Source organism: Modicisalibacter muralis, from assembly GCF_900102945.1.
GTDB lineage: Bacteria > Pseudomonadota > Gammaproteobacteria > Pseudomonadales > Halomonadaceae > Modicisalibacter > Modicisalibacter muralis.
The window spans coordinates 804,593-860,804 of the sequence record NZ_FNGI01000001.1 but is presented as its reverse complement, the minus strand read 5'-3'; the positions used below and the strand labels follow the sequence as shown (position 1 = coordinate 860,804).

Below are 56,212 nucleotides of genomic sequence, written 5' to 3'. Positions count from 1 at the left end.
CCTGGAGCGGCTCGGAGAGGTCTGCGATCTGTCGGCGCCGGCATTGCTCACCGCTCTCGGGATCCTCGAAAAACGACGGATTTTCAAGGTATCCGACAATGGCCGCTACGATTTCAACCATGACCTGATTCGGGAGGCGGCGTATCAGCAGGTGTCACAACCCTGCCGGCGCGTCATTCATGCCCGGATTGCGCAGACACTGGCGACGCGGCAAATCGATGCCGAGGCCAACGAACTAGTGCGACACGCCATTCTGGCCGACGATCCGGCGATGGCCGCGCGCGCTGCGGTGGCCGCCGGTCGATACGGCCTGAGCATATTCGGCTATGAGGAAGTGTCGGCGCAGATCACCCGGGGCATATCGCTTCTGGATCGCCTTCTCGAAACCCAGCGCCTCGAACGCGAAGCCGAACTGCTGGAACTGTGGGTCCACCCGGGCATGGCGCCGTACCGGCCGGACGACCTGCAGGCCCGCTTGTTGCACCTGGTCAAACAGGCACGGCTGCAACGGCGGCCCACGCTGCTGGCGCATTGTTTCTATCTGCTCGCTAACATCCATTATCAGACCGGCGACACCCACCACGCCATACAACGGGCGTTCAACGCCGAGACGGCCGGGCGCGATGCCGACCCGGTGACCGTGGTGCGCGCCATAGCCGACTGCGCCAAGTGTCTGGGCATGCTGCAACGGGACATGCCGCGCGTGCGGGCGCTGGCACTCGAGGCCCAGGCGCTGGCTGCGGAACTGGACAACCAATTCTACGAAATCCCGCTCGCGCTCGGTCTGGCTCATCAGCACGCCGGCCAGTGGCGGCGGGCGCACCAGTGCTACGAACAGGCGCTCGCGCTGGCCCGCAACAGCTCCGATCACTGGTGGGAAGTCTATTGCCTGTCCCGCCTGCCGCTGCTGGAACTCGAGCGCGGCCGTCCACAAGCGGTGACGCCCTGGTGTGAGGAACTGGTACCGCTGGCCGAAAAGATGGGGCTGGACAGCGAAACCGCGCTTGCCCACGCACTCGGCGCCCTGGCGGGCATGGCCCTGCTGGCCGCGGATGCTGAACCCCGGCTCAATGCGGCGCTGGCGCAGCTGCGCTCGGCGGACAGCCAATGGCTGCTGGCCCAGGTGCAGATTTTCGGCGCCGGCTGCGATCTCGCCGCCGGCCGATACGACGCGGCCGAGCAGCGTGCCGGCGAGGCGCTCACCGCCGCCCGCATCGTGGACCAGCGCAGCGAGATGGCGCTGGCGCAAACGCTGCTGGCCGAGCTTGCCTGGCGCGCGGGCGACGGGGAAACGGCCCGCGCGCAACTCGACGCCGTCGCTCCGGATTTCGCCGATCGGCCCTTGTTGTCACACCGGGCACGTCGTGCCTACACGGATGCCCGCCGCCGTTTGTCCGAAACGGCCCTCATACAACGCTGATGCAAACGCTCGCACCAATGCCGCGCCGCCAGCATGTGTCCTGACCGGTTGTATTCATCCGGTGACATGCAAACCAAGGAGGACATGACATGGCAACTGCAGAGCAAGACATTGCAATCGACGAAGAGGCGCTCCATGGGCTGCTGGTCAAGGCGGTGACCGACTTCGGCGCCACCTGGCATGCGCCGCTGGTGGTCATCGGCGACCGGCTCGGGCTATACAAGGCACTGGCCGAGCATGGCCCGCTCGATTCCGCCGACCTGGCCGAACGCACGGAGACCAGCGAGCGCTATGTGCGTGAATGGCTGCGCTCGCAGGCCGCGGGCGGCTACATTCGCTATCACGCCGACAGCGAGCGCTACGACATGAGCCCAGAGCAGGCGCTGATGCTCGCCGACGAAAACAGCCCCTGCTATGTGCCCGGCGCCTTCCAGTCCGCCGTCGCCACGCTGCGCGCGGCACCCAAGATCGAACAGGCGTTTCGCACCGGCGAGGGCCTGGGCTGGCACGAGCACGACCCGGAGCTGTTCACTGGCACCGAGCGCTTCTTCCGCCCCGGCTACGCCGCCAACCTGGTGCAGAACTGGCTGCCGGCGCTGGATGGCACGCTGGACAAGCTCAAGGCCGGCGCGCGAGTCGCGGATGTCGGCTGTGGCCACGGCGCGTCGACGCTGATCATGGCCGAGGCCTTTCCCGACTCCGAGTTTATCGGCTTCGATTATCACGATGCTTCGGTCGATGCGGCGCGCGAACGCGCCTCTCAGGCCGGTCTTTCGGACCGGGTGGCATTCGAGAAAGCCTCGGCCAAGGACTACGACGGCGGCGCCTACGATCTGGTCACGGTATTCGACTGCCTGCACGACATGGGCGACCCGGTGGGCGCATCGTCGCATATCCGCCAATCGCTTAAGCCCGACGGCGCCTGGATGATCGTGGAGCCGTTCGCCAACGACCGCGTGGAGGACAATCTCAACCCCGTCGGGCGAGCGTTCTATTCGGTCTCCACGCTGGTATGCACACCCTGTTCGCTGTCGCAGGAAGTCGGCCTCGCGCTCGGTGCCCAGGCCGGCGAAAAGCGCCTGCGGGACGTCGCCACCCAAGGTGGCTTCTCGCAATTCCGTCGCGCCACGCAGACGCCGTTCAATCTGATCTTCGAAGCGCGACCCTGACAAGGAGAACGACCATGCCGCCGGTCAGTCTGGCCGGCGGCCCCGATTCCGGCCTGGCCGGAAGGAGGCTCGACATGACCAAGCTGATCGTAGAACGCTACTTCGACACCCCGTTGACCGATTCCGACTTTGAACAGATGGGAAGCCGGCTGTTGCCTTGTATCGCGCAGTACGGCGGCAAGTGGCTCCAGTCGTATGTCTCGGCCGACCGGAAGCACACCGTCTGCGCCTTTGACGCCCCGGATGCCGAATCGATACGCATGGCGCATCGGACGGCGGAGGTGCGCCTCGACAAAGTGTGGTCGGCCGACATCATCACACCGGAAGATATCGGACCGAGCCCGCATGCTGCATGAACAGGACACGCACCGGCTCGTCGATTATCCGGTTAGCGGTGACGCCGTACCAGCAGGCGCCTCGAACGGCAGTTGACTGCGCATTGCTTTTGGCAACGACCTAGCCCGAATATTGCCTCACAACGACCGGAAAACAATCGGCCAGGCGTTTATACGCCGATTGGGCCGCCATCGGTTTTCTGTATCACCACCGTCGAGGCGCGCGGGCGCACTTGGGTTCCCTGGGGAACGGCCTCGCTGGCATCGTCGCTATAAGGCCAGTTTCCCGGGTGCTGAATGTTGATGAAGATCGATGTGTTGTCGGGCGTCGCTGCGAACCCCGTGACTTCGCTGTCATTGGGCCCGACGAGAAAGCGCTTTAGCTGGCTCTGGCTCTCGGCATCGATGACTCCCGGCCGGCCGTTTTGCGCGCCAAGGTTGGCCGGCACTACCGCCAGCATCTGATTATTGGTGTCCTTGGCGACGGCGTTGCCGCCGTTGTCGGTCTGAATCCACAGAATGCCGCGATTGTCGAAAGCCAGGCCGTCGGGACTGGCGAACTGATTGGCGGGTGTCAGGCCCGAGCGATTGATCTCGGCCATGGCCTTGGCATCGGCGCCGAACACGAAAATGTTCCAACGGAAGCCATCCTGACCGTCGTTCTCGCGCCAGCGAATGATCTGGCCGTTGACGTTGGTCGGGCGTGGATTGGCGGCGTTGAGTTCCTCCGGGCCACGCTCGTCGTTGTTGGTCAGGGTCATGTAGACATCGCCGTTGATCGGGTCGACCGTGCCCCATTCGGGGCGATCCATCGGTGTCGCACCGACCAGATCGGCGGCGTGGGCGGTGTTGAGAATGATCTCCGGCAATTCACCCAATTCCTCACCTAGCGTGCTGCCACCGCGCGTCGGCGCGCTTGGCGTCAGTGCCAGCCATTCGCCGCTGCCATCGTCATTGAAACGGGCGACATACAGCGTGCCGTCGTCCATGTATTTGGCGCCGATCGCCAGCCGGTCGGCGGGCTCGGCATCGGCGGGCTCCCAGTTGGCGTTCGAGACGAATTTGTAGATGTACTCGAAGCGAGCGTCGTGGCCGGTATAGAACACCACCGGCTTGCCGGCTTCGACCTTGCCCGGCCAGCAACCCTCGTGGCGAAAGCGACCCAGCGCGGTGCGCTTGACGGCGCGTTGGCTGGCGTCGAAGGGATCGATTTCGACGATATAGCCGAAGGTATTGGCTTCGTTACGGTAGTCGTCGCTGGCACTAGCGCCTCTTGGCGTCAGGTCGAAGCGGGCGAATTCGCCATTTTCCTCGCTGGAATCGCCTGCGGCGGTCTCCCAGCCGAACCGGGTCTCGTCGGTGGGGATGTCGATGCGCTGCTGGTCGGCGGGGAGCGTAGCGGCGCGATTGACGAACACATCCGGCCAGTTTTCCTCGCAGGTCAGATAGGTGCCCCAGGGGGTGTAGCCATTGCCGCAGTTGTTGTTGGTGCCGCGCGCCAGGGTGCCGTCCTTCGAGAAGGCGGTCTTGACGTGGTCGGTCTCTGCCATGGGGCCGGAAAGCGCCATCACGGTGGCTGTGGTGAAGCGGCGATTGAGCGGATCGCGCTCGGAAACTCGCCACTGGCCATCGACCCGGGTGATACGCACCGCGCTCACGCCGTGGGCATTGATCTCCTTGCGGACCTCGTCGGCGGGGCGTTTGCCGGAGGCGTCGCTGGTGGCGCCGCTGGGGTGCAGGGCATCCTGGTCGATATATTCGTTGTTGATGACCAGGATGCCATCGTCGGAGCGCCCAGCGATGGCGAAGAAATGCATGCCATCGTGGTGCATGCCCACCGAATTGAGCTGATCGCTGGCGGTATTGCTGCCATCGGGCTTCCAGGCGCTGGCGTTATCGTTGAGTGGCGTGCCCCAGGGGGCTAATACGCTGGCGGTATAACCGGCGGGAACTACCACGGCATCGGTCTTCGAGCCGGGCAGGGAGTCGAAATCCAAGGCAATCCCGGTGTTGATGGCCCTCGCGCCTTGTTCCGAGGATCGCGTGGCGGCATTGGCCAGCCCGAATCCGCCCAACAGCGTGACGGCAGCGAGGCCGAGGCCGCCTTTCATGACGTGGCGGCGTGACCAGCTACGTTCGAGTATGGCGGAAAACGGCTCGTTATCACTCGGGTTGTAGTTGGGTTCGTTATTGAACTCGCTCATGTCACGGCCCCCTGATCATATAATCGAAGACCTCGATCCTAAAGGCTCTTTGTGACAGTTTTCGTACAAAGCTTAACCGTCGCTGAGCAGCTCCAGGCGTACTTCGGCCTCGCGGCGGCGCTCGTGAATCCGCTCGCTGATGGCGACCGGGTAGGCGGGCGCCGAATCGAGCCCGCGTAATGCAGCGGGCAGGCTTGCCACGGCATCGCGGCTGGCGTCTCGCGCCTGGTCGGGTGAGCCCAGCGCCTCGGGCAGGAATACGCCGTCGTTGACGATGGCCGCCAATAGCGGGGTGCCGGGGGCGCTTTCATCGCGCAGGGTCAGATGATCGCCCATGAATTCACCAGTGCTGCGCCGCTCACGGTAAATCTGCTTGCGACCGGGTAGCGAGTGTTTGCCGGGTGAATGCTTCAGGCGTGGCTTGCCGGCATATTCGGTCAGCTTGTAGGCCAGTTCCAGGCAGGGGGCATCGCTGGCAGCGCCCAGCGCGGTGCCGACCCCGAAGCCGTCGATGGGTGCGCCACCGGCAAGCAGTTGCTGAATACGGTATTCGTCCAGGCCGCCACTGGCGGTGATCCTGATGTGTTCATGGCCGGCGTCATCGAGCAACTGTCGGCACTGCCTGGCCAGCTTGCCCATATCGCCGGAGTCGAGACGAATGGCGCCGATATCGAGCGTCGGTTCGCGCTCGATTGCGGCAATCAGGCGCTTCACTGCTTCGACGGTATCGTAGGTGTCGACCAGCAGGGTGGTTCCCGGATACTGGCGAGCGAAGCCGAGCAGGGCATCGTCTTCGTTGTCGTGGGCCTGAATGAAGCTGTGTGCCATGGTTCCATTCGCTGGCAGATCGTGGGTCAACGCACCCAGCACGTTGCTGGTGCCGGCCAGACCGGCGACGCGATAGGCACGCACGCCACGAACCGCGGCATCGATGCCATGCATGCGGCGCATGCCGAAATCCACCACCGGGCGACCCTCGGCGGCGAGCACCAATCGCGACGCCTTGGAGGCCAGCACCGTTTCGAGATGGACGTAATTCATCAGCAGGCTTTCCAGCAATTGCGCCTCGGCAATCGGCGCCTCGACTTCGAGCAGCGGCTCATGGGGAAATATTGGCGTCCCCTCGGGCAGCGCATGAATACTCCCCGTGAAGCGAAAATGAGCGAGCCAATCCAGAAAGTCGTTATCGAACATGTCGAGGCGACGCAGCTTGTCGATTTGCCGCTCGCCAAAATGTAGTTTTGTCACCAGGTGCGCGGCGTACTGCTGGCCGCAAGCCAGCATAAAGTTGCGATGGGCGGGCAATTTACGAAAGAACAGGCTAAAGGTAGCCGTGTCGTGCATGCCCTTGGCCCAATAGGCTTGGATCATGGTCAGCTCGTAGAGATCGGTCAACAGTCCAAGGTCTTCTTCGTCAGGCAGTTCCTTGCCTCGCATCGCGTGTGACATGTCGCTGCACTCCGCTCGTCGTTTGTCGGTGGCCACTTGTTAGTGGTGAACCCATTGGCGCCTAATTTCAAGAAACGACGACAACACGGGTACGATTTGGATGTCTTGTAGCCCGTTCGAACCGGGTGTGCCACAGTGAGTCGTCAAATCAACTTCAAGGAGAGGCATCATGCTGGATCGTGTTTTTGCAGCCGTTGGCATCGGTGCGGCGCGCGTCGATACGCTGCTTGAAACGGATAGCCTTCGCGCCGGCGAGCGCCTCATCGGCAAGGTAGTGATCCAGGGCGGTAAGGTCGATCAGGAGATCGATGCGCTGGTTCTCGAACTGTCATCGGAAGTGATTCGGGAGGTTAGCGATAACAAGGTTCGCGTCCCCCATGCCTGGGCACGCTTGGGTATCAGCGAGGCGATGACCGTAAAAGCGGGGGAAACCCGCGAAATGCCATTCGAGTTCGAAGTGCCGCTGGCGGCGCCGCTGGCGGTGGGACATCAGCAACCCAAGACCTGGGTGGCGACCCGCGCGGATATATCCATGGCGCTGGACCCGCGCGACCAGGATCCGCTGCGTATTCTGCCCAGTGCATTGCACGACGCGGTCTTCAATGCCATGCAGGCGTTGGGTTTCCAACTGCGCAATGCGCCGCTCGAGGCGTCACGGCGCAATCCGCAGATGGGCTGCGTGCAGGAGTTCGAATTCAAGCCTCAGCCCGGCGGGCGTTTCTCGCATCTCGATGAGGCCGAAATCGCCTTCTTGCCGTCGTCTCAGGGCGTGCTGGATATGCTGATTCAGCGTGACACCAAGGCGCGCGGCATGGGGTCGCTGCTCTCCGAGATGGCCGGTACCGACGAACAACTGTATCGCCTGACCCTCGAAGGGCGCGAGACGAGCAGCGAACTGGAGCAGCACCTGGCGAAGATTCTCGCCTAAACCAGCCCACGCTCGCGCATCACCGCGGCAATGATCGGCACCGGCGTCATCAGGTGCTCACGCATCATCGTCGCGGGGGCCTCGGTGTCGAAACACTCGGGCAAGCAAACGACGGTTGTTTCATAGCCCTTCGGTGATGACGATATCCACGTCGGCAGCGTCCTGGCGTGCAGATTTAGCGCGCTGGTACGCCGGTGAGTGATAGCAGTCGAGCGCCTGCTGATAGCTGGAAAATTCCATGACCACGCTGCGCTCCGGGGTCTCGCGCCCCTCCAGGGCGGTCCGTTCGCCGCCTCGTGCGAGGAACCTGGCACCGAAGTGTGCGAGCGCCTCGGAGGCCAGTGCCTGATAATCGGCGTAACGTTGTGGATCCGTTACGGTGACATTGGCGATCCAGTAACCCTTGGGCATATCTTCTCCGCTGGCCTAGTGGTTGTTTGTATTATGGTATGCCAAAATGCGGGCGTCTGACACCTGACTTCCTTTCACTTCCGCAGGCCCGGATTGTTATGGCATTCGACCGTATCGAGGACATCATCGAGGACATTCGCCAGGGGCAAATGGTCATCCTGCTCGACGACGAGGATCGCGAGAACGAGGGCGACCTGGTCATGGCCGCCGAGTACGTCACCCCCGAGACGATCAACTTCATGGCCACCCACGCCCGTGGCCTGATCTGCCTGACGCTGACCGGCGCCCACTGCGAGCAGTTGGCTCTGACGCCAATGGTCGAGAACAACGGCGCCAGCTTCGCCACGGCGTTCACCGTGTCCATAGAGGCGCGCGAAGGCGTGACCACGGGTATCTCCGCGGCGGACCGGGCGGCCACGGTGCGCGCGGCGGTGGCCCCCGAGGCGCACCCGCGCGACCTGGTGCAGCCCGGGCATATCTTCCCGCTGCGTGCCCGCGATGGCGGCATATTGAGTCGTGCCGGCCACACCGAGGCGGGTTGCGATCTGGCACGCCTGGCCGGCCACGAGCCAGCCGCGGTGATCGTCGAGATCATGAACGACGATGGCAGCATGGCGCGGCGCCCCGACCTGGAGGCCTTCGCCCGCCAGCACGGGCTGCGCATCGGCACCATCGCCGATCTGATCCAGTATCGCCTGGCGACCGAGAAGACCGTCGCACACGCGGGGCAAGAGCCGCTGCAGACGGTGCATGGCGAGTTCACTCTGCACACCTATGAGGACACCATCAGCGGCGATGCGCACCTAGCCTTGACCATGGGCGAGCTGAGTGCCGAGCGGCCCACCTTGGTGCGGGTGCATGCCATGGACCCGCTGCGCGATCTGGTGGGTGCCGAATATCAGGGCCCCCGGGCCTGGTCGCTGTGGTCGGCGCTGGAAGCGGTGGCCGAGGCGCGCCATGGCGTGGTGGTGATCCTGGCCAGCCACGAGTCGTCGCAGAGTCTGCTGTCGCGCGCCACGCGCCTCAACCAGTCCGCCGTCGACGCGCCGCCGCGGCGCTATACCGACACCGGAACCGGCTCACAGATACTCGCCGATCTCGGTGTCGGCAAGCTGCGACTCATGGGGGCACCCTTGAACTACAAGGGACTGGCCGGATTCGAGCTGGAGGTAGTGGAGATTGTCTCGCCGCCCTAGTGGGGTGATGCTGTCTGTAACACATTCAGCACTTCCCCAGCGCCGGGCGTGGGCGCCGCGCGCTCCACGAGCTCAAGGATTTCGGGCTGGGTTATTTGCATGGCGCGGCGCGAGAAATCGGCATTGACGAGCATGGGTGAGCCCCCAGAAATTCATGGGAGGGGTGGCCGGCTGGTCGAATCATCGGCAGCCGGCCCTCCCGGTACGACTTACTTTCAGTTGCGGCCAGCCATCACGCCGCCGTCCACGTCCCAGATCGCGCCGGTGACCCAGCCGGCCTTGTCCGACAGCAGGAAGGTGACCACTTCGGCGACATCCTGCGGAGTGCCGATGCGACCGATGGGGTGGAAGCTGTTGAAGCCCTGCAGCGCGCTGTGCACTTCGGCCTTCGGGATGAAGCCCTCGTAGATCGGGGTCTGCACCACCGCTGGCGACACCGCGTTGACGCGGATGTGCTTCGGAGCCAGCTCCATGGCCAGGTTTTGGGTCAGGGAATGCAGGCCGGCCTTGGCCATGGAGTACGCTGACGATGGGGTCGCGGCGATGGCCTGCTTGGCCCACATCGACCCGATGTTGACGATCGCACCCGGGCGATTCTGGGCGACCAGGGTGGCGGCGACCTTCTGGGTGATGAAGAAGAACGCCTTGTTCAGCTTCATGTACTGGTCGTAGTCCGCGTCCTGATGCTCCAGGAACGGCTTGGGGAAGAACACCCCGGCCGCGTTGACCAGCAGGTCGATGTCAGCATGCTGTTCGTCGATGGTCCTGAGCAGCTCGGCCAGCCCTTCCTCGCTGGACAAGTCCGCCGTCAGCGCCGCGACCTGGCCCAGAGCGGCCAGTTCCTTGCGCGCCTCTTCGGTCTTTTCCGGGCGATGGCCCACGATTACCGCACTGCCGCCTTCGGCGAGGACCATCCGGGCCGTCTGCAAGCCCATTCCGCTGGTGCCACCGACGACCAGTAACTTCTTGCCATTGAATTGATTGCTCATTGTGAAACCTCTCTGAATTGGAAGAAAAACTATTCATGATTGACCGCATGACGAGTTCCGATGCCAGCCGTGGGGATCGCGTAGCGCTTATCATCGGCATGAGAGGGGATTCTTCGCTGATTTCCTCCCGTCGGCAAATGAGATAAAGTGTCTGGAGTTAAAAGAAAAACTTTGTCGATATGAAGTCACCGGTTCATCTCAACGCCTTGCGCGCCTTTGAGGCCAGCGCCCGTCATAAGAGCTTTTCCGCGGCGGCGGCCGAACTGAATGTCACCCCCGCTGCGGTCGGCCAGCTCGTGCGCACACTGGAGGAATGGCTGGGCATGCCTCTGTTCCACCGTGCTAGCAGTGGGCGGGTTCGGCTCGTTCCCACCGAGGCAGCCGAACGCGCGCTGCCAGACATCCGGGCGGGTTTCGACAGGCTCACGCTGGGTCTGGAACGGCTCAAAGAGGGATCGGCCAGCAACGTGCTTACCGTGACGGTCAGCCCGGCCTTTGCCGCCAAGTGGTTGCTGCCCCGCATTGACAGGTTTCAGGCCGCCTGGCCTGACACGGACGTGCGTCTGGATACGAATCACAAACCGGTGGACTTTGCGGTACAACGAGTGGATGTCGGTGTGCGTTATGGTCCGGACAACTGGCCGGGGCTGGAGGCGGAGAAGTTGATGGAGGAAGAGGTTTATCCGGTCTGCTCGCCGGGCCTGCTGCGTGAACATGGGCGCCTGCGCAAGCCCACCGATCTAGCGCGCGAGATCCTGATCCACGACCTGTCGATGGATGGCTATACCGGGTTTCCATCGTGGACGGCATGGCTCAAGAAAGCCGGTGTGGCTGGCGCGGCAACCCCGCGCGGCATGCAAATCAACAATTCCGCAGCCGTATTACAGGCGGTGATCGATGGACACGGCGTAGCGCTCGCACGCAGTGTCATGGTGCGCGATGATCTGGCCGCTGGTCGGCTGGTGCGGCTGTTTCCTGAGGTCGAGTGCGCTTCGGCGCTGGCCTATTACGTGGTCTATCGACCCGAGTGCGGCAATCTGCCGAGAGTGAAGGCTTTCCGCGATTGGCTGTTCACGGAGGTGGCGGCGGGCTAGATTCCGTGCCGGCCGCTCCAGAGGGGATGGACACCATCTTCCAGGGGGCTGGGCGAGTGGGGAAGCGCTTCCCTAACGCATGAAGTGTATGGTGCCGTTATCCATGCTGCCGCTATAGATGCCGTAGGCGCCACCGGCATGTTCGTTGATATAGCGCTCGAGAATCTGGTGAATGGCCGGGTAGAAGATCGCATCCCAGGGGATCTCCTCGGCCTGGAACCAGCCGACGGCCTGGGTTTCGTGACCGGGGGCGTCGTTCCACGCCCGCAGACGGGCGCGGTAGATGATGTAGAGCTCGTTGGTCGGCGGCACGCTGAAGATCGAGTAGGGGGTGAGGATATCGGCATCGATGCCGGTCTCTTCCCACACTTCGCGGTGGGCGGCTTCTTCGACGCTTTCGCCACGCTCCATGAAACCCGCCGGCAGGGTCCAGGTGCCGACCCGGGGCGGAATGCCGCGCTGGCAGAGCAGCAAGCGACCCTCGCGCTCGAGGATGGCGCCGGCGATTACGCGGGGATTGTCGTAGACGACATGACCACAGTGGCCGCAGTAATCGCGCTCATGAGCGTCGCCCGGGAGCACGCCTCGCGTCAGGGGATGATGGCCACAGCGGCGACAGTAGTTTTCCATGACGGCCTCGCTACAGGCGGGTCTCGACGCGCAGCGGCGGGGTGATCGTCTCTGCGGGCTGGTCGCTCTTGGCGGCCAGCGCTGCCAGGGCAACCTTGGCGGCGGCCTGGATATGCGCCACACAGGCCTCGTGTGCGGCGGCCGGGTCGCGGGCCTTGATCGCCTCGACGATGCGTGCCATCTCGCGGAAGCTGTCGGTGTAACGCTCGTGCTGGGACACCGAGGTCGCGCGCAAGTAGCTGACCCTTGCCTGCAACTGGCTGAGGAACTGACCGGCGACGCGGTTGCCGGCGCCGTCGTAGAGCACGCCGTAGAAATCGCTGACCGCCTCGACGATGTCGAGGGTCTGGCCGCTGCGCAGGGCATCCTTGAGGATTTCCCAGACCCGGTCGAGTTCCGCCATCTGGCGGCGGTTGGCCTTCTGGGTGAACAGTTGCACGACCATGCTCTCGAGCACGCAGCGCAGTTCGTAGATGTCGCGGGCGTCTTCCAGGGTGATGACGGCGACCCGCGGGCCGCGACTGCCGGTGTGTTCCACCAGTCCCTCGGCCTCGAGATGGCGCAACGCTTCGCGCACCGAGGTGCGGCTGACGCCGAGGCGGTCGCACAGGTCGCGCTCGACCAGGCGATCCCCGGGGAGCAACTGAAAGCTCATGATCGCGCCGCGCAACTTGTCGAGCACCATCTCCCGCAGGGTAGGCTGGTTGCGTGTTACCTTCAGGCTGTCGTCCAGCGGCATTCGTTGCATCTATTATTCTCTCCCTGGTCCGTGGTGGCGCCGTGCAGCTAGATCTCGCCCATCTCGGTCAGCACCTCGCGGGCCTGGCGGAAGGCGTCGATGGCGGCTGGCACGCCGCAGTAGACCGCGGTCTGCAACAGGATCTCGCGAATCTCGTCGACGCCGAGGCCGTTGTTGATCGCTCCGCGCACGTGCAGGCGCAGTTCGTGAGGGCGATTCAAGGCGGTGATCATGGCCAAGTTTATCATGCTGCGGTCGCGATCACTGAGCCCCTCGCGCTGCCAGACCTCGCCCCAGCAGTACTCGGTGACCAGCTGCTGGAGCGGCCGGGTGAAGGCGTCGGCGTTGCGCATCGACTGGTCGACGTAGTCGGCGCCAAGCACGCGGCGGCGTTTGTCCAGGCCGCGTTCGAAACGATCTTGTGACATGTGGTTCTCCTCAGGCGGTGGCGGCCATCAGGCTCAAAGTCGGTGGCAGCTTGCCCATCTTGCCACGGCAGTAGAGCAGCGGGTCGGCCTTCTCGGCGGTGGCGACCCGAAGCGCCTGCACTTCACCGACCACGATGGCGTGATCGCCGCCCGGGTAGTCCTCCCATAGGCGACACTCCAGGTAGGCCGCGGCGCCGTCGAGCAGCGCATTGCCATGGGTGGAGCGGTGCCAGGCGATGCCCTCGGCCTTGTCGCTGCCCTTGCTGGCGAAGCGGTAGGCGATGCTCTCCTGCTCGTGGCCGAGGATATGGATGGCGAAGCGGCCGCTGCGGCGGATGACCGGGTAGGAGTCCGAGCCGAGGCTGGGACAGACCAGCACCAGCGGCGGGTCCATCGACACCGCCGAGAAGGCGCTGGCGGTGAAGCCGACCAGACGGTCGTCGGCATCGAGCGCGGTCACAACGGTGACGCCGGTGGGAAAGGCGCCGAGAACTTGCTTGTAGGCTTGGCTATCGATCATGGGTCTGTTCGCTCTCAACGCATGATGAAGGGATCGGGCATGGGCTGGGTGGACAGGTTGATCCACATCGCCTTGAGCTCGGTGTAGTCGTGCACGGCGTCGATGCCGCACTCGCGGCCGTAGCCGCTGGCGCCGAAGCCGCCGATGGGTGCCATGGCCGAGACCGCACGGTAGGTATTGACCCACAGGATGCCGGCGCAGATGTCGCGCACCAGGCGATGGGCACGGCCGATATCCCGGGTCCAGATGCCGGCGGCCAGGCCGTAGTCGGTGTCGTTGGCCAGGCGCAGTGCCTCGGCTTCGTCGTCGAAGGGGATCACCGCCACCACCGGTCCGAAGACCTCCTCCTGCATGATCGGCATGGCGTGGGACTCGCAGGCCAGGATGGTCGGTGTGTAGTACCAGCCGCGGGCGATGTCCGGGCGCTTGCCGCCGTGGATCAGGCGTGCGCCGTCGGCCTGGGCCTGGGCGACCATGCGCTCGACCACGTCGCGCTGCGCCTGGGTCGCCATCGGGCCCATCTCGGTCTCGGCATCCGCCGGGTCGCCGATGCGAATGGTGCTGGCGCGCTCGCGCAGGCGTTCGACGACCTCGGTGTAGATGCTGCGCTGGACCAGCAGCCGCGAGCCGGCCACGCAGCTCTGCCCGGCCGCGGCGAACACGCCGGCCACCACGCCGTTGACGGCGCTGTCCAGGTCGACGTCCTCGAACAGGATGTTGGGCGACTTGCCGCCGAGCTCCAGCGACAGCTTGGCGAAGTTCTCGGCGCTGTTGCGCACCACGTGGCGCGCGGCACCGGCACCGCCGGTGAAGGCGATCTTGCGCACTAGCGGGTGGCCGGTCAGCGCCGCCCCGGTGGTCGGGCCGAAGCCGGTCACCAGGTTGACCACGCCGGGCGGGAAGCCGGCCTGCTCGACCAGGCGCATCAGCGCGATGAGGCTGGCCGAGGCGTGCTCCGAGGGCTTGATGACCACCGTGTTGCCGGCGGCCAGGGCCGGTGCCAGCTTGATCGCGGTCAGGTACAGCGGGCTGTTCCAGGGGATGATCGCCGCGACCACGCCGAGCGGCACGCGCACGGTGGCACCGAACATGTCCGGCTTGTCGAGCGGTAGCGTCTCGCCGACCACCTTGTCGGCCAGTCCGGCAAAATAGTAGAAGAACTCGGGAAGGTAGCCGACTTGGCCGCGGGTCTCGCGAATCAGCTTGCCGTTGTCGCGGCTTTCCAGCTGGGCGAGCTCCTCGCCGTTCTCGGCGATCAGCACGCCGAGCCGATGCAGCAGCTTGCCGCGCGCGGTGGCGCTGAGCCCGGCCCAGGCCGGCACCTCGAAGGCGCGCTGGGCGGCCTGTACGGCGTCGTCGACGTCCTGGGCGTCGGCGTCGGGCAGGCGGCACCAGGCCTCGCCGGTGGCCGGGTCGTAACTGTCGAAGGTGGCGCCGGCGCGGGCCGAAACCCACTCGCCGCCGATCCACATCTGGCGTGTCTCCAGGCTCATCGGGAAACCTCCTTGGGTGCATCCTGGGAATCGACACCGGCCAGGAAGCGTCGCAGCAGTGCATTGACCGCCTCGGGCGCCTCCACCGGTACCATGTGCCGCTGGCCGGGCAGGATCTCGGCCTCGGCGTGGGGCAGGCAGTCGGCCAGTGCGCGTGTCATCTGGGGCGTGGAACCCGGGTCCAGCTCGCCGGTGGCGACCAGCACCGGGACGCGGATCGTGGCGAGCCGGTCGACCGCGAAGTCGTCCTGGGTGCCGAACAGCGCATAGCTGCGATAGTACCCCTCGGGATGGTTGTTGGTGACGGTGGCGTGAATCGCCGCGACCCGCTCCGGATGGTCGCGACGAAAGGCCGGGCTGAACCAGCGCTCCAGGGCCTCGTCGACATTCGCCGCCGGGCCCTGGTCGCGGGCCTGGACCAGGCGCTGGCGCACCCCGGCACGCTGGTCGGCATCGCGCCGGAAGACGCTGGAGAGCACGACCATCGCCGTCAGACGCTGCGGATGACGCAGCGCGAAGGCACGGGCCACCAGGCCGCCCATCGAGAAGCCGACCACGGCGACACGTTCGAGCGCCAGATGATCGAGCAGCGTCGCCAACTGATCGGCGTAGTCGTCCAGCCCGGCTGCCGCTGCCGGCAGGGGGCTTTCGCCGTGGCCGAGCATGTCATAGGCGATGACCTCATGCTCGCGCGCCAGGGCATCGACTTGGGCCCGCCACATGCGCGCGTCGAGGCCCACGCCGTGAACGAGCACCAGCGGCGCGCCCTGGCCCTGGCGCCAGTAGCGCGTGCCGTCGGGGCTGTGCTGGGCGTGGGTGAGATCCATGGCGACGTTTCCCTCGCTCATACGCCGGACTGCTCGGCCTCGGCGGCCAGTTCCTGCAGATCCTGATAGCGGTTGCCGATGCGCGGATGCAGGCGGCCGCCGTCGGCGGCGCCCAGGGCCACTACGATCTCGTCATGGCGCGGGGCGTCCTCGATGCGCATCTCCAGGGTGATGTAGTGCGAGCGATAGCCCTCGTCGTGCTTGTGCATCATGGGAATCTGGATCGAGGTGCCCGGCGCGCCACGTTTGTTGGTGAAGCTCAGGTAGCTCTTGGCACCCACCGCGTCACGGAAGTGATTGCCGAAACGCAGGGTATGGATGATTGCCGAGGCATGCTCGATCTCGCCGTCGGCACCCACCACCGCCGCCTTGCCATACGCCTCGATGGTCTCGCCATCGATTTCCTTCAATACTCGATCGACGATGCGCTCGCCCAGTGCCGAGCAGCCGCTGCGGATCTCCGGGCCCAGATCCTCGATGAAACCTCGGCCGTGCCACGGATTGGCGATCACGGCGGCGACGCCAAGCTGGGTGACGGGGCGCTCCCCCGGCTTGCCGCCTTCAATGTAGGTCGTCTCGCGGTAGGTCACTATCTTGCGGATCTCGAAGCTCATCGCTCTCTCCCGGGTGGCGACCTGGCGCGTGCCGAGGTCTTCGTATTCTTGGTATACCATAATACCAAGTTCCAGAGCCAGCAAGGAATGACACGCGAAGAAGCGCTTGAGGTTTTCTATGGCAACCTGTCGAAAATTTTTAATCATTTGAATTTAAATAATAAATAGGAAGATTTCGATCTACGGTAGGGCTGGGCGAGGGAAAAATATTTTGCATGCCGTAATATGGTATACCAATATAAGCGGCGAGCCGACGCGTTCTGTGCAGTGGGTTGCGCAGGCGGCTCATAACGCTTTGGATTCGTGCGGCGTCCAGGCGCCAGCGATAACTACAAAAGTCCCATTTAGGGAGAGTGCCCTCATGCAAGACTCTAGACAGGTCACGTCAAGCCGCGGAGTGTTCGCCGGCGTGGACAGGACCCTGGCGATCGCCTCGATAGCGATGGTGGTCGCCTTCGTGCTATTCACCGTGCTCCAGCCGACCTTGGCCAATAGCCTCTACCAGGGCGTGAAGCAGTTCATCGAGCAGGAGCTCGGCTGGTATTACATCCTCACGGTCAACGTGGTGTTGATCGTCGCTATCGCCATCATCGTCAGCCCGTATGGCAAGCTGCGCCTGGGACGCGACGATGAACGCCCCGAGTTCTCCAATTTCACCTGGTTCGCCATGCTGTTCAGCGCCGCGGTGGGTACCGGGCTGCTGTTCTGGAGCATCGCCGAGCCGCTCACCCATCTGCAGGGCAACCCCTTCATCGCCATGGCCGGGGTCGAGCCCAACACCCTGGCGGCGGCGCAGACCGCGCTGCGCATCACCATCTTCCACTGGGGCCTGCATGGCTGGGCGATCTATATCCTGGTCGGCACCATCCTGGGTTACTTTGCCTATCGGCGCGGCTTACCGATGACCATCCGCTCAGCGTTCTACCCCTTGCTCGGTGAGCGCATTTACGGACCGATCGGCCATGCCATCGATCTGCTGGCGATCTTTGCCACGCTGTTCGGCACCGCCACGACCTTGGGGCTTGGCGTGTCGCAGATGAATGCCGGTCTCAACAGCCTGTTCGGCCTGGAAATTTCCAGTGCCAACCAGGTGCTGCTGGTACTCGGCATCAGCGTGGCGGCCACGCTGTCGGCGGTGTCGGGGCTGAAGAAGGGCATCCGCCTGCTCAGCGAGTGGAACATTCATCTGAGCATGGTGCTGTTCGCCTTCTTCGTGCTCGCCGGCCCGACCGTCTTCCTGCTGACGATCTTCACCACCAGCCTGGGCGATTACCTGACCAATGCCGTCAGCATGGGCTTCTGGACCAACCCCGATCCCGAGAGCCAGTGGCAGGGCTGGTGGACGCTGTTCTACTGGGGCTGGTGGTTGTCATGGGGTCCGTATGTCGGCATGTTCATCGCGCGCATCTCGCGCGGACGCACCATTCGCGAAGTGTTGTTCGGCGGCATGTTGGCGGCGACCCTGGGCGCGATCGCCTGGGTGGTGATCTTCGGCGGCACCGCGTTGCACCTGCAGCTGTTCGGCGGCGTCGACCTGGCCTCGGTGGCCACCAGCGACGTGACCAAGGTGCTGTTCCAGACCATCGCCGCACTCGACGTGCCGTGGGCCACCGGCTTCATGACCGCCATGGCGACGCTGATGATCGTTACCTGGTTCGTGACGTCCGCCGACTCAGGGACCCTGGTCATCTGCACCATCCTGGCCAAGGGCGATCCGCACCCGCCACAGCTCTATCGCGTGATCTGGGGCATGGGGCTCGGCGCCACCTCGGCGGTTCTGTTGCTGGCCGGTGGCCTGGAGGCCCTGCAGACGGCGGCGATCGCCGCGGCACTGCCTTTCTCGGTGGCGCTACTGATCATGTGCTACTGCATGATCAAGGCGCTACGCGAAGAAGATAGCGATGCCACGATAGCCGCCCGGTTGACCGAGACACCCTAACGAACGACGTCAGGAGATTTCAGAGATGCAATTTTCGCTTTTCGTGCACATGGAGCGCTACCACGCGCAACAGGATCATCGGCAGTTGTTCGAGGAACTCTGTGAACTGGTGAAGATCGCCGAGGCAGGGGGCTTCCGCACCGCCTGGATCGGTGAGCACCACGGCATGCAGTTCACCTCGTCGCCGAGTCCACTGGCCCAGCTGGCCTACCTGGCGGGCAAGACCGAGCGCATCCGCCTGGGGGCCGGTACCTTCGTCGCGCCGTTCTGGGATCCGGTGCGTCTCGCCGGCGAGGCGGCGATGCTCGACGTGATCAGCGAGGGTCGCCTGGAGTTCGGCATCGCGCGGGGCGCCTATCAATTCGAATTCGATCGCCTCGCCGATGGCATGTCGGCGGCAGACGGCGGACAGGCGCTGCGCGAGATGGTGCCGGCGATCCGTCGTCTGTGGCAGGGCGACTATGCCCACCAGGGCGAGGTCTACCGTTTCCCCACCACGACCAGCGTGCCCAAGCCCGTGCAGGCCGCGCTGCCGCCGATGTGGATCGCCGCCCGCGACCCCAACTCCCACGACTTCGCGGTCGCCAATGGCTGCAACGTGATGGTCACGGCCCTGATGAAGGGCGACGAGGAGGTGGCCGACCTGGCGCGCAAGTTCGACACCGCCTGTGCCAACCACCCCGATGTCTCGCGGCCCGACCTGATGCTGCTGCGGCACACCTACGTCCACGAAGAGAGCGAGCCGGAAGGCTGGCGTCGGGGCGCCGAGGCTCTCAATCGCTTCTATCGCTACTTCCTGGCCTGGTTCAAGAACGACCAGGCGGCAGTCGACGGCTTCATCGATCCCGTCTCGCCGGCGTCCGTCGCCGACAATCCCGAGTTCGACCTCGACAGCCTGCGTTGCAACATGATGATCGGCACGCCGGCGGAACTCGTCGAGCGGCTCAAGGGCTACGAGGAAATGGGCATCACCGAATACAGCTTCTGGACCGACAACACGCTGCCCTTCGAAGAGAAGAAGCGCTCGCTGGAGCTGTTCATCCGTGAGGTCATGCCGTACTTTCGTTGAAAGCCCAAGCCATTGATAACCGGGCGGGATGTTACGCCAGATTTCGCTCGCGCATTACCGCGGCGATGATCGGCACCGGTGTCATCAGGTGTTCGCGCATCATCGTCGTGGCGCGCTGGGCATCGCGTGCCAGCACCGCCTCGACCAGCGCGGCGTGCTCGCGGCGTTTGGCATTCAGCGCCTGCTCCGAGAATACCGTTTCGCGCAACCACAAGTGACGATAGCGCTCGACCTGATCGAACAGCCCGGCACGCGCCTGAAGCAGATGCGGCGAGCCGCAGCCGGCGCAGATGGCTGCGTGAAACGCCTTGTGGCGCGCATCCCAGACATCGAGTACGTCGTCCGGCCCCTTGACCTCGACGACCTTGGCCAGGGTATGCGCCTTGGCCAGAATCTCGGCTTCCCACATATCGTCGCCGCGTTCGATGGCCAGTTCGAGAATCAAGGCTTCGAGGTGGGCGCGTGCATCATAGATGTCTTCCAGCTCGGCCAGCGACATCGGCGCGACACGGTAGCCGCGTTGGCTGATCGCCACCACCATGCGCTCCGACACCAACTGCGACAACGCCTCGCGCAGTGGGCCGACACCCAGTTCGTAGCGTTCTTTCAGATGGCTCATCAGCAATTTCTCGCCCGGCGGATAGACACCGCGGATGATGTCGCGCTTGAGCCAGGCATAGGCGCTGATACCGAGGTTCTGACGAGGTGTGCTATCCATGGAACGATGGCCGCTGAGAAAGTTACCGACATTTTACTCAATATCGCTCGCTTTCAGGAAATGCAGACGAAACTTCAATACAATCGATGGGCGGTAAAAATACCGACGTTGTGACGGTTCGAGGCAGACAGATGTACGACTTCATCATTATCGGCGGCGGCATTCTCGGCATGTCCACCGCCATGCAGTTGATTCGCGCCTATCCTGGTCGACGAATGTTGCTGGTCGAGAAGGAAGACGGGCCGGCGCGCCACCAGACCGGCCATAACAGCGGGGTGATCCACGCCGGTGTCTATTACACGCCGGGCAGCCTCAAGGCGCGCTTTTGTCTCGAAGGCAATCGTGCCACCAAGGCGTTCTGCGAGTCACATGACATCGCTTTCGATGAGTGCGGCAAGTTGCTGGTGGCGACCAACGAGCTGGAAATGCAGCGCATGCAGGCGCTGTGGGAGCGCACCGAGGCCAACGGGCTGGAGCGTAGCTGGCTGAACGCCGACGAGCTGCGTGAGCGCGAGCCCAATATCACCGGGCGGGGCGGCATCTTCGTGCCCTCCAGCGGGATCGTCGACTATGCCCGGATCGCCGCCGCCATGGGCGGTGAGTTCGAGGCCGCCGGCGGCGAAATCCGCTATTCCACAGCGGTTTCCGGTATCGATGAGCGGCGTGGCGAGGTCGTGGTGAAAACCTCCCAGGGCGAGTTCAGCACGCGCTATCTGATTTCTTGCTCCGGTCTGATGGCCGATCGCATGGTGCGTATGCTGGGGCTCGATCCCGGCTTCACCATCTGCCCGTTTCGCGGGGAGTACTATCGGCTACCCGCCGAGCACAATCGCATCGTCAATCATTTGATTTACCCGATTCCCGATCCGGCGATGCCGTTTCTTGGCGTGCACCTGACCCGCATGATCGATGGCTCGGTGACGGTGGGGCCCAACGCCGTGCTGGCGTTCAAGCGCGAGGGCTATCGCAAGACCGACGTCTCGGTGATCGACGCCGCGACGATGTTGACCAATCCGGGCATTCTCAAGGTGCTCAAGGCCAATTTGCGCCCTGGGCTGGTCGAGCTGAAGAACTCGCTGTTCAAGCAGGGCTACCTGGAAGAAGTCCGCAAATACTGCCCTAGCCTGACGGCGCAGGACCTACAACCTCATCCCGCCGGCGTGCGGGCGCAGGCCGTATCGAAAGATGGCAAGCTGATCGACGACTTTCTGTTCGTCAACACCAAGCGCACCGTGAATGTCTGCAACGCGCCGTCACCGGCCGCCACCTCGGCGATTCCCATCGGCGCGCATATCGTCGCCAAGGTCAGGACGCAGGTGGAGGCGTAACCCGGCTAGAACGAGACGGTGCCGTTGCGCATGGGTATCAGCTTGCCGTGATCGATCACCGCGCCGCTCGGCGCGGCATGCGGCGCGCTCTTCTCGGGCTCGATGGTCACCGCCAGGTCGGCTGTGCGTAACGAGGCGCGCAGCGCTTCCGGCACCTGCATGCGCGCATGGCCGCGGGCAGGCAACATGCCCAGCGATACCGGGTCGCCATCGGCGATGAACCACAGCTCGCCACCCATCCCTGCCGGCATGGCGCTGGGTTGCACGGCCTGGACCATCATTTCGCCGTCCTGAGTGGCGCTGATGATCCAGCCAGGAACCTGCTGTTCGTCGAGTACCACGAACACCGAATCGCCGGGCACCACGGCCCCTTGCGGCACCACGGCCCCTTGCGGCACCTGATACCACAATACGCCGAAACTTAGCGCCACGACGGCGAACCCGGCCGTCAGCACCTGCCACAGGCCGAGACGTTGCAACCAGGGGCGTGGGCCAAGACCGACAGCGCGTGCGATACGTGGCCACAACCCCGGCGGTGGGGTGACCGGGGTAAGCTGGTCGTTGAACGGCTGTAGATGCTCACGCCAGTCGTCGACCTGGCGCTGCAGCTCGGGGCTGACCGCGAGCAGGGCTTCGAAGGCGGCGCGCTGCGTAATATCGAGAGTGCCCAGCACATACTCGCCGGCGGCCTGCTCGCGCTCGCCGGGGTCACTCAGATCCCATGGCTCATGCATGCCTTTAACCTCTCGAGTCCGCGCCGTATCCAGCTTTTGATGGTGCCTAGCGGCTGGGTCAATGTGGTGGCCAGTTCCGCATGGGTCAGGCCTTCGAAATACGCTTTTTCCAGAGCTTGGCGTTGACTCGCCGACAATATAGCCAGGCATTCGTGCAGCGCCTGGCTTTGCTGTTCCAAGTCGCTGGCCGCGGCCAGATCGACATCATTTGCCAAGGTTGCAAAGGCATCGTCGCCGTCTTCGGGATGGCGCTTTTGGCGTCGCAACCAGTCGATGCCGATATTTCGCGTGATAGTGCTCAGCCAGGTCATCGGTTTTGCTCGGCTGGCATCATAACGATCCGCCGTCTGCCAGACACGCAAATAGACTTGCTGCAAACAATCCTGAGCGGCCGATTCTTCTCTGACAATACGCAGCAATTGCGCATACAGATGCGCGCTGGTGGCATGATACAGGCGTTCGAAGGCTACGCCTTCTCCGCTGGCGCAAGCCGTGAGGTGGCCCATGAGTTGTTCTTGAGATGAGTCCTGCATGCCATTTCCTTGTGGCCAAGATCGCCCAACAAGTGAGTTTTCCGTCTTCCAGTCTTGGCAAACCCGGCTCCACTGTAAAGCGTAAACTCTCAACGCACCACGTGCTAAACGCCGGCGAATGAATCCACAGCCGAAACCTTGGCGTATTACCTTTCGAGATCTTATTTCGAGATCGTCGAAATAGAGGTAATGAACCATGAAACGCAACCTGTTTACTGGTGTCGTGCTTTCCACGGCAATGATCTTCGCGGCTTCGGCCTGGGCTTCGCACGGTCCTACCGATGTCGGTGGCGCGACCATGTATCCCGACAAGAATATCGTCGCGAATGCGGTCAATTCCGGCGAGCATGAGACATTGGTCGCAGCGGTCAAGGCCGCGGGGCTGGTCGAAACACTACAGGGCGAAGGGCCTTTCACGGTGTTCGCGCCGGTCGATAGCGCGTTCAACAGATTGCCGGCCGGCACCGTGCCGATGCTGCTAAAGCCGGAAAACAAGGCCATGTTGCAGGGCGTGCTGACGTATCACGTGGTACCCGGCAACCTGAATCATGAAGCCCTGAAAGAGGCCGTCATGGCCGGTGGTGGCAGCACCATGCTCGAGACCGCCAATGGCGCTAGCCTGACGGTAATGAAGAACGGCAATAACCTGGTGGTTCAGGACATGGCCGGTAACGTTGCCAGCATCAGTACCTATGATGTCGCGCAGTCCAATGGCGTGATTCATGTGATCGATCGTGTCTTGATGCCGCACGAATAAGCTGTCGATACATCCTCCGTGCCGCCGGTTTTCTGCCGGCGGCTTTTTCTTGCAATGTCGTCCGCCATGCCGACCTTGGTCGCGTCGATCGTTTTGAGCCTTGAAGGCGGCAATCACCTGACGCATCATCGTACGCACCACTCGACAATAACAACGAAGAACAGGCGATTCGTTCCCGCGATAGCGGCGAACCTCCATTATGACAATGACACCCTCGACCCTGATCATCGTCGATGATGACGCCGAAATTCGTGAATTACTCGCCGATTACCTCGGCCGTCACGGCTATCGCGCCCTGGTCGCCGAAGATGCCGAGGCACTGCACCGACTCCTGGTCCATGAATCTCCACAACTGCTGATCGTCGATATCATGCTACCGGGCGACGATGGCTTCACCATCTGCCGCGATTTGCGCCGCACCAGCGATGTACCGATCATCATGCTCACCGCCAGCGGCGACGACACCGACCGCATCCTGGGGCTGGAGCTGGGCGCCGATGACTATCTCGGCAAGCCTTTCAACCCTCGCGAGCTACTCGCCCGCATCAAGGCCGTGCTGCGCCGGGCCAGGGCACCGGCCACGCCGGAGCAGGCAAGGTGGGTGCGCTTTGGCGATTGGCGTCTGGATCGCGTGACCCGTGAGCTGGTCGATCGCTTGGGGCAACGCAGTACGTTGTCCGGCGCCGACTATCAGTTGTTGCAGGTGTTTCTCGAGCATCCCGAGCAGGTATTGTCGCGCAACGAACTGTTCGATTTGAGCCGTGGCCGTCCCGCGCCGCCGCTCGACCGCTCTATCGACGTGCATGTATGTCGCCTTCGCCAGCGCTTGCAGGACGATGCTCAGCCATCATTGATTCGTACCGTGCGTGGTGCGGGTTACGTGCTGGCCTCCCAGGTGGAAGTCGTGCAGTGAGCGATGTGGGGCTCTGGCGTCGTCGCTGGCGTCCCCGGCTGAGTTCCTCGGCACACTCGATCATGCGCTTTCTGGCGCGGCCGATGCCGCGCACCCTGCGCGGGCGTTTCGTGCTGATCATGATCGTCGGCGTACTCAGCGCTCAGCTTGCCAGCTACGCGCTATGGAGCGCGCAAACCCGATCCAGTCAACACGAGCAGCTCGATGAGCTGTCGAACAACCTGGCCTATAGCATTGCGTCGACGGTGCGCTTCTTCCGTTCATTGCCCTATGAATACCGTCACATCGTGCTCAATCAATTGCGCGATATGGGTGGAACGCGCTTCTTCGTCAGCGTCAACGAGCAGCGTATCGACATCGAGGATATCGGCGATGGCGCCGGCAAGACGCTGGTGGTTGGCAACGTGCGACGAGTGTTGGCCAGCGAGTTGGGCGTTCGCGACGCATGGATCGAGTTCTCGCGACCCGAGACGCTGCGCGTTTTCAATAACGAGGTGCTGCTGAGCGAGCTACCGCCGAGCTGGAGCCATTACAGTCTGCTGTTGGAGCCGGTGTCGCCGCCGATATTGGTGGTGCAGATGTCGCTCGAAGCGGATACCTGGCTGTATGTCGCCACCTTGTTTCCCATGATCGACCCGCTCGAGGAGCAGCGCTGGCTCTCGAGGGATCGGCTGTTCGTGCTGTTGATGGTCCTCGCCACGGTGATTGCCTTGTCTCTGGGATTGATTCGTGGCGTGACATGGCCCCTCGCTCGTCTGGCGCGGGCCGCCCGGCAACTGGGCGTGGATCTCGATGCACCGCCGCTCTCCGAACGAGGGCCCCGGGAGGTGGTGGCGTCGGCGCGGGCCTTCAACCGCATGCAGGAGCGCATTCGCTCCCAGGTAGACGAGCGTGAACGGCTGTTCTCGGCGATCTCGCATGATCTCAAGACTCCTATCACGCGCTTGAGGTTGCGCGCCGAGATGCTCGACGATGACCGCCAGCGTGAACGCTTCTGCGCCTCGCTGGATGAGTTGGATCTGCTCGTCAAGGGAGCATTGGCGTCGGTGAAGGGTCTCGAGCTGCACGAGAACACCGAGACGCTGGATGTTCGCGCCATGCTGGCGTCACTGACCCAGGAGCTGGAAGTGCAGGGCGGTAGCGTGGCGGTGCGGGGCGATACGGCATGGCTCGCGGTCAAGCCGCTGGCCTTCAAGCGTTGCCTGGCCAACCTGCTCGAGAACGCGATTTTCTACGGCCAGCACGCGGACGTTCGCGTACGCAGCCATTGGGACGAGATCTGCATCGTGGTGCGCGATCATGGCCCGGGAATTCCCGATGACCAACTCGAGCGCGTCTTTGCGCCGTTCGTGCGCCTCGAAGGATCGCGCAGCCGGCATACCGGGGGGAACGGGCTGGGCTTGAGCATCGCCCGGCACATCGTTCACGCGCATGGCGGTACGCTGTCGATGGGCAATCATCCCGAGGGAGGCCTGCGGGTAACGCTGCGCTTTCCTGTCGAGAGCCGAACGGCCATCGGCTTGTCGTAATAGTTTGAAACCTTTCGGCGGGGCAGGATCGAGTAGTCTCGTTGGGCTATTCTGAACTCGCCGAAGGAGACCCGCATGGACATTTACGATCCGCTCCATCTACAAGCGCATATCCGCAAGATAATGGCGTTCTACCATCCGCGCTGTATCGATCCCAACGGCGGGTTCTTTCACTACCTGCGCGATGACGGCCGTATCGATGATCGCCATCACCGGCATCTCGTTTCCAGTACCCGCTACGTATTCACCTATGCCCGCTACGCCGCTTACTTCGATGAACCCGAGTACCTGCACTGGGCGCGCCACGGCCTGGCGTATCTGGAGAAGCAACACTTCCAGACGCGCTATCAGGGCTATGCCTGGGCATTGCAGGATGGCGAGGTCGAGGACGATACCAATCATTGTTACGGCCTGGCCTTCGTCATGCTGGCTTACGCCACGGCGCTTAAGGCCGGAATCGGCGAGGCGCGAGATGGCCTGTATCGCGTGCATGAGTTGCAGACCCGGCGCTTCTGGGAACCGCAATGGCAGCTCTATGCCGACGAGGCGGATAGCCGGTGGCGGGTCAGTGGCTATCGTGGCCAGAATACCAACATGCATAGCTGCGAGGCGCTGATCGCCGCTTTCGAGGCGACCGGCGACGAGCAGTTCATCGAGCGCGCGTTGCTGATCGCCAATGCCATTTGCCGGCGCTTGGCGGGCCAGTGCAACGGCTGGATATGGGAACATTACGACAGCCACTGGCGCGCTGATTTCGAGTATAACCGTCACGACCCCAAGCACCTGTTTCGTCCTTGGGGCTTCCAGCCGGGGCACCAGACCGAATGGGCCAAGCTGCTGGTCATGCTGGAGCGCTATCGCAGCCAGTCATGGCTGGTACCCACCGCCCGCGAGCTGTTCCTGGGTAGCGTCGAGCGGGCCTGGCATCCTCGCTATGGCGGCTTGGTCTACGGACTCGATCGGCAGGGCAATATCAGCGATGGCGACAAGTACTTCTGGGTGCAGGCCGAGAGCCTGGCGGCGGCGGCGATGCTCGGCCAGCGCACCGGCGAGCGGCGTTTCTGGCGCTGGTACGAACGGATCTGGGGGTTCAGCCTACGGCATATGGTCGATCACCGTCACGGTGCCTGGTATCGCATTCTCTCTCCCGACAACCGCCCCTATACCGATCTCAAGAGCCCGGCCGGCAAGGTGGATTATCACACCATGGGCGCCTGCTACGACATCATCGAGGCGTTACGTCGCCGCGGCGGCGGCCTGAGTGTTTCAAGTTCGTAATAAAACCCCAACACTATTCAGCACTATGTAATCACTATCGCCGGGTCGAATGCGCTAGCGTGTTGCCATCCGCGTGGTGTTTTCGCGGATCAACAAGAACAAGCCGGAGACACGACATGAAAGTTTTAAGGCAAGCGCTGCTGGGCCTGGTGGCCGTCGCTTCGATTGGCACCGCGAGTGCCGGCGAAGTGGAGGTATTGCACTGGTGGACCTCCGGCGGCGAGGCGCGCGCGGTGGGCATTCTGAAGGACCTGCTGGAAGAGGAAGGCCACACCTGGAAGGATTTCGCCGTGGCCGGTGGGGCCGGTAGCAGTGCGATGACCGTGCTCAAATCGCGCGCGGTTTCCGGCAATCCACCGACCGCCGCGCAGATCAAGGGCCCGGCGATTCAGCAATGGGCCGAGTTGGGGCTATTGGGCAATCTCGACAAGGTCGCCGAGGAGGGTAACTGGGATACGCTGTTGCCCGAGGTGGTGGCCGACGTCATGCGCTACGACGGTCATTACGTGGCGGTGCCGGTCAATGTACACCGGGTCAATTGGCTGTGGGCCAATCCGGAAGTGCTGGCCGACGCCGGCGTCGAGATGCCGACCACCTGGGAAGAGTTGTTCAGTGCCGCTGAAAAGATCCGCGCGGCCGGTTATATCCCGCTGGGGCATGGCGGTCAGCCATGGCAGGACGCAACGATCTTCGAAACGGTGGTGCTGAGCGTCGGCGGCAGCGATTTCTATCGCCAGGCGCTGGTCGAGCTCGACCCCGAAGCGCTGCAAAGCGACACCATGATCGAATCGCTTAAGCTCTTCAAGCGCTTGCGTGGGCTGATGGATGAAGGCATGCCGGGTCGTGACTGGAACATGGCGACCTCGATGGTCATCAGCGGCGATGCCGCCATGCAGTTGATGGGCGATTGGGTAAAAGGCGAATTCAGCGCTGCGGGACTGACCGCCGGTGAAGGCTATTTGTGCGCCCCGGCTCCCGGTACCGCCGACTCCTTCACCTTCAATACCGACAGTTTCGCGATGTTCCGCGTCAACGACGAAGGCGCTCACGAGGCACAGCGCGATCTCGCCCGGTTGATTCTCGAACCCGAGTTCCAGATCGCCTTCAATAAGATCAAGGGCTCGATCCCGGTGCGCACCGATCTCGACATGGGCGAGTTCGATCAATGCGCCCAGCAGGCCATGCAGGACTTCAAGGCGAGCATCGATCAGGGCACGCTGGTGCCGAGCATGGCCCACGGCATGGCGCTGTCCAGCGCTGCGCAGGGCGCGATCTTCGATATCGTCACCAGTTACTTCAACGCCAGTGACATGACCGCCGAGCAGGCCGCCGAACGTCTGGCCAACGTCGCCAACTCGGCGCTATAAGCGAGCCGCGAACCCACAGGGACGTGGGCCTTCCCGTGATTTCAAAGGTATTCGTCATGTCTTCCACTTCGACTGCCGGTGCGCCACGCCATGGCGCGCTGCGTCGCACGCCCTCGGGGTTACTCCAGGACTGGTTGCCGCGCATCGTGGTGGCGCCTTCGCTGGTCGTGTCGCTGGTGTTCGTTTACGGCTTCATGCTGTGGACCTTCGTGCTCTCGCTGACCAACTCGAGAATGCTGCCGAGTTATGACTTCATCGGTTTTGCGCAATATGCACGCCTGATGGAGAACGAGCGCTGGTGGGTCGCCTCGACGAACCTCGTGGTGTTCGGTGGGCTGTTCGTCGCTCTGTGTCTGTTCCTGGGCGTGGTGTTGGCGATTCTGCTCGACCAGCGTATCCGCCAGGAGGGCGCGCTGCGCACGATCTATCTGTACCCCATGGCGCTGTCGTTCATCGTCACCGGGGTGGTGTGGAAATGGCTGCTCAACCCCAGCCTGGGTATCGAGGCGATGGTGCAGGGCTGGGGCTTCGAGACATTCTCCTTCGATTGGCTGGTCGACCCGAACATGGCTATTTACACGCTGGTGATCGCCGCGGTGTGGCAGGCCTCGGGATTCGTCATGGCGCTATTTCTGGCCGGGCTGCGCGGGGTCGATGACAGCATTCTCAAGGCGGCTCAACTCGATGGCGCGAGCCTGCCGCGCATCTATTGGCGTGTGGTCATGCCTTGCCTGCGTCCGGTGCTGTTCAGCGCGGTGATGATTCTTGCGCATATCGCCATCAAGAGCTTCGATCTGGTGATGGCGCTGACCGGTGGTGGCCCTGGCTACGCGACGGACCTGCCGGCGACCTTCATGTATACCCACACCTTTTCACGCGCCCAGATCGGGCTCGGCTCGGCGAGTGCCATGCTGATGCTGGGCGGGGTGCTGGCGATCCTGATTCCCTACCTGTACTGCGAACTGCGGGGCCGCAAGCATGGATAACGTGATTCGACGCCGTACGCCGGGCGCGCGATTATCGCGCTTCGTCGTCTACGCGGTTCTCGTCGGCATGGCGCTGGTCTATCTGATGCCACTGGTGATCATGCTGTTGACCTCGATCAAGCCACTCGAGGAGATTCGCCCCGGCACGCTGCTGGCGCTGCCACAGGCGCCGACCCTGGCTCCCTGGATCACGGCGTGGGGCGAGGCTTGCACCGGCATGCGCTGCGAGGGCATCGGTGGTTACTTCTGGAACTCGTTCAGCATCGTCATCCCGGCGGTGGCGATCTCCACTGGGATTGGCGCGCTCAACGGCTACGTCCTGACCCAGTGGCGCTTCAAGGGCTCCGAGGTGTTCTTCGCGCTGATGCTGTTCGGCTGCTTCGTTCCTTTTCAGGTGGTGCTGCTGCCGATGGCGCGCACCCTGGGCTGGCTGGGGCTGTCGAGCTCCACGGCGGGGCTGGTGCTGGTGCATGTAGTGTTCGGCATCGCCTTCACCACGCTGTTCTTCCGCAATTTCTACGTAGCGGTCCCGCGCGAGCTGGTGTCGGCGGCCAAGCTCGACGGCGCCGGCTTCCTGCGGATCTTCTGGCGCATCCTGCTGCCGGTGTCGGCGCCGATCATCGTCGTTTCGGTGATCTGGCAGTTCACGCAGATCTGGAACGACTTCCTGTTCGGGGTGGCGTTCTCCGCCTACGAGACCCAGCCGGTGACCGTGGCGCTCAACAACCTGGTCAATACCTCCACCGGGGTCAAGAAGTACAACGTCAACATGGCGGCGGCGATGATCGCGGCGCTACCCACGCTGATCGTCTATGTGCTGGCCGGCAAGTATTTCGTGCGCGGGCTGACGGCCGGTTCGGTGAAAGGGTAGGTCGGCACTAACAACTAAAGGACAAACAGCATGTCTGCTCTGGAAATTCGCCTGGTCCGCAAGGATTTCGGCACCACGCGCGTGCTCGAGGAGGTCAGCCTGGCCATCGATTCGGGAGAGTTCCTGATCCTGGTCGGCCCCTCGGGGTGTGGCAAGTCCACGTTGATGAACGCCATTGCCGGGCTGGAGCCGGTCACCGGCGGCCAGATACTGATCGCCGGAGAAGACGTTACCTGGTCGACGCCCGCCGAGCGCGATATCGCCATGGTCTTTCAGTCCTACGCGCTATACCCCAGCATGACGGTGCGCCAGAACATCGCCTTCGGCCTGGAGATGCGCAAGGTACCCAAGCGCGAACGCGAGCAGGCCGTCGAGCGGGTCGCCGACCTGTTGCAGATATCGCCACTGCTCGAGCGCAAGCCGGCGCAGCTCTCGGGTGGCCAGCGCCAGCGCGTGGCAATGGGGCGCGCGCTGGCCCGCGAGCCCAAGGTCTACCTGTTCGACGAGCCGCTCTCCAACCTCGATGCCAAGCTGCGCGTGGAGATGCGCACCGAGATCAAGAAGCTGCACCAGCGCCTGGGCACGACGATCGTTTACGTGACCCATGATCAGATCGAGGCGATGACCCTGGCCGATCGCATCGCGGTGATGCGTGACGGTCGTATCCTGCAACTGGGCACGCCGGAGGAAGTCTACAACGATCCGGTCGATATGTTCGTCGCCGGGTTCATGGGGTCGCCGTCGATGAACTTCGTGCCTGCCATGCTCGATGCCGGCCCCAATGGCTATCGGTTATCCATTGCAACGCCCGGCGAGGAGCCGCTGGTGTTGGCGTGGTCGACGCAGCGCATCACGCCCGCGCTGGCCGAACATCAGGGCCGTGAAGTGATCCTCGGGGTGCGTCCCGAACACTTCAGCGAAGAGGACGAACGCCTGGGCGAACGCGCCGAGGGCACGTTGTTCTCGGCGCGGGTCAGTGTCGCCGAGCCGACCGGCGCGGATACGCTGTTGCGCGTGGCGCTGGGCAACGGCGAGGTCACCGTGCGCATCGGCCCCAAGGCGCGCCTCGGTGCCGGCGATCGTATCGCCCTGCGCCTCGACACGAGCCGCGCGATACTCTTTGCTCCGGATAGTCAGCAGCGTCTGGCATGAATCATCGCTCGCTGACCGCCTGGCTGGTGCCAGCGCTCGTGGGATTTAACTCGCGCCAGGCGGAGTAAGTGCTGAAGAAAACCCGGCCAGTCAATGCTTCGATGAAATCCGTGTGCTTGAGGCGGTCCATCACCGGCCCCTTGACCTCGGCCAGGTGCAGGGTCACCTCGGCATCCGCGAGGCGTGCGTTGATCGCTTCCAGGCTCTCCAGGGCCGAGGCGTCGATCAGATTGACCGCCGAGCAGATCAACACCACGTGGTCGAGCCCGGGGTGCTCCGCGATCAGACCGTAGACGGTATCTTCCAGATAACGCGCGTTGGCGAAGTAGAGGCTTTCATCGATGCGCAGCAGCGCCACCCGCTGGCTGCTTTCGACGTGGTGGCGCGCCATGTTGCGGAAATGCTCGGTACCCGGCACGCGACCGACCAGTGCGCTATGCGGGCGGCTGGTGCGATACAGAAACAGCCCGATGGACAGCCCCACCCCGGCGAGAATGCCGGCCTCGACGCCCTCGATCAGCGTCAACCCCAGCGTCGCCAGCATGGCGGCGAAATCGCTGCGCGAATAGCGCCAGGTGCGACGCATGGCCTGAACGTCGACCAGTGTGAGTATCGATACCGTGATGACGGCGGCCAACGTGGCGACCGGCAGGTAATGCAGCAGCGGAGTGAAAAACAGCGTGGCCACGGCGATGCCCAGCGCGGCGACGATCCCGGCGGCGGGAGTGCGCGCGCCGGCGTCGAAGTTGATGACCGTGCGCGACAGCCCACCAGTGACCGGCATGCCGCCGGAAAACGCCGCCGCCAGATTCGAGGTGCCCAGGCCAATCAGTTCCTGATCGGGCGAGATGCGTTCGCGGCGCTTGGCCGCCAGCATCTGACCCATCGATACCGACTCGACGAAGCCCACCACGCTGATCAACAACGCCGGTATCAGCAGCTCCTTCCATAACGCCGGCTCGAAACCGGGCAGGGTCAGCGGCGGCAGGCCTCCGGCCACGTCGCCGACCACGGCGACGCCGCTGGTTGCCAGATCGAAGCGCCAGCAGATCAGTGTGGTGATCGCCACCGCGAACACCGGCCCGGTCTTGCCGAGCAAGTCGGCGAGGCGTTCTGGAAAGCCGAGGCGAATCAGCGCGGTCTTGGCGTGACGGCGCATGACCACGAGGAAAGCCAGCGTGGCGGCGCCGACGGCCAGCGTCGGCCAGTGCAGGTCGCCCAAGTGGGCTATCAGGTCCGACAGCAGCGCCACCAGGGTATAACCGGAAGCCGTAATGCCCAGTAGATGCGCCGCCTGGCTGGCGGCGATCAACAGGCCGGATGCCGAGAGAAATCCCGAGATCACCGGGTGGCTGAGAAAGTTGGCGAAGAAGCCCAGGCGCAACAAGCCCATGATGGTGAGCATCAAGCCGGATAGCAGCGTCAACACCAGTGCCGCCTCGATATAGGCGCTCGAACCGGGCGCGGCGACACCGGCCAGCGCGGCGGCGGTCATCAGGGCGATAATCGCTACCGGGCCGACCGCCAGGGTGCGGCTGGAGCCGAATATCGTGTAGGCGAACAGCGGCAATATGCTGGCGTACAGGCCCACCACGGCGGGTAATCCGGCGAGTAGTGCGTAGGCCAGCGATTGTGGAATGACCATCACGGTGACGATCAAGCCAGCCAATAGGTCGTGGCTGAACAGCTCGCGCCGGTAATGGGGCAGCCAGACGAGAATGGGCAGGTAACGTTCGAGCATCCGGGCTAGAGCCATGAGGTTTGTGTCAAACTATTGATAGTAAAGCATTCGGGGCCATGGCGCAGGCGTTGAATACCATCCAGATATTACGTTAATAAATGCCAATGTTAATGTTAAAAATTTTAAATTTCTTAACGTCACTCGAACTGCCATGCTTTATCAATATTCGCTGCATGCCAATCGATTTCAACGACGATTGCCGATCGCTGTCAATGCCAACAACAGGAGGCCATCATGCCGAGTCTGGACATTCACTCCGCAACGTCGGGCGCGTCCCAGGCCGCTACCAGGCAGGATGCCGGGCTGAGCGATGCCTACTGGATGCCGTTTACCGCCAATCGCGACTTTCGCGATAACCCGCGCATGGTGGCGGGCGCCGAAGGCCGTTATCTGATCGATCGCCAAGGCCGTCGGCTGTTCGATTCGCTGTCCGGTTTATGGTGCTGCGGCGCGGGGCACAACCGCGAGGAGATTCAGCAGGCGGTGGCCCGCCAGCTTGGTAGCCTGGATTACGCGCCGGGTTTCCAGGTCGGCCATCCGCTGGCGTTCGAGCTTGCCGAACGCATCGCGGCGCTGACGCCGGCAACACTCGATCATGTGTTCTTCACCAACTCCGGCTCGGAGAGCGCCGACACATCATTGAAAATGGCGCGCGCCTACTGGCGGCTCAAGGGCAAGCCGGAGAAGACCCGCATTATCGGCCGTGCCAAGGGCTATCACGGCGTCAATATCGGTGGCACCAGCGTCGGCGGCATCGTCGGTAACCGCAAGCATTATGGGCAATTGCTCGACGTCGGCCATCTGCCGCATACCCTGCAGGCCAATCAGGCCTTCACGCGCGGCCAGGCCGAAAGCGGCGCCGAGATTGCCGATGCGTTGCTCGATCATATTGCCTTGAACGATGCCTCCAACATCGCCGCGGTGATCGTCGAGCCGATGTCCGGTTCGGCAGGTGTTGTCGTACCCCCCAAAGGGTATCTCGAGCGTTTGAGGACGATCTGCGATCAGCACGACATTCTGCTGATATTCGATGAAGTGATTACCGCTTTCGGCCGCAGCGGTGCGAATACCGGCGCCGATGCCTTCGGCGTGGTCCCCGATATCATGAACGTGGCCAAGCAGGTCACCAACGGCGCCGTACCGCTGGGCGCGGTGATTGCCTCCAACGAAATTTTCGATACCTTCATGCATGCTGGCGGGCCTCGACACGCCGTCGAGTTCATGCATGGCTATACCTACAGCGCGCATCCCGTCGCCTGCGCCGCTGGGCTAGCGGCGCTGGAGTTGTTCGAGCGCGAGGATTTCCCCGCGCAGGTGCGCGATATCGCGCCGGCATTCGAAGCGCGGTTGCATGCGCTGAAGGGGCGCTCGCATCTAGTGGATATTCGTAACTACGGCCTCGCCGGCGCGATTCAACTGGCACCCCGCGATGGCGATCCGACGATTCGCCCACGCGATGCCGCGCTGGCGTTGTGGGATGCCGGCTTCTACGTACGTTATGGTGGCGACACCCTGCAATTCGGCCCGCCATTCTCGACCACCGAGGATGAACTCGAACGCCTCTTCGACGCCGTTGCGACGACGCTCGATCATCTGAATTGAACGCATCAAAACATTGAACCGAAAGGAAGGAACTATGCAGCAGGTCCCGCATTTTATTGGTGGTGAGCACGTTAGCGCGACCGGCGCGACCCTGGATATCACCAACCCGGCAACGGGACAGGTGATTCGCCAGGTCGCCGACGCCGATGCCGCCACCATCCAACAGGCCATCGACGCCGCCCAGGCGGCATTTCCGGCCTGGCGCGATACGCCGCCTGCCAAGCGCGCCCAGGTCATGTTTCGCTTCAAGCAGTTACTCGAAGACAACGCCGAGCGTCTGGTCCAACTGATCAGCGAGGAGCATGGCAAGACCTCCGAAGACGCCATGGGCGAGCTCAAGCGCGGCATCGAGAACATCGAATACGCCTGCGGTGTGCCCGAGCTGCTCAAGGGCGAGTATTCGCACAATGCCGGCCCTAGCATCGACGCCTGGTCCAACTTCCAGCCGCTGGGCGTGGTCGCTGGTATTACGCCGTTCAACTTCCCGGCAATGGTGCCGCTGTGGATGTATCCATTGGCCATCGCCTGTGGCAATGCGTTCATTCTCAAGCCTTCGGAGAAGGATCCCACCTCGTCCCTGGCGATCGCCGAGTTGCTCGATCAGGCCGGGCTGCCCAAGGGCATCATGAATGTCGTGCACGGCGGTCGCGAGTCGGTGGAAGCCCTGATCGACGCGCCCGAGGTCAAGGCACTGTCGTTCGTTGGTTCCACCCCGGTGGCCGAGTCGATCTATTCGCGCGGCTGCGCCAATGGCAAACGCGTTCAGGCCCTGGGCGGCGCCAAGAACCACGCCGTGGTATTGCCCGATGCGGATATCGAGAACGCCGCCAATACGCTGATGGGCGCGGCATTCGGTAGCTGTGGCGAGCGCTGCATGGCGATCTCGGTCGCGGTGTGTGTCGGCGACGACACCGCCGAGCGCCTGATCGAGACCATGAAACCCAAGATCGCCGCGCTCAAGATCGGGCCGGGAACCGAGAAGGGCCTGGACATGGGGCCGCTGGTCACCGGTGCGCATCGCGACAAGGTGCTGGGCTATATCGAAGACGGCCTGCGCAGCGGCGCCGAGTTGATCGCCGACGGGCGTGAGCTCAGCGTTGCCGGCCATGAACAGGGGTTCTTCCTCGGTGGCTGTCTGTTCGATCGTGTCACGCCCGACATGCGCATCTATCAGGAAGAGATATTCGGACCGGTGTTGTGCATTCTGCGTGTCGACAGCCTGGACGCGGCCATCGAACTGATCAATGCGCATGAATTCGGCAATGGTACCTGTCTGTTCACGCGTGACGGCGAAGCCGCGCGGCGCTTCGGCGATAACATCGAAGTCGGCATGGTCGGTATCAACGTGCCGTTACCGGTGCCGGTGGCTTATCACAGCTTCGGCGGCTGGAAGCGTTCGCTGTTCGGCGACCTGCATGCCTATGGTCCCGATGCCGTGCGCTTTTATACCCGACGCAAGGCGATTTCCCAGCGCTGGCCGTCGCCGTTTGAAACCTCGCACGCCGAGTTCAATTTTCCCTCCGGCAGCTAAAGCCTAGCTACCCGTCGTTCTCTCCCATCGCGCTCCTGGCTCTCCGGCCCGGGGCGCGCTTTTTCGTGTCGAAATCAGCCTCGATAGCGCCGCTCGACATGAGTGATGAAGTGATTGCCCCTTCGCCGGTTAGCGCTTTTGTCACATATTTGTTACATATTGCTAATGTAAATTTTGGTAACATGCTCAAGGTTTTTCTCTTCTCGCCGTTAAACACGGTAACACTAACTTAATGAATAAATGCCGATGACCGCGTTGGAATGGATGTCGATTGAGCGCTTCTGCAATGCAGGTCGATAGAAGCGTCGGGCCGCCAACAGGTACACCGGTGAAAATGCAGGGGAGATCAATGCATGCTCAAGGGGACGTCGAGGCCCTTGGCCTTGCTGCAGGACGCGCTGCTGGGCCAGCCAGCCGATGATGTGCTGGCCATCAGTGAGTTGGTAACTGAGCTGGAGGAGGCATGCCAGCTAATGGCGCCTGTGCTGCTGCGCTTGTGCGCCGGTAACGCGGACGATCGGACGAGTGCCTCCAGTCTGGCTTGGCGCATGCGTGGACCGCTTGGCGCGCTGCACGATTGGGTGCTCTCAAGAACCATAAAAACACCGCTGAATGTCGAGCCCACGGTATTGGAGGACTTCATCAATTTCGTGGCGATGACCCACAGCCTGGCGGAATCCCTGGGCTGGCCGGTTCCCGGCCGGCTCATGCATCTGTTGGGACTGGCCATGACGCGTGCCCGGCTGGAAGCCCATTTCGGCCTGGAGCCGGCACTGGCGATGCCCGGAGTACAGGGAGGGCGCGGCCTGAGCGTGGTCGAAATCGCCGCATTGTGCGGCCTCAAGTTGACCACCGTGCGTAATGCCGTGTCGCGGCGTGAGATGCCGCACGCCCGCGATGGCGGTGTGCCGCTTGACGACGCGCTCGATTGGATGGTTCAGCGCAGCGGCTTCCTGTACGCGCACATCAATGCCACGACCTGGGAGCGCCGTACCAATGGACGCCTGGCCGCCGACTGGCTGGCGAGTGCTCCGCATGTGGTCTTCGAGCGTTATATCAGTCGCTTGCGGTTATCGTTGTGGCACATTCAGGGCAACGGACGGCGCTTTGCACTGAATGCTGAGGGCGTGCGCAATTGTGTACTGCTATTGCCCAATGTCGATGCGCGAATGCTCGATGGGCTAGGGCTGGAGCGCCTCGACGATCGCAGCAACGATCCTGCGGCACTGATGCATCGCGAGGCGTTCATGCTGTCGCCCAGCGAATCGCTATGGCAATGCCAGGCGCCGACACTGCGTAGCTTGAATGCGCTGATCGAGCGATTGAGTCGTGATGTGTGCGATGACCAGCCATTAGGGAACTCCGCATAGATCCTGGAGCGGTTTACCTGAGGGCATAGCTCAAGATGCCGGTGCAGTTTTTTCCTGCGCATGGCTTTGCCAAGCTGAGTAGGTATACAGGATCAATCCGATCCAGATCAGCACGAAGGAAGCGAGTTGGATCGATGCCAGCGGTTCGTGGAAAATCAGCAAGGCGATGAGGAACTGCAGCGTCGGATTGATGTACATCAGAAACCCGACAGTCATGAGACGCAGGCGTCGAGCGGCGCCGGCAAAAGCCATCAAGGGTAGGGCGGTGACCACGCCACTGGCGATCAGCAACAGGCTGGCGCGTAAATCGCCGGTCATGAAATGCGACTGGCCGTTGGCGCTCAGCCAGGTTATGGCGATCAAGCCCAGTGGCAGCAACAGTAGGGTCTCGACGAACAGCCCGGAAAGGCCGTCCAGCGGCACTTGCTTGCGTAACAGGCCATAGGTGCCGAACGATAACGCCAGGCTCAGCGAAAGCCACGGCAACTCACCCAGAACCACCAGTTGAATGGCAATCGCCACGGTGGCCAAGCCCACGGCGACCCCCTGTAGACGCTCCATGCGCTCCTTGAGTACCAGCATGCCGAGTGTGACGCTGACCAGCGGCGTCAGAAAATAGCCCAGGCTGGCCTGTAGCACCTGGTGGCTTTCGACTGCATAGATATACATTCCCCAATTGAAGCCAATCAACAGCGCGCAGGCGAGAACCCGGCCCAGGCGTCGTGGATGCGCCAATGCCGCGCGCACCGGCGCCCAGCGACCTAATACCGTTACCAAGCCGACCAGGAACAGGCACGACCAGAGCACGCGGTGAATCAATATCTCCCAGGCGGGAATGCCCTCGAACAAGGCGAAGAACAGCGGAAAGCAGCCCCACATGACGTAGGCGGTGAGTCCGAAGGTGACGCCCTTGGTCGCTTCCTTGTCGGGCTGAAGGGGGAGGCTCATGCGCGGCTGATGTCCTTGGTTCAAGTCTGTCTAATGTAACATGGGGCGTTTTGATTAGGCAGTCTCGCACGATTGCGATCGTCAGGCTGCATGCCGTGACGTCCTCGGTTAGGCTGGTGGCATAGGCAGCGACCGCTTGCGGGTAAATTCCGCAACGAGGAGGAGCGACGTGAGTGAAGCGCGTATTACCCTGGTGCAGCCCGATCTGCGCTGGGAAGACCCCGAGGCCAATTGCCGCCTGCTCGACGAACAGTTGGGCGGGCTGGATGGCAAGGACACCGATTTGATCGTGCTGCCGGAAATGTTCGCGACCGGTTTTACCATGAACTCGCGGAAAATGGCCGAACCGATGGAGCGCAGCAGCAGCGTAGCCTGGTTGCGCGATCAGGCGGCTAGCCGCGGCTGCGTGATGACCGGCAGCGTGGCGGTCCTTGCCGATGGCGAATACTACAACCGCATGATCTGGGCGACGCCGGACGGCGAGTTGACCTACTACGACAAACGCCACCTGTTCCGCATGGCCGGTGAACATGAGCGCTATGGCATGGGAAACCAGCGCGTCGTCGTCGAACTCAAGGGCTTTCGCCTGCTATTGACGGTATGCTACGACCTGCGTTTCCCGGTCTGGTTGCGCCAGCAACCCAAGGCGGGCGAGCACTTCGAATACGATGCCATGCTCTGCGTGGCCAACTGGCCGGCACCGCGCCGCCAACCCTGGCGGACGCTACTGCAAGCACGAGCCATCGAAAACCTATGCTACGTGGTCGGCGTCAACCGGGTCGGCGAGGATGCCAAAAAGCTGCCTTACGCCGGCGATTCGATGCTGGTCGATTTCAAGGGCGAAGCGTTGATAGATGAACCGCGCGATCGCTCTTTCATTCGCACCGGCGTGCTCGATCGCCAGGCGCTGAGTGAATTTCGCGATAAATTTCCGGCCTGGATGGATGCCGATCGCTTTACGGTGGAGAGTTGATGCGCCTGGATAGATTTCTTTGTGAGACCACCGATCTGACCCGCAGCCTGGCCAAGAAAGCCCTGCACCGCGAAGAGGTCAGCGTCGATGGTGAAACGGTCAAGAATCCGGCGATTCAAGTCGGTGAAGCCAGCCGGGTCCACTGGCTGGGCCAGCCGCTCGAGCTCGTGGGGTTGCGCTACTTGATGATGCACAAGCCGCTCGGTGTCGAATGCACCCGTCGACCTGGGCTTTATCCCACCGTGCTCGAGTTGATCGACTTGCCCAAGGTCGAACGACTGCATCCGGTAGGGCGTTTGGATGTCGACACCAGCGGCCTGGTGCTGCTGACCGACGATGGCCAATGGACGCACCGCGTTACCTCGCCCAAGGCCAAATGTGCCAAGGTTTACGTGGCAGCTCTCGCGGAAGCGTTGGAAGGCGATGCCGCAGAGCGGGCAATCGAGGCATTTGCAAAGGGCATTCAACTCGATGGCGAAGACGCGCCGACGCGGCCCGCAGAATTGACGCTGGTATCCGCGCATGAGGCGCGCTTATCGCTCACCGAGGGCAAGTATCATCAAGTCAGGCGGATGTTCGCCGCTATCGGCAATCATGTAGAAAGCCTGCACCGTGAATCGATAGGCCCGCTGAAGCTCGATCCGGACCTCGAACCCGGCGAATGTCGTATGTTGCGCGACGCGGAAGTGGCGTTGTTTTGAGCGCCATCAGGCGTAGACCGTGACCCGGGCCCGTCCCCCTTCCTTGGCGACATAGAGCGCCCGGTCGGCGAGCCTGGCCAGGGCCATGGGGTTCGTGGCATGCGTCGGAAAGCTGGCGATGCCGCAGGAGATGGTGACGGGGCCCAGCATGCGTCCCCCGTGCCAGTAGACGCGACCGGCCAGTCGTGCCATCAGGGCCTCGAGCCTTTCCTGGGCGGCATCGGCATCCGCGCCGGGCAGCAGCACCACGAATTCCTCACCACCTAGCCGGCAGACCACGTCGGCGTCGTGGAAATGCTCGCTCAGGGTGGCGGCGACGCCGGCCAGCACCTGGTCTCCTGCTTCATGGCCATGACGGTCGTTGACCTGCTTGAAGTGATCGATATCGATCATTGCCAGCGCCAGGGGCGCGCCCAGGCGTTGGGCCTGATGGGCCTCGTGGTGCAGCAACTCATCGAAGTAGCGGCGGTTGTGCAGGCCGGTGAGCGGGTCGGTGTACGAATAGGTTTCGAGGCGCTCCACCAGGCACTGCAGTTGGTGGGTCCGGGCGGCCACCTCCGTCTCGAGGCGCTGGTTCAAGCTCTTGAGTTCGCGCTGGGTGCGGGCATAGTCGAGCAGCGAGATCATCGCGACGGCCAGCGTGAAGGCCAGCGCCCCTGCACTGACTGGAACGCGCCCCCAAGGCAGCAGGCCGTGGGCCACAGCCATATCGGCCAGCAGCAGTGCGCCGAACACCGCAAAGGTGGCGAGGATGGCATGCTGGCGGCCATCGAGCCGGCGCAGTTGTGGGGTGATGGCCGACAGTAATACCACCAGGCTGATGATCAGCAAGACATCGAACACCGGGAAGGTGGTGGCCAGGTCGATCCAGCCGAGCCCGGCGGAACCCAGCGCCGCGACCAGGTAGCCCAAGTGGCCCTGCCAGATGCACCGGATCAGCCGTGGCCGGGTATCGGCGAACCAGTGCTCGAGCAGCAGCCCAAGAGCGATGGGCAGGGTGAAGTAGCCGCCGGCGGCCAGGTAGTCCCACAGCAGTGGGGCGTCAAGCAGTAGCTGGCTGGCCTGGGACTCGGCCAGGATCATCGATCCGGACGCCAGGCCGAACAGGGCGATGGCGGCAAAGCTGCGGCGCTCTGTCTGGATTACAGCGAAGCTGCCGGCGAGAAGCGCTAGCAGCAGGCACAGTGGACCTACGATCAGGGCGGCGGCGGAGTGCCGTAGGATATAGCCGAATAAATCGGCACGCTCCATCAGTTTGATCTCGCCCCACAGGCCGATATCCGTGTAGTCGGAATAGACCCGGAAGTACAGCCACCGGCCGGCGGTATCTTCGGGCAGGTCGATCATGTGCCAAGGCCAGCCGGCGAAGCGGCCTTCGCCATCGGCGTCGAAGGTGCCGTGACGATAGATGCGCTTGCCGTCCAGGTAGGCCTCGGCGATCAGATCAATGCTGTAGACGTAGAGCACCGGGTCGACCCACTCGCCTGCGGGCAGGGTGACGCGGAACCAGGCATGATCGCGGCCCTCGCGGTTGGGCGGGTTGGAGGGGAAGCCGATCGACCGCCAAGTATCGTCGTTACTCGGTAGGGTCCAGGCTGGGGTGCCGTCGGGGAGAAAAGGAGAGTCGCCCCAGCGGTATTCCCAACCGCTCTCCAGCTCGCGGGGTGTCGCCATGGCCATGGTAGCCAGTAGGCTCAGCACGCACAGCAGCATGGCGCCCGCCAGCCGTTTCCCCGCTTGCCCCATTGCGTTTCCCTTTCCGTTCTTTTTCTTGTTCGCGGCAAGTATAGTCGGTCGGTGTGGTGCCAACCCCCGCGGGATATTAAACGATGCGCAGGGTTTTATCCTGTTATACCGTTATCTTTGATCTAACAACTACACAACACATCCAGTCTCTAGCAGCTATCCTTGAATTAGAAGATCCCGCTAAGGAAGAGCAGGATGCCAACTAAAAAGCAAATCGTCACCGTACTGTTGGATCGCCATGGCCGAACGTTCGCCCGCGAGTTGGGCGTCGAATTGGCGAAGAATACACCAGCGCCCTTGTATCGGTTGCTCTGTTTGGCGTTGCTGACCAGCGCGCCACTGAGTGCCGAGGCCGCGATGCGGGCCTGCAAGGCGCTGGGAAAGGCGGGATGGACCACGCCCGCCAAGATGGCGGACACGACATGGGAGGAGAGGGTCAAGGTACTCAACGAACATGGCTACGCGCGTTACGACGAGAAGACCGCGCGCCAACTCGAAGCGTTGACCGACCACCTGCAAAACCGCTACGCGGGCGACCTTCGCCAGTTGCGCGCCGAGGCGGATGGCGATGTCAAAAAAGCCCGGCGTTTACTCAAGGAGTTCAAGGGTATTGGTGGCGTCGGCGCCGATATCTTCCTGCGCGAAGCCCAGGCGTGCTGGCACGAGTTCCAGCCGTTCGCCGACAAGATGGCCTTGAAGTCCAGCGCCAAGCTCAAGCTCGGCGACGATGCCTCCGCGCTGGCCAAGCGCGTCGAGGCACGGGACTTTCCACGCCTGGTGGCGGCATTGGTGCGCACTCAACTAGCCAAGGATCATCAACAAATCATCGATTGGGCTTCGAAAGCGTAACTACCTGTTGCTAACCCTCCCGTAGCATGCAGCCGAATTGGCAACGGGTAGCTTGTGGTAATTCACCAAGTTGGAGGTAGCATGGCGCGAATATTATTATCCAGTGGGAGCTGCATATTGGTGGCGCCAAGAATGACATTGTCACTACTGCGGACGAGCCTGACATTGATATAGGCAGTGTCTCTGGCCTGTGCATAGGTGCCTATCAGGATGCCCTGGGCATCATGGGAGGCCGACAGGCGGCGTATGTCGCGTGAAAGAATGAGTTCGCCGGTGCTTTCCTGAATAAATAGGCTATCGCGCATCTTGATCTCGACGACTGTCAGCCCTGCACGCACCAGTTCCGAAGAAAACATTTCAGATAAGGTCCGGCCGAATGTTGATGACTTTCTAAGATTGTCGATGCTGACAAAGGTAGCAGCAATTAGCGGCCTATCTGGTGCTAATCCGTGGGTGTTTTCCAACAAATCTATGGATGCCTTTTCTACTAGCTTTAATATATCCACGTTGTCACTTTTGACAATCACGACGCCTCGGTCTTTGGTGGCACAACTCGCTAATAGCATAAATAGCATGGAGCAAAGGATAGCCGCGAGCAGTCTTGCGTGTGGTTTTACACCCATCATGGCTTCCTTTACCAGCGGTCAGTGATTGAAATTGTTTTCAACGAATCAGCTCCGTCTCGATAATGGTCACTATCTCCCGCATTGATATAATAGATATTCGATGAGGAATAGAGAATACGGTCGCCATCAATGGCCTGAGTTGTAATGATCACCTCTTTATTGCTAGGTGCCACCCAGTTGCCGCTAAAGGCGTCGACCAATCCGGCTGCGGGTATCAACGCAAGCGCCGGCTCACTCCAATGATTAAAAGGGATGGTTGCTACAGCGATGCCGGCGGCTAGCGCGGTCCAGGCTCCTTGGGGAGCACGCACATACTCTCTATCCCTGTGCTTCACGACTTGAACGCGATAGTCGATGCGGGCCGTATTAATAGGGTTGGTGCTTACGTACGCACCATTGGACACTAGCTGGCTGGTCAATAATGAATGAAAGCCTTGTGCAAAAGAGGACCCTTCTTCTTCACCGCTAACAAAAAGCACCTTTCCAGTCAGGTGTGGATTATGCAACATTTGTTTCGCTTCATGCGTTGCCAATACACGCCAATGGTGGGCAGCTTGCATTTTTTGTTGTTCGCTAAGCGGGTATGTGGATGCTAGAGGCGCCTGCGAGGTATTGACGTTGAAGCACCCGCTCAGTAGGACGGCGCTGAGTGCAACAATAAATAATCTGTACAGCATCGGTTAACACCTTGAGCATTGTTGGCTCTGGTATCGGCGCCATGGCGTAAAACTTTAGCGGATATGAAAATATGACCGGTATGACCGGTATGACCGGCAAGTGGCGTAATGCCTGCGTCAGGTCCCAGTCGCATCGAGTCCTGCCGCTTCGACCAGCGCTCGCGTATAGTCGCTGCGCGGTGCATTCAGTACCTGTTCGCAGTCGCCTTGCTCGACGACGTGGCCGTCCTTGAGAACCATGACGCGATGGGCCATGGCGCGTACCACGGCCAGGTCGTGGCTGATGAACAGATAGCTCAGCCCACGCCGGGACTGGAGATCGCGAAGCAGCTCGACCAGTTGCTTCTGCACGGTGCGGTCGAGCGCCGAGGTGGGTTCGTCGAGCACGACCAATTCGGGCTCGAGGATGATCGCACGCGCGACGGCGATGCGTTGACGTTGCCCGCCGGAAAACTCATGCGGATAGCGTGCGGCGCAGTCTTCGGGCAGGCCGACCTCGCGCAGCGTGGCGGCGACGCGCCGTGAGATTTCCTCCTTGCCCAGCTCGGGGTAGTGAAAGCTCAAGCCCTCGCTGACGATATCCATCACCGGCAGGCGGGGCGATAGCGAGCCGTAGGGATCCTGGAAAACCACCTGGAAGCGTTTGCGGCATTTGCGCAGGGCGTTACCGCTCAGCGTGTCGATGCGTTCGCCAGCGAAGTCGATCTCGCCCTTCGCGCGGGTCAGCCGCAGCAGCGCTAGCGCCAGGGTAGTCTTGCCCGAGCCCGATTCGCCAACGATACCCAGGGTTTCACCGCGCTGCAGGTGTAAATCGAGCGGGTGGACGGCAACGAACGGTGCCGGCCGACGCGAAAACAGCCGTTTGGGCCGCGAGAAGCTCACCTGCAGCCGGCGCGTGTCGAGTAGCTGCTGATTAGCGCCTTCGGCCGCATCGGCAACGGCGCTTGGGCGTCCTTCGGGCTCGGCATCCAGCAGCAAACGCGTATAGGCGCTGCGTGGCCGGCCGAAGACCTCATCGACGGGCCCGGTTTCCTGCTCGCGCCCCTGATAGAGCACACAGACCCGGTCGGCATGACGCCGCACCAGGTTGAGATCATGGGTGATGAACAGCATCGCCATGCCATGGCGTTCTTGTAACTCGGCGAGCAGCGCGAGAATCTCCTGCTGCACGGTAACGTCGAGCGCGGTGGTCGGCTCGTCGGCGATCAACAGCCGGGGGCGGTTGGCGATGGCCATGGCAATCATCACGCGCTGGCGTTGACCACCGGAGAGCTGATGCGGCCAGGCATCGAGCAGTTCATCGGCGCGTGGCAATCGAACCTGCTCGAGGAGTTCGCGGGCGTACTTGCGCGCGGCGTTACCCGTCACACCCTGATGCAGTCGCAGGGTTTCGCCGATCTGCTTGGCGACGGTGTGCAGTGGGTTCAGCGAGGTCGTCGGTTCCTGAAAGATGAAGCCGACCTGGTTGCCGCGAATGCCCCGCCAGTCGTTATCGGCCAGTCGTGATAGATCGCTGTCACCCAGATAGCGACCACCACTGATATTGGCATTGGCCGGTAGCAGGTTCATCGCCCCCAGCGCGCTGACCGACTTGCCGGAACCGGACTCACCGACCAGTGCCAGGGTTTCGCCGCGACGGATATGCAACGACAGCCGTTCGAGAACCGGTGCGCCGTCGAAGTCGATACTGAAATCGTCGAGGGCGAATACGCTATCAGCGCTCATCGGCGCGCTCCTGTCTGGTCTGGCTCATCGTAGGTGCTTCACCGGTGGGCCGCGTGGTAGTCGCCTGGATATGGCGCGGATCGAAGGCATCGCGCAACCCTTCGCCGATGAACACCAGCAGCGACAACATCAGGCTCAGGGTGACGAAGGCGGTAATGCCTAGCCATGGCGCCTGTAGATTGTTCTTGCCCTGGGCGACCAGTTCGCCCAGCGACGGCGCACCGGGTGGCAGGCCGAAGCCGAGAAAATCGAGCGCCGTCAGCGTGGTGATCGCCCCGGTGAACAGGAAGGGAATGAAGGTCAGGGTGGCGACCATGGCGTTGGGCAGCACATGACGCCACATGATCAGCCGCGAGGGCAGGCCGAGCGCGCGAGCGGCGCGCACGTATTCCAGATTGCGCGCGCGCAAGAACTCCGCGCGCACGATATCGACCAGCCCCAGCCACGAGAACAGCAGCATGATACCCAACAGCCACCACAGATTGGGCTGCACCAGGCTGGCGAGAATGATCAGCATGAACAGTACCGGAAGCCCCGCCCATATTTCGGTGAAACGCTGGCCGATCAAATCGATCTTGCCGCCGAAATAACCCTGAATACCGCCGAATACCACTCCGAGAATCAGCGAACCGGCGGTCAGTGCCAGGGCGAAGACCACCGAGAGGCGAAAGCCGTAGATCACCCGGGCCAGGACGTCGCGCCCCTGGTCGTCGGTGCCCAGCCAGTGGCGCAGGCTGGGCGGAGAGGGCGCCGGGTGTTCGAGTCCGAAATCGATGGTGTCGTAGGAAAACGGGATCGGCGGCCACAGCATCCAGCCATGCTCAGCGATGGCGTTGCGCACGAACGGGTCGCGATACACCGCGGCGGTGGGCAGAAAACCGCCAAACTCGGTTTCCGGGTAGTCGACCAGCAGGGGAGCGTACCACTGCCCCTGGTAACGCATCACGATGGGTTTGTCGTTGGCGATCAGCTCGGCGCACAGGCTGATCGCGAACAGCACGGCGAATACCCATAGCGCAACCCAGGCGCGGCGATTGTGACGGAATACCGACAATCGGCGCCGGGTGATCGGGGATAAACTCATGCTCAGTCGCTCGCGCATCGCCATCATGACTCCCGCGTTTCGAAGTCGATGCGTGGGTCGACCCACACATAGGTCAGATCGGAAATCAGCTTCAATATCAGTCCGATAAGGGTGTACAGATACAGCGTGCCGAAGATCACCGGATAGTCGCGTTGCATGACCGCTTCAAAACCCAGCAGGCCGAGGCCATCGAGTGAGAAAATCACCTCGATCAACAGCGCTCCGGTGAAGAAGATACCGATCAGCGCCGAGGGAAACCCGGCGATGATGATCAGCATGGCGTTGCGAAACACGTGTCCGTAAAGCACCCGGCGATCGCTGGCGCCCTTGGCACGGGCGGTGAGCACATATTGCTTGTGGATCTCGTCGAGGAAGCTGTTCTTGGTCAGCATGGTCAGGGTGGCGAAGCTGCCGATCGCTCCGGCGATCACCGGCAAGGTGATATGCCAGAAGTAATCGACGACCTTGCCCCACAGCGAGAGCTGTTCGAAATCAGGCGAGGTCAGCCCGCGCAGTGGGAAAACATCGAAATAGCTGCCACCCGCCAACAGCACGATCAACAGGATGGCGAACAAGAAGCCGGGAATCGCGTAGCCGACGATGACCAGTCCCGACGACCAGACATCGAAGCGCGAACCATGGCGCAGCGCCTTGCGAATGCCCAGCGGAATCGACACCAGATAGACCAGCAGGGTGGTCCATAACCCCAGCGAAATCGATACCGGTAGGCGCTCGACCATCAAGTCGATGACCGGACGATCGCGGAAGAAACTGGTGCCGAAATCGAAGGTGGCGTAATCGACGATCATGTCGAAAAAGCGTTCGGCGGGTGGCTCGTCGAAGCCGAACTGTTCCTCCAGTTGGGCAATGAAGCGCGGATCGAGGCCACGAGCCCCGCGCGACTGGTCGGTGGCGGCGGCGGGGTCACCACCGCCGGTATTGAGTCGAGTGCTGGCGGTGGTGTCGAGCCCCTCGTAGCGGGCGATGATTTGATCGATGGGCCCACCGGGAGCAGCCTGAACGATGATGAAGTTGACCAGCATGATCCCCAGTAGCGTGGGAATCATCAACAGCAGGCGGCGCAGGACATAGGCAGCCACGGCGTATCCTTATGCGTTCAGCCGCCGTGTTGGCGGCGAGTGACGGCCTTGGCGCGCTGGGGATCGACCCACCAGGCTGCCAGGTCCAGAGAGTATTCGGCAAACGGCTGCGGATAGCCGAACTTGTCCCACAGGGCGATTCTGATCGCGTCGAGATGGAATTGCGGAATCACATAGAACCCCCAGCGCAGAACGCGATCGAGCGCTTTGGCGGCGGTGTTCAAGGCTTCGCGCGAGTCGGCACGGATCAACTCTTCGACCAGCGCGTCGATGACCGGGTTCGTCAGGCCGATCAGGTTGCGGCTGCGTGGCTGGTCGGCGTAGGCACTGGTCCAGTATTCGCGTTGTTCGTTGCCCGGATTGTTCGATTGCGGAAAGCTCGCCACGATCATGTCGTAATCGAAGGTACGCAAGCGGTGCAGGTACTGGTTGACGTCGATGGTGCGGATATGGCCCTGGATGCCCAGGCGCTCGAGGGCATGCAGCAGAGGTTGGACGATGCGTTCGAACTGGGTGTCGTAGAGCAGCACCTCGAAGGTAAAGGGCTCGCCGGTCTGGCTGTCGACCAGCCGGCCATCGCGTATCTCGTAGCCGGCCTCTCGCAAAAGCGCCAGCGCCTTGCGCAAGCGCGGGCGCAGCTCGTCCGGGCGCTCGATGGGTAGCGGCTCTTTGAATACTTGCTCGGGCAGCTTGTCGCGATACGGCTCGAGCAGTTCGAGCTCGTCTTCGCTGGGCAGCCCGCTAGCTTCCATGTCGGAGTTCTCGAAGTAGCTATCGGTGCGCTCGTAGGCGCCGTAGAACAGGTTGGCGTTGATCCACTGAAAATCGAAGGCCAGGTTGAAGGCTCGGCGCACCCGGACATCCTGGAATTTTTCGCGCCGCAGGTTCATCACGTAAGCCTGCATACCGGCCGGCTGGCCACTGGGTACCAGCAGGCGTTCGACGAACCCCTGATTGGCGGCGGGGAAGTCGTAGGCCGTCGCCCAGTTGCTCGAGCTGGACTCGACGCGCAGGTCGATATTGCCGGCCTTGAAGGCCTCCAGCGCCACGGTCTGGTCGCGGTAGTAATCGAAGATCAGCCGATCGATATTGTGACGCCCGCGATTGACCGGCAGGTTCTCGCCCCAATAGTCCTCGACACGCTGATAGACGATACGCTGGCCGGGTTCGACGTGCGCGATCCGATAGGGGCCGGAGGCCAACAGCGGATCGAGCGTCGGTGTCGTGAACTCGCGATCCTTCCAGAAGTGCTCCGGCAATACCGGCAACTGGCCGAGGATGAGCGGCAACTCGCGGGAGTTTTGGGCGGCGAACTCGAAACGCACGGTGTGCTCATCGAGAGCCTTCACCGACGTCACATCAGCGTAATAGGCACGATAGAAAGGCTCGCCTTCATCGCGCAGCAGGCGAAAACTGAAAACCACATCCGCCGCGGTGACCGGGGTGCCGTCATGAAAGCGCGCTGCGGGGTGCAGGTCGAATTCCATCCAGCGGCGACCCGGGTCCAGGCGTATGCCTTCCGCCAGCAGGCCATACATGCTGAAAGGCTCATCGGGGTTTTGCACCATCAGCGTGTCATAGGTCAGCATGAGCCCGCTGGCGGGTGTGCCCTTGATGATGAACGGATTGGTGGAGTTGAAGCTGCCGGTCGAGGCGCGGACCATTTCGCCACCCTTGGGCGCCTCGGGATTGACGTAGGGGAAGTGGCTGAAATCCGCCGCTAGCGCGGGAGCATCGTACATCGACAGGCCATGCACGGTGGGTACGTCTTGCGGTGATGCGGCACATGCCAGCAACGGCGCCATGGTCGTGGCCACCGCCAGCACGGCGGCCCGAGCGATACGCAACATTGGCGGCTTCCTTCTGGTCATGGCTCGGCGCACGGAGCCTGTCGGTCAAACCCGACAGATCTCCGGCATCGCCAAGTTATCATCCTTCCCGATAAAGTGTTAGCAGCTGTCCGGGTTGTAAATACTGGTCGGCATCGAGGTCGTTCCAGCGCGCGATATCGGTCACCGAGACGTTATGCTGGGCCGCGATACCCGACAGGCTGTCGCCGCTGCGTACCTGAACGATGAATGTATCGCCGGTGGATTGGGTGGGGGCGCTGTCCGAAGGTAGCTTGAGTACCTGGCCAACGCGAATCATATCGCCACTCAGGCCATTGTATTCACGCAATATGCTCACCGGCACCGAGTGCCGCGCGGCGATCGCCGATAACGTGTCGCCAGGCTGCACCTGGTAGCGGTCCATGAACGCAATGGCTTCATCCGGCTGCTCGGCCAGCGCGCTAAGCAGCGTTTCGCGCGCATCGTACGGCACCAGCAGGCCGCCCGCGCGCTGCGGCACGGTGGTGGCCTGCAACAGCGCCGGATTGAGCGCTTCGAGCTTGTCGAGGCTGACATCGGCGAGGCTGGCAATCCGCTCGAGCGCTAACTGGCCCTGGACTTCGACACGCGCGAAAGCGGGGTTATCGGGGATCTTGGGCAGGCTGACGCCGTAGCGCTCCGGCTCGGCAATGATTTTCGACAACGCCAGCAGCTTGGGTACATAGTCCATGGTCTGGCGGGGCAGGTCGAGGTGCCAGTAATCGGCGGGTTCGCCGCGAGCCACGGCGGCGCGCAGTGCATGGTTGACCGTGCCGGCGCCGGCATTGTAGGCCGCCAGGGCAAGCTCGAGATCGCCGTCATACCATTGATCGGCCTGTTGCTGCAGATATTCGATGGCCGCGCGGGTCGAGGCGATCACGTCCAGCCGGCCGTCGTACCACCAGTCCCGGTGCAGGCCCAGGGCGTCGCCGGTGCCGGGCATGAACTGCCACAGCCCCGTGGCGCCGCCGGGATTGCGCGCGGTAGGGTCGTAAGCGCTCTCGATGAATGGCAACAGCGCGATTTCGCCGGGCATGCCGTGGCGTTCCAGTTCGTCGATGACCCAGCCCAGCCAGGGCCGGGCCTGCTCGGCCATGGTGGCGACACTGCGCGGGTGGCTGCGGTAATAATCGATCCACTCCCGCACGCGGGGCTCGTCGGTATCGACCTGCCATTGGAAATTGTCGCGCAGATCCACCCACACCGTGGTCGGTTCGGCCGGCACCAGTACCAGAGCATTCCAGAATGGAGCAGTGGTATCGCCGGATTTGGCTTGCGCAACGCCGCTTGAGGCGATGCACGTTAACAGTAGTAGCCCACCCGCCAGACCAAGGGCCTGGCGGCGGGTCGATCGATCTCTCATGTCTTGGTGTCCTCGTGGGCGCGTTGCGTGGCGTCCATGGGCGTTCAAAAGTTGTCTTTCCAGGCACGCAGGGTGGTAAAGGTGGCCAGCGGCGAATCGGTAGGACCCTGCGCGGCGGCGGTGGTTTTGACATCGGCATCGTCGGCGCGCAAGAAAGGATTGATCTGGCGCTCGCGGCCGATGGTGCTGGGTAGTGTCGGACGTTCCAGTTCGCGGGCACGCTGACAGTCGCGCAGGTAGGCATCGCGAATCGTGTTGTTCGGCTCGGCGGCCTGGGCGAAACGCAGATTGGCCAAGGTATACTCGTGGGCGGCGAAGACCAGCGTATTGTCGGGCAGCGCGGCGAGCCGTGACAGTGAGTCGTGCATCTGTTCCGGGCTACCTTCGAATAAACGTCCGCAGCCCGCTGAAAATAGCGTATCGCCACAGAACAGCAGCGGCGGGGTACCGTCGGCGAAAAAGGCGATGTGGTCCAACGTATGACCGGGTACGGTCATTACGCTGAAACGACGCCCCAGCACGCGACATTCGTCGCCGTCGCCCAGGCGCTCGTCCAAAGCCTCGATGTTCGGGCTGTCAGGGCCGATGATACGCGGCGAATAGCGTTTGGCGAGCTCGGGGATTCCGCCGGTATGATCGAGGTGGTGGTGCGTTATCAGGATCGTCGAAAGGCCGAGCCCTTCGCGCTCGAGGTACTCGATCACCGGCCCGGCATCGCCAGGGTCGACAACGGCGACATCGGTGGTGGTATCCTGGCGTAACAGCCATATATAGTTATCGCTAAAGGCTGGAATCGGTGTCACGCTCAACATGGAAAGTCAGTCCTCGACGCGGTTGTCTGCGGCCCGCTCATGTCCCATGCTCACGGCGTATCTTGAAAGGCAGGGCGAAAGACAGGCAGCGCAAAATGGCTAAACCTTGGGGGGATCGGCGCGCTGTGTCAAATTCGAATATAACGATATCGCTGGCTCAATTGGTTCGAGAGGGCCGTCACTACTGGGCATCGAGCGCTGGCCAGGCGCATTTGCAGGCCCAGCGCGCCTGCCTGGGGCCAGTTTGTGAGCGATTGTTCGGCGCACACAGTTTGCAGCTCGGGATGGCGCCGCGCTTGACCGATATGTGCCCGATACGTCATGCCCTTGGTTGGTCGCCAACCCGCGAGTTGGCCGAAGACGAATCCTGTGTGGTATGCGCCCCCGATCAATTGCCGTTTGCCGATGAATGCCTGACGCTGGTCGTCGTTCACCACTTGCTCGAGGTGGTGCCCGAACCTCACCGCCTGTTGCAGGAGGCCACTCGCGTCGTGGCCGACGATGGTCGCCTGGTGCTGTTCGGCTGGTCGCCCCTGGGCCTGGAAGGGATGAACCGACCCTGGCCCCGGCGCCGCAGTGAACTGCCATGGCGCGGCCATTGGCGCACGCCGGGGCGTCTCAAGGACTGGTTGGCATTTGTCGATTTCGAAATCGAACGGATAGACTACTGCGGCTTCCGCGTGCCTGGCGGCGTGCCACGCAATGCCTCCCTGGAAACGTTTGGACGACGTCACAATCTGCCTCTGGGCGATACCTACATGATTCGTGCGCGGCGCCGCATGCATTGGGCGCAAGTGTCGCGCCCGCGCCTGCCCAGTCCCGCGGTGGGTGGCCCGTTGCTCGGCCACGCCCCGCGCGTGGCGGCCCATGAACCCGAATGCGAAAGGATGACCGAGGTTGACTGATACCGCACTACCCGAAGTGACGATCCACACCGACGGTGCCTGTCGTGGCAATCCCGGTCCGGGCGGCTGGGGGGCGCTGTTGAATGCCGGGCGCCACGAGAAGACGTTGAACGGCTTCGAGGCCACGACCACCAACAACCGCATGGAACTGATGGCCGCGATCATGGCGCTGCGGGAGCTCAAGCAGCCTTGTCGCGTGGCGCTTTACACCGACTCGGAATACCTGCGCAAGGGCATCACCGAATGGATCCATGGCTGGCAAAAACGCGGCTGGAAGACCGCCGCCAAGCAGCCGGTGAAAAATGCCGATCTATGGCGCGAACTGCTCGCCGAGAGCGAGCGTCACCAGGTGCGCTGGCATTGGGTCAAGGGCCACAGCGGCCACCCGGGCAACGAGCGAGCCGATGCGCTGGCCAACGCCGCTATCGATGCGACGATGGCCACTCAGTAACTTTTTCCCGCTATTGACGAGACAGATATGCGCCAGATCGTCCTGGATACCGAGACCACCGGCATCGACCCCAAGGAAGGCCACCGTCTGATCGAGATCGGCGCGGTGGAATTGATTAACCGCCGCCTGACCGGCAAGACGTTTCATCAGTACATCAACCCTGAGCGAGAGATCGAAGCCGAGGCGATCGGGATCCACGGTATCACCAACGAGCGCGTTGCCAGCGAACCGCGCTTCGCCGAGGTCGCCGATGCCTTCTGGGCCTTCATCCAGGGCGCCGAACTGGTGATTCATAACGCCGCCTTCGACGTCGGTTTCATCGACCATGAATTCGGCCTGCTGCACGGTCTGCGCGGCGAACCGCGCTTGGGGCCGGTCGCCGATCACTGCGGCGTGCTCGATACGCTCAAGCTGGCCCGGGACAAGCATCCTGGGCAGCGCAATAGTCTCGATGCGCTGTGCAAGCGCTACGAAATCGATAACGGCCACCGCGTACTGCACGGCGCGTTGCTCGATGCCGAGATTCTCGCCGACGTTTATCTGACCATGACCGGCGGGCAGACCGCGCTATTGCTCGATGCCGACGCCCAGGGTGGCGACGGAGCCGCCAGCGGTGGCCTCGGTGGTATTCGTCGCTTGAGCGACGAGCGGCCACGCTTGGCCGTGATAGCCCCCAACGACAGCGAACTTGCTGCCCACCATGCCAAGCTGGCAGGCATTCGTGAAAGCGCCGGCCAGTGTGGCTGGGATACGCTATCGGGCTGGGAAACCAGCCAACGAGGAGATTGATGTTTTGTCGCGATCTAGCCGCCGCCGAAAAGCACGGCGGTGGCCTGCTGGTTCGTCTCAACGAACGCGGAGGGATCGCGCCGGCCACCGATGGTGGCATCCTGATCGAAACGAACGAGTGGCCCGAGGCGGCGCAGCCTCTGGGCTTCTGGCACGAGCGCCCGGTGGCGGTGACCGTCGCCCCCGGTGATGACGGCTGGCCATCCGCGCGCGCCTGGCTGGCCGAGCTTCCCGATGCAGCCTTTCCGCTGGTTTCCACGGCATTGCAGGTGGTGGCATGGCAGCGCAATCACCGCTTCTGTGGCCGCTGCGGACAGGCAGCCGAGCGAGTGATCAGTGAGTTCGCCATGCAATGCCCGGCGTGCGGACACCGCAATTATCCGCGTATTTCGCCCTGTATCATTACTTTGGTCACTCACGGCGAGGATCTACTGCTTGCACGCAGTCCGCATTTCGCGCCAGGGCGCTATTCGACCCTGGCGGGTTTCATCGAACCCGGCGAAGCGGCCGAGGAGGCGGTGCGCCGCGAGATATTCGAAGAGGTCGGGGTGACGGTGGGGCGCATCGAGTATTTTCGTAGCCAGTCCTGGCCGTTCCCGCATGCGCTGATGCTGGGGTTCTTTGCCGAGGCGGTCGAGCGTCGCATTCGTGTCGATGGCGTGGAAATCGTCGATGCTGCCTGGTTCTCTCCGCGCCGACTGCCGCAATTACCGACGCCTTTTTCGATCTCGCGTGCCTTGATCGAGGCGCATCTGGGTGCGCTGGGTACACGCTAATGGCAAGCTTGAAACGGCGACGACCTCCTGAGAAAGGGCATCGCCGTTAGACGGACGGGGTTAGCGGCTTGGGAACAGGCTGGTCAGCTTGGTCGCCAGCATCACGTTACCGCTGGCCTTGAGCTTGCCCGACATGAAAGCCTGCATGCCGTTGATCTCGCCATTCATGACACCTTTCAGCGTGGCGCTGTCGGTCGACAGGGTGACTGACGGGTCGTCGTGTTCGCCCTGAAGCACGTCCAGGTTGCCGTCCTTGACGACCAGGTAATAGTCGTCGGCATCGCTGATATTGAATTGGAATATATCGTCCACGCCTTTGGCGGCCTGTGGATCGAAGCGAGACTTGAGACTGTCGATAGTGCTGGGCGTGTCGGCCATGATGGGTTTTGCCTCGAAGGTTGGATGGGTAACTTGCCCCGAGCTTATTTAAAACGGACGTTTGAAGCAACTTGTTTGCGATACGTGAGTCATTGTTCATGACGTTCGGCATATCGCCGGGTAGCATCGGAAAAGTGAAAATAATGGGAGAGATAAGTGAGCGACTGGTTATCCGGCTATGGCCTGTTTCTGGCCCAGGTCATCACCCTGAGCGTGGCAATAGGCCTGTTGATCGTGCTGGCAACTCGCTTGCGTGGTCGGGAAGAGCACGGCCGGCTGCGCATCGAAGAGCTCAACACCCGCTATCGCGCTCGCCAACGTCGGCTGCGCCTGGCAAGCCTGGATAAAAAACACCGCAAGGCAGCGCTAAAGGCTTTCAAGAAGGATGATAAACGCGAGACGCGCGGCACGACCAAGAAAGGCGGTCAGGAGCAGAGCCGACGATCAAGTGTTTGGGTGCTGGATTTTCATGGCGATATCAAGGCCTCGGCAACACCGCGCCTTGCCGAGGAAGTGTCGGCGGTGCTTGGCGTAGCCGAGGAGGGCGACGAGGTGGTCGTGCGCCTGGAATCACCCG

Annotated in this window: 54 protein-coding genes (2 of these 54 cut by a window edge); 28 read left to right on the top strand and 26 right to left on the bottom strand. The window is 62.6% G+C overall.

The features are described from left to right. From BLR92_RS04065 to BLR92_RS04055, 3 genes are all read left to right on the top strand, one after another. A protein-coding gene (locus BLR92_RS04065; RefSeq protein ID WP_089725710.1) for an ATP-binding protein crosses the window boundary here: on the top strand, positions 1–1,420 show its end. 1,619 nt of this gene lie to the left of the window's left edge; only the last 1,420 of its 3,039 coding nucleotides appear in the window; its start codon lies off the left edge, out of view; the stop codon is at positions 1,418–1,420. Between the two features lie 89 nt (positions 1,421–1,509). Beyond that, positions 1,510–2,589: a class I SAM-dependent methyltransferase gene (locus BLR92_RS04060; protein WP_217636520.1), complete on the top strand. Its 1,080-nt coding sequence runs from the start codon at positions 1,510–1,512 to the stop codon at positions 2,587–2,589. Positions 2,590–2,603: 14 nt separating this feature from the next. Next, positions 2,604–2,945, top strand: coding sequence for a nickel-binding protein (locus tag BLR92_RS04055; RefSeq protein ID WP_089725709.1), 342 nt, complete (start codon positions 2,604–2,606; stop codon positions 2,943–2,945). A 149-nt stretch (positions 2,946–3,094) separates the two neighbouring features. Here BLR92_RS04055 and BLR92_RS04050 read toward each other — a convergent pair whose 3' ends face one another. After that, complete coding sequence (locus BLR92_RS04050) at positions 3,095–5,128, bottom strand: PhoX family protein (RefSeq protein ID WP_089725707.1); 2,034 nt, start codon at positions 5,126–5,128, stop codon at positions 3,095–3,097. A gap of 72 nt (positions 5,129–5,200) precedes the next feature. Next, positions 5,201–6,577, bottom strand: a complete 1,377-nt coding sequence (locus tag BLR92_RS04045; RefSeq protein WP_245703989.1) for a nicotinate phosphoribosyltransferase — start codon at positions 6,575–6,577, stop codon at positions 5,201–5,203. A 169-nt stretch (positions 6,578–6,746) separates the two neighbouring features. On the opposite strand from BLR92_RS04045, the gene BLR92_RS04040 reads away from it, so the two are divergent. Continuing rightward, on the top strand, positions 6,747–7,505 hold the full coding sequence (locus BLR92_RS04040) for a sporulation protein (protein WP_089725703.1): 759 nt from the start codon (positions 6,747–6,749) through the stop codon (positions 7,503–7,505). Between the two features lie 120 nt (positions 7,506–7,625). On the opposite strand, the gene BLR92_RS04035 is transcribed toward BLR92_RS04040, so the two are convergent. Then, a complete protein-coding gene (locus tag BLR92_RS04035) occupies positions 7,626–7,916 on the bottom strand; it encodes a DUF1330 domain-containing protein (protein ID WP_089725701.1) in 291 nt (96 codons plus the stop codon). Positions 7,917–8,014: 98 nt separating this feature from the next. Here BLR92_RS04035 and ribBA point away from each other — a divergent pair, with 98 nt between their 5' ends. Next, a complete protein-coding gene (ribBA, locus tag BLR92_RS04030; RefSeq protein ID WP_089725699.1) occupies positions 8,015–9,112 on the top strand; it encodes a bifunctional 3,4-dihydroxy-2-butanone-4-phosphate synthase/GTP cyclohydrolase II in 1,098 nt (365 codons plus the stop codon). Positions 9,113–9,327: 215 nt separating this feature from the next. On the opposite strand, the gene BLR92_RS04025 is transcribed toward ribBA, so the two are convergent. Further along, complete coding sequence (locus BLR92_RS04025) at positions 9,328–10,101, bottom strand: SDR family NAD(P)-dependent oxidoreductase (protein ID WP_089725697.1); 774 nt, start codon at positions 10,099–10,101, stop codon at positions 9,328–9,330. 179 nt (positions 10,102–10,280) lie between these two features. Between BLR92_RS04025 and gcvA the strand changes: the two genes are divergently transcribed. Further along, a complete protein-coding gene (gene gcvA / locus BLR92_RS04020) occupies positions 10,281–11,195 on the top strand; it encodes a transcriptional regulator GcvA (protein ID WP_089725695.1) in 915 nt (304 codons plus the stop codon). Positions 11,196–11,267: 72 nt separating this feature from the next. Here gcvA and BLR92_RS04015 read toward each other — a convergent pair whose 3' ends face one another. Genes BLR92_RS04015 through BLR92_RS03985 form a run of 7 tightly spaced genes read right to left on the bottom strand, consistent with a single transcriptional unit; the run spans position 11,268 to position 16,446 of the window. Continuing rightward, positions 11,268–11,825 (bottom strand): NUDIX hydrolase, encoded by a 558-nt coding sequence (locus BLR92_RS04015; RefSeq protein ID WP_089725693.1) that lies wholly within the window; start codon positions 11,823–11,825, stop codon positions 11,268–11,270. Positions 11,826–11,835: 10 nt separating this feature from the next. Beyond that, positions 11,836–12,573 (bottom strand): GntR family transcriptional regulator, encoded by a 738-nt coding sequence (locus tag BLR92_RS04010; protein ID WP_089725690.1) that lies wholly within the window; start codon positions 12,571–12,573, stop codon positions 11,836–11,838. 38 nt (positions 12,574–12,611) lie between these two features. After that, positions 12,612–12,992: a carboxymuconolactone decarboxylase family protein gene (locus tag BLR92_RS04005; protein WP_089725689.1), complete on the bottom strand. Its 381-nt coding sequence runs from the start codon at positions 12,990–12,992 to the stop codon at positions 12,612–12,614. 10 nt (positions 12,993–13,002) lie between these two features. Then, positions 13,003–13,512, bottom strand: coding sequence for a flavin reductase family protein (locus BLR92_RS04000; protein ID WP_089725687.1), 510 nt, complete (start codon positions 13,510–13,512; stop codon positions 13,003–13,005). A gap of 14 nt (positions 13,513–13,526) precedes the next feature. After that, positions 13,527–15,005 (bottom strand): aldehyde dehydrogenase, encoded by a 1,479-nt coding sequence (locus tag BLR92_RS03995; RefSeq protein ID WP_089725684.1) that lies wholly within the window; start codon positions 15,003–15,005, stop codon positions 13,527–13,529. After that, positions 15,002–15,853 (bottom strand): alpha/beta fold hydrolase, encoded by an 852-nt coding sequence (locus BLR92_RS03990; RefSeq protein ID WP_217636519.1) that lies wholly within the window; start codon positions 15,851–15,853, stop codon positions 15,002–15,004. Before BLR92_RS03990 ends, BLR92_RS03995 begins: the two co-directional genes overlap by 4 nt. Beyond that, positions 15,850–16,446: an amino acid synthesis family protein gene (locus tag BLR92_RS03985; RefSeq protein WP_089726004.1), complete on the bottom strand. Its 597-nt coding sequence runs from the start codon at positions 16,444–16,446 to the stop codon at positions 15,850–15,852. The genes BLR92_RS03990 and BLR92_RS03985 overlap by 4 nt, the downstream gene beginning before the upstream one ends. A gap of 361 nt (positions 16,447–16,807) precedes the next feature. Here BLR92_RS03985 and BLR92_RS03980 point away from each other — a divergent pair, with 361 nt between their 5' ends. After that, complete coding sequence (locus BLR92_RS03980; RefSeq protein WP_089725683.1) at positions 16,808–18,385, top strand: BCCT family transporter; 1,578 nt, start codon at positions 16,808–16,810, stop codon at positions 18,383–18,385. A 25-nt stretch (positions 18,386–18,410) separates the two neighbouring features. Continuing rightward, positions 18,411–19,454, top strand: coding sequence for an LLM class flavin-dependent oxidoreductase (locus tag BLR92_RS03975; protein WP_089725681.1), 1,044 nt, complete (start codon positions 18,411–18,413; stop codon positions 19,452–19,454). 31 nt (positions 19,455–19,485) lie between these two features. Here BLR92_RS03975 and csiR read toward each other — a convergent pair whose 3' ends face one another. Then, positions 19,486–20,172, bottom strand: coding sequence for a DNA-binding transcriptional regulator CsiR (csiR, locus tag BLR92_RS03970; protein WP_089725679.1), 687 nt, complete (start codon positions 20,170–20,172; stop codon positions 19,486–19,488). Between the two features lie 131 nt (positions 20,173–20,303). Between csiR and lhgO the strand changes: the two genes are divergently transcribed. Next, a complete protein-coding gene (gene lhgO / locus BLR92_RS03965; protein WP_089725677.1) occupies positions 20,304–21,500 on the top strand; it encodes an L-2-hydroxyglutarate oxidase in 1,197 nt (398 codons plus the stop codon). Between the two features lie 5 nt (positions 21,501–21,505). On the opposite strand, the gene BLR92_RS03960 is transcribed toward lhgO, so the two are convergent. Together BLR92_RS03960 and BLR92_RS03955 are read right to left on the bottom strand one after the other, a co-directional pair. After that, a complete protein-coding gene (locus BLR92_RS03960; protein WP_089725675.1) occupies positions 21,506–22,234 on the bottom strand; it encodes an anti-sigma factor in 729 nt (242 codons plus the stop codon). After that, on the bottom strand, positions 22,213–22,767 hold the full coding sequence (locus BLR92_RS03955) for a sigma-70 family RNA polymerase sigma factor (RefSeq protein WP_089725673.1): 555 nt from the start codon (positions 22,765–22,767) through the stop codon (positions 22,213–22,215). Before BLR92_RS03955 ends, BLR92_RS03960 begins: the two co-directional genes overlap by 22 nt. Before the next feature lie 196 nt (positions 22,768–22,963). On the opposite strand from BLR92_RS03955, the gene BLR92_RS03950 reads away from it, so the two are divergent. The 8 genes from BLR92_RS03950 to BLR92_RS03915 all read left to right on the top strand — a co-directional run bounded on the left by BLR92_RS03950 (position 22,964) and on the right by BLR92_RS03915 (position 31,620). After that, entirely contained in the window at positions 22,964–23,524 is a 561-nt protein-coding gene (locus tag BLR92_RS03950; RefSeq protein ID WP_089725671.1) for a fasciclin domain-containing protein, read from the top strand. A 199-nt stretch (positions 23,525–23,723) separates the two neighbouring features. Then, positions 23,724–24,437: a response regulator gene (locus tag BLR92_RS03945; RefSeq protein ID WP_089725669.1), complete on the top strand. Its 714-nt coding sequence runs from the start codon at positions 23,724–23,726 to the stop codon at positions 24,435–24,437. A gap of 62 nt (positions 24,438–24,499) precedes the next feature. Next, positions 24,500–25,966, top strand: a complete 1,467-nt coding sequence (locus tag BLR92_RS03940; protein WP_089726002.1) for an ATP-binding protein — start codon at positions 24,500–24,502, stop codon at positions 25,964–25,966. A 75-nt stretch (positions 25,967–26,041) separates the two neighbouring features. Next, on the top strand, positions 26,042–27,244 hold the full coding sequence (locus BLR92_RS03935) for an AGE family epimerase/isomerase (protein ID WP_089725667.1): 1,203 nt from the start codon (positions 26,042–26,044) through the stop codon (positions 27,242–27,244). Between the two features lie 116 nt (positions 27,245–27,360). Continuing rightward, a complete protein-coding gene (locus BLR92_RS03930; RefSeq protein ID WP_089725665.1) occupies positions 27,361–28,611 on the top strand; it encodes an ABC transporter substrate-binding protein in 1,251 nt (416 codons plus the stop codon). Between the two features lie 56 nt (positions 28,612–28,667). Next, positions 28,668–29,597, top strand: a complete 930-nt coding sequence (locus tag BLR92_RS03925; protein ID WP_089725663.1) for a carbohydrate ABC transporter permease — start codon at positions 28,668–28,670, stop codon at positions 29,595–29,597. After that, entirely contained in the window at positions 29,590–30,468 is an 879-nt protein-coding gene (locus BLR92_RS03920) for a carbohydrate ABC transporter permease (protein WP_089725661.1), read from the top strand. The genes BLR92_RS03925 and BLR92_RS03920 overlap by 8 nt, the downstream gene beginning before the upstream one ends. A gap of 30 nt (positions 30,469–30,498) precedes the next feature. Then, complete coding sequence (locus BLR92_RS03915) at positions 30,499–31,620, top strand: ABC transporter ATP-binding protein (RefSeq protein WP_089725659.1); 1,122 nt, start codon at positions 30,499–30,501, stop codon at positions 31,618–31,620. A gap of 1 nt (position 31,621) precedes the next feature. On the opposite strand, the gene BLR92_RS03910 is transcribed toward BLR92_RS03915, so the two are convergent. Beyond that, positions 31,622–33,361: a SulP family inorganic anion transporter gene (locus BLR92_RS03910; protein WP_089725657.1), complete on the bottom strand. Its 1,740-nt coding sequence runs from the start codon at positions 33,359–33,361 to the stop codon at positions 31,622–31,624. Between the two features lie 321 nt (positions 33,362–33,682). On the opposite strand from BLR92_RS03910, the gene BLR92_RS03905 reads away from it, so the two are divergent. The 3 genes from BLR92_RS03905 to BLR92_RS03895 all read left to right on the top strand — a co-directional run bounded on the left by BLR92_RS03905 (position 33,683) and on the right by BLR92_RS03895 (position 37,864). Next, positions 33,683–34,963 (top strand): omega-aminotransferase AptA, encoded by a 1,281-nt coding sequence (locus tag BLR92_RS03905; protein ID WP_245704050.1) that lies wholly within the window; start codon positions 33,683–33,685, stop codon positions 34,961–34,963. 34 nt (positions 34,964–34,997) lie between these two features. Continuing rightward, on the top strand, positions 34,998–36,494 hold the full coding sequence (locus tag BLR92_RS03900) for a CoA-acylating methylmalonate-semialdehyde dehydrogenase (protein ID WP_089725653.1): 1,497 nt from the start codon (positions 34,998–35,000) through the stop codon (positions 36,492–36,494). A 353-nt stretch (positions 36,495–36,847) separates the two neighbouring features. Beyond that, positions 36,848–37,864 carry a MerR family transcriptional regulator gene (locus tag BLR92_RS03895; protein ID WP_089725651.1) on the top strand — a complete coding sequence of 339 codons (1,017 nt, stop codon included), beginning with the start codon at positions 36,848–36,850 and terminating at the stop codon, positions 37,862–37,864. Positions 37,865–37,894: 30 nt separating this feature from the next. Here BLR92_RS03895 and rarD read toward each other — a convergent pair whose 3' ends face one another. After that, complete coding sequence (rarD, locus tag BLR92_RS03890; protein WP_089725649.1) at positions 37,895–38,812, bottom strand: EamA family transporter RarD; 918 nt, start codon at positions 38,810–38,812, stop codon at positions 37,895–37,897. Positions 38,813–38,981: 169 nt separating this feature from the next. On the opposite strand from rarD, the gene BLR92_RS03885 reads away from it, so the two are divergent. Further along, entirely contained in the window at positions 38,982–39,785 is an 804-nt protein-coding gene (locus BLR92_RS03885) for an amidohydrolase (protein ID WP_089725647.1), read from the top strand. After that, positions 39,785–40,486 carry a pseudouridine synthase gene (locus BLR92_RS03880; RefSeq protein ID WP_089725646.1) on the top strand — a complete coding sequence of 234 codons (702 nt, stop codon included), beginning with the start codon at positions 39,785–39,787 and terminating at the stop codon, positions 40,484–40,486. Before BLR92_RS03885 ends, BLR92_RS03880 begins: the two co-directional genes overlap by 1 nt. A gap of 6 nt (positions 40,487–40,492) precedes the next feature. On the opposite strand, the gene BLR92_RS03875 is transcribed toward BLR92_RS03880, so the two are convergent. After that, positions 40,493–42,232 (bottom strand): GGDEF domain-containing protein, encoded by a 1,740-nt coding sequence (locus BLR92_RS03875; protein ID WP_089725644.1) that lies wholly within the window; start codon positions 42,230–42,232, stop codon positions 40,493–40,495. Positions 42,233–42,427: 195 nt separating this feature from the next. Here BLR92_RS03875 and BLR92_RS03870 point away from each other — a divergent pair, with 195 nt between their 5' ends. Further along, positions 42,428–43,081, top strand: a complete 654-nt coding sequence (locus BLR92_RS03870) for a hypothetical protein (RefSeq protein WP_089725642.1) — start codon at positions 42,428–42,430, stop codon at positions 43,079–43,081. Positions 43,082–43,143: 62 nt separating this feature from the next. Here BLR92_RS03870 and BLR92_RS03865 read toward each other — a convergent pair whose 3' ends face one another. From BLR92_RS03865 to gloB, 8 genes are all read right to left on the bottom strand, one after another. Continuing rightward, positions 43,144–43,704, bottom strand: coding sequence for a FlgO family outer membrane protein (locus tag BLR92_RS03865; RefSeq protein WP_089725640.1), 561 nt, complete (start codon positions 43,702–43,704; stop codon positions 43,144–43,146). An 11-nt stretch (positions 43,705–43,715) separates the two neighbouring features. Then, positions 43,716–44,384 carry a hypothetical protein gene (locus BLR92_RS03860; RefSeq protein WP_089725638.1) on the bottom strand — a complete coding sequence of 223 codons (669 nt, stop codon included), beginning with the start codon at positions 44,382–44,384 and terminating at the stop codon, positions 43,716–43,718. Between the two features lie 117 nt (positions 44,385–44,501). Continuing rightward, positions 44,502–46,109 (bottom strand): ABC transporter ATP-binding protein, encoded by a 1,608-nt coding sequence (locus BLR92_RS03855; RefSeq protein ID WP_089725636.1) that lies wholly within the window; start codon positions 46,107–46,109, stop codon positions 44,502–44,504. Beyond that, positions 46,099–47,193, bottom strand: coding sequence for an ABC transporter permease (locus tag BLR92_RS03850; RefSeq protein ID WP_245703984.1), 1,095 nt, complete (start codon positions 47,191–47,193; stop codon positions 46,099–46,101). Before BLR92_RS03850 ends, BLR92_RS03855 begins: the two co-directional genes overlap by 11 nt. A gap of 23 nt (positions 47,194–47,216) precedes the next feature. Beyond that, the gene (locus BLR92_RS03845; RefSeq protein WP_089725633.1) at positions 47,217–48,293 is read right to left on the bottom strand and encodes a microcin C ABC transporter permease YejB; all 1,077 of its coding nucleotides are present in this window, start codon (positions 48,291–48,293) and stop codon (positions 47,217–47,219) included. Positions 48,294–48,310: 17 nt separating this feature from the next. Continuing rightward, positions 48,311–50,143 carry an extracellular solute-binding protein gene (locus BLR92_RS03840; RefSeq protein ID WP_089725631.1) on the bottom strand — a complete coding sequence of 611 codons (1,833 nt, stop codon included), beginning with the start codon at positions 50,141–50,143 and terminating at the stop codon, positions 48,311–48,313. A 79-nt stretch (positions 50,144–50,222) separates the two neighbouring features. After that, positions 50,223–51,524, bottom strand: coding sequence for a LysM peptidoglycan-binding domain-containing protein (locus BLR92_RS03835; RefSeq protein WP_089725629.1), 1,302 nt, complete (start codon positions 51,522–51,524; stop codon positions 50,223–50,225). 44 nt (positions 51,525–51,568) lie between these two features. Further along, positions 51,569–52,336 (bottom strand): hydroxyacylglutathione hydrolase, encoded by a 768-nt coding sequence (gene gloB / locus BLR92_RS03830; protein WP_089725627.1) that lies wholly within the window; start codon positions 52,334–52,336, stop codon positions 51,569–51,571. Between the two features lie 125 nt (positions 52,337–52,461). Here gloB and BLR92_RS03825 point away from each other — a divergent pair, with 125 nt between their 5' ends. From BLR92_RS03825 to nudC, 4 genes are read left to right on the top strand one after another with little or no spacing between them, the layout of a single operon-like run. After that, positions 52,462–53,241, top strand: a complete 780-nt coding sequence (locus tag BLR92_RS03825; protein ID WP_245703981.1) for a methyltransferase domain-containing protein — start codon at positions 52,462–52,464, stop codon at positions 53,239–53,241. Then, complete coding sequence (rnhA, locus tag BLR92_RS03820; protein ID WP_089725623.1) at positions 53,234–53,692, top strand: ribonuclease HI; 459 nt, start codon at positions 53,234–53,236, stop codon at positions 53,690–53,692. The genes BLR92_RS03825 and rnhA overlap by 8 nt, the downstream gene beginning before the upstream one ends. A gap of 27 nt (positions 53,693–53,719) precedes the next feature. Next, a complete protein-coding gene (gene dnaQ / locus BLR92_RS03815) occupies positions 53,720–54,481 on the top strand; it encodes a DNA polymerase III subunit epsilon (RefSeq protein WP_089725621.1) in 762 nt (253 codons plus the stop codon). After that, positions 54,481–55,257 carry an NAD(+) diphosphatase gene (gene nudC / locus BLR92_RS03810; protein WP_089725620.1) on the top strand — a complete coding sequence of 259 codons (777 nt, stop codon included), beginning with the start codon at positions 54,481–54,483 and terminating at the stop codon, positions 55,255–55,257. The genes dnaQ and nudC overlap by 1 nt, the downstream gene beginning before the upstream one ends. A 60-nt stretch (positions 55,258–55,317) precedes the next feature. Here nudC and BLR92_RS03805 read toward each other — a convergent pair whose 3' ends face one another. Continuing rightward, the gene (locus BLR92_RS03805) at positions 55,318–55,635 is read right to left on the bottom strand and encodes an SCP2 sterol-binding domain-containing protein (RefSeq protein WP_089725617.1); all 318 of its coding nucleotides are present in this window, start codon (positions 55,633–55,635) and stop codon (positions 55,318–55,320) included. A 156-nt stretch (positions 55,636–55,791) separates the two neighbouring features. Here BLR92_RS03805 and sohB point away from each other — a divergent pair, with 156 nt between their 5' ends. Further along, a protein-coding gene (gene sohB, locus BLR92_RS03800) for a protease SohB (RefSeq protein WP_089725614.1) crosses the window boundary here: on the top strand, positions 55,792–56,212 show its start. Its footprint extends 626 nt past the window's final position; only the first 421 of its 1,047 coding nucleotides appear in the window; the start codon lies at positions 55,792–55,794; its stop codon lies beyond the right edge, outside the window.

What these genes read in the sequence shown, in the direction of transcription:
- BLR92_RS04060 (WP_217636520.1), top strand. Translation starts at nt 1,510, where the DNA reads ATGGCAACTGCAGAGCAAGACATTGCAATCGACGAAGAGGCGCTCCAT.
- BLR92_RS04055 (WP_089725709.1), top strand. Translation starts at nt 2,604, where the DNA reads ATGCCGCCGGTCAGTCTGGCCGGCGGCCCCGATTCCGGCCTGGCCGGA.
- BLR92_RS04050 (WP_089725707.1), bottom strand. Translation starts at nt 5,128, where the DNA reads ATGAGCGAGTTCAATAACGAACCCAACTACAACCCGAGTGATAACGAG.
- BLR92_RS04045 (WP_245703989.1), bottom strand. Translation starts at nt 6,577, where the DNA reads ATGTCACACGCGATGCGAGGCAAGGAACTGCCTGACGAAGAAGACCTT.
- BLR92_RS04040 (WP_089725703.1), top strand. Translation starts at nt 6,747, where the DNA reads ATGCTGGATCGTGTTTTTGCAGCCGTTGGCATCGGTGCGGCGCGCGTC.
- BLR92_RS04035 (WP_089725701.1), bottom strand. Translation starts at nt 7,916, where the DNA reads ATGCCCAAGGGTTACTGGATCGCCAATGTCACCGTAACGGATCCACAA.
- ribBA (WP_089725699.1), top strand. Translation starts at nt 8,015, where the DNA reads ATGGCATTCGACCGTATCGAGGACATCATCGAGGACATTCGCCAGGGG.
- BLR92_RS04025 (WP_089725697.1), bottom strand. Translation starts at nt 10,101, where the DNA reads ATGAGCAATCAATTCAATGGCAAGAAGTTACTGGTCGTCGGTGGCACC.
- gcvA (WP_089725695.1), top strand. Translation starts at nt 10,281, where the DNA reads ATGAAGTCACCGGTTCATCTCAACGCCTTGCGCGCCTTTGAGGCCAGC.
- BLR92_RS04015 (WP_089725693.1), bottom strand. Translation starts at nt 11,825, where the DNA reads ATGGAAAACTACTGTCGCCGCTGTGGCCATCATCCCCTGACGCGAGGC.
- BLR92_RS04010 (WP_089725690.1), bottom strand. Translation starts at nt 12,573, where the DNA reads ATGCAACGAATGCCGCTGGACGACAGCCTGAAGGTAACACGCAACCAG.
- BLR92_RS04005 (WP_089725689.1), bottom strand. Translation starts at nt 12,992, where the DNA reads ATGTCACAAGATCGTTTCGAACGCGGCCTGGACAAACGCCGCCGCGTG.
- BLR92_RS04000 (WP_089725687.1), bottom strand. Translation starts at nt 13,512, where the DNA reads ATGATCGATAGCCAAGCCTACAAGCAAGTTCTCGGCGCCTTTCCCACC.
- BLR92_RS03995 (WP_089725684.1), bottom strand. Translation starts at nt 15,005, where the DNA reads ATGAGCCTGGAGACACGCCAGATGTGGATCGGCGGCGAGTGGGTTTCG.
- BLR92_RS03990 (WP_217636519.1), bottom strand. Translation starts at nt 15,853, where the DNA reads ATGAGCGAGGGAAACGTCGCCATGGATCTCACCCACGCCCAGCACAGC.
- BLR92_RS03985 (WP_089726004.1), bottom strand. Translation starts at nt 16,446, where the DNA reads ATGAGCTTCGAGATCCGCAAGATAGTGACCTACCGCGAGACGACCTAC.
- BLR92_RS03980 (WP_089725683.1), top strand. Translation starts at nt 16,808, where the DNA reads ATGCAAGACTCTAGACAGGTCACGTCAAGCCGCGGAGTGTTCGCCGGC.
- BLR92_RS03975 (WP_089725681.1), top strand. Translation starts at nt 18,411, where the DNA reads ATGCAATTTTCGCTTTTCGTGCACATGGAGCGCTACCACGCGCAACAG.
- csiR (WP_089725679.1), bottom strand. Translation starts at nt 20,172, where the DNA reads ATGGATAGCACACCTCGTCAGAACCTCGGTATCAGCGCCTATGCCTGG.
- lhgO (WP_089725677.1), top strand. Translation starts at nt 20,304, where the DNA reads ATGTACGACTTCATCATTATCGGCGGCGGCATTCTCGGCATGTCCACC.
- BLR92_RS03960 (WP_089725675.1), bottom strand. Translation starts at nt 22,234, where the DNA reads ATGCATGAGCCATGGGATCTGAGTGACCCCGGCGAGCGCGAGCAGGCC.
- BLR92_RS03955 (WP_089725673.1), bottom strand. Translation starts at nt 22,767, where the DNA reads ATGCAGGACTCATCTCAAGAACAACTCATGGGCCACCTCACGGCTTGC.
- BLR92_RS03950 (WP_089725671.1), top strand. Translation starts at nt 22,964, where the DNA reads ATGAAACGCAACCTGTTTACTGGTGTCGTGCTTTCCACGGCAATGATC.
- BLR92_RS03945 (WP_089725669.1), top strand. Translation starts at nt 23,724, where the DNA reads ATGACAATGACACCCTCGACCCTGATCATCGTCGATGATGACGCCGAA.
- BLR92_RS03940 (WP_089726002.1), top strand. Translation starts at nt 24,500, where the DNA reads ATGCGCTTTCTGGCGCGGCCGATGCCGCGCACCCTGCGCGGGCGTTTC.
- BLR92_RS03935 (WP_089725667.1), top strand. Translation starts at nt 26,042, where the DNA reads ATGGACATTTACGATCCGCTCCATCTACAAGCGCATATCCGCAAGATA.
- BLR92_RS03930 (WP_089725665.1), top strand. Translation starts at nt 27,361, where the DNA reads ATGAAAGTTTTAAGGCAAGCGCTGCTGGGCCTGGTGGCCGTCGCTTCG.
- BLR92_RS03925 (WP_089725663.1), top strand. Translation starts at nt 28,668, where the DNA reads ATGTCTTCCACTTCGACTGCCGGTGCGCCACGCCATGGCGCGCTGCGT.
- BLR92_RS03920 (WP_089725661.1), top strand. Translation starts at nt 29,590, where the DNA reads ATGGATAACGTGATTCGACGCCGTACGCCGGGCGCGCGATTATCGCGC.
- BLR92_RS03915 (WP_089725659.1), top strand. Translation starts at nt 30,499, where the DNA reads ATGTCTGCTCTGGAAATTCGCCTGGTCCGCAAGGATTTCGGCACCACG.
- BLR92_RS03910 (WP_089725657.1), bottom strand. Translation starts at nt 33,361, where the DNA reads ATGCTCGAACGTTACCTGCCCATTCTCGTCTGGCTGCCCCATTACCGG.
- BLR92_RS03905 (WP_245704050.1), top strand. Translation starts at nt 33,683, where the DNA reads ATGCCGTTTACCGCCAATCGCGACTTTCGCGATAACCCGCGCATGGTG.
- BLR92_RS03900 (WP_089725653.1), top strand. Translation starts at nt 34,998, where the DNA reads ATGCAGCAGGTCCCGCATTTTATTGGTGGTGAGCACGTTAGCGCGACC.
- BLR92_RS03895 (WP_089725651.1), top strand. Translation starts at nt 36,848, where the DNA reads ATGCTCAAGGGGACGTCGAGGCCCTTGGCCTTGCTGCAGGACGCGCTG.
- rarD (WP_089725649.1), bottom strand. Translation starts at nt 38,812, where the DNA reads ATGAGCCTCCCCCTTCAGCCCGACAAGGAAGCGACCAAGGGCGTCACC.
- BLR92_RS03880 (WP_089725646.1), top strand. Translation starts at nt 39,785, where the DNA reads ATGCGCCTGGATAGATTTCTTTGTGAGACCACCGATCTGACCCGCAGC.
- BLR92_RS03875 (WP_089725644.1), bottom strand. Translation starts at nt 42,232, where the DNA reads ATGGGGCAAGCGGGGAAACGGCTGGCGGGCGCCATGCTGCTGTGCGTG.
- BLR92_RS03870 (WP_089725642.1), top strand. Translation starts at nt 42,428, where the DNA reads ATGCCAACTAAAAAGCAAATCGTCACCGTACTGTTGGATCGCCATGGC.
- BLR92_RS03865 (WP_089725640.1), bottom strand. Translation starts at nt 43,704, where the DNA reads ATGGGTGTAAAACCACACGCAAGACTGCTCGCGGCTATCCTTTGCTCC.
- BLR92_RS03860 (WP_089725638.1), bottom strand. Translation starts at nt 44,384, where the DNA reads ATGCTGTACAGATTATTTATTGTTGCACTCAGCGCCGTCCTACTGAGC.
- BLR92_RS03855 (WP_089725636.1), bottom strand. Translation starts at nt 46,109, where the DNA reads ATGAGCGCTGATAGCGTATTCGCCCTCGACGATTTCAGTATCGACTTC.
- BLR92_RS03850 (WP_245703984.1), bottom strand. Translation starts at nt 47,193, where the DNA reads ATGAGTTTATCCCCGATCACCCGGCGCCGATTGTCGGTATTCCGTCAC.
- BLR92_RS03840 (WP_089725631.1), bottom strand. Translation starts at nt 50,143, where the DNA reads ATGTTGCGTATCGCTCGGGCCGCCGTGCTGGCGGTGGCCACGACCATG.
- BLR92_RS03835 (WP_089725629.1), bottom strand. Translation starts at nt 51,524, where the DNA reads ATGAGAGATCGATCGACCCGCCGCCAGGCCCTTGGTCTGGCGGGTGGG.
- gloB (WP_089725627.1), bottom strand. Translation starts at nt 52,336, where the DNA reads ATGTTGAGCGTGACACCGATTCCAGCCTTTAGCGATAACTATATATGG.
- dnaQ (WP_089725621.1), top strand. Translation starts at nt 53,720, where the DNA reads ATGCGCCAGATCGTCCTGGATACCGAGACCACCGGCATCGACCCCAAG.
- nudC (WP_089725620.1), top strand. Translation starts at nt 54,481, where the DNA reads ATGTTTTGTCGCGATCTAGCCGCCGCCGAAAAGCACGGCGGTGGCCTG.
- BLR92_RS03805 (WP_089725617.1), bottom strand. Translation starts at nt 55,635, where the DNA reads ATGGCCGACACGCCCAGCACTATCGACAGTCTCAAGTCTCGCTTCGAT.